Raw genomic sequence first — 56,794 nt, 5'->3', positions numbered from 1 at the left:
TCGCCGCCACTTCGGCGGTCGAGCCTGGCCGCAGCACCAGCGGCGAGCGGCCATGGAACAGGTTGCGGTCCTCGGTGACGTAAGGCGCGACGTCCAGCGTGTCGGTGACGGCGTATTTGTCGCCGACGATGGTCTTGAACCGGGCGATCAGATCGGCGGAGAGCGGCGGCATGGGCATCGGGATCCTGGCGCTGGCGGCACGGCGAGGCTGAGCGTTGTAGCAGATCTCGCTGCGGTGGCATTCCCCCTGCGACGCGGCGGAGGCGTGCACCGGCCCGTTCGCCGAACAGGCCCACGAAATCTCTGGTGTAAATTGCCCGGCCGCGGCCTTAAAAGACCGCAACCCTTTCATCTGCCAAGGAACTCGCCATGCCCGCCTATCGCTCCAGGACCACAACCCATGGCCGCAATATGGCGGGTGCTCGCGGCTTGTGGCGTGCCACCGGCATGAAGAACGAGGATTTCGGCAAGCCGATCATCGCGGTGGTGAATTCCTTCACCCAGTTCGTGCCCGGCCACGTGCATCTGAAGGACCTCGGCCAATTGGTCGCCCGCGAGATCGAGAACGCCGGCGGCGTCGCCAAGGAATTCAACACCATCGCGATCGATGACGGCATCGCGATGGGCCATGACGGCATGCTGTATTCGCTGCCGTCGCGCGAATTGATCGCCGACAGCGTCGAATACATGGTCAACGGCCATTGCGCCGACGCCATGGTGTGCATCTCGAATTGCGACAAGATCACCCCCGGCATGTTGATGGCCTCGCTGCGGCTCAACATTCCGACCATCTTCGTTTCCGGCGGCCCGATGGAAGCCGGCAAGGTCACGGTCGGCGGCAAGAAGCGCGCGGTCGACCTGATCGACGCCATGGTGGCGGCGGCCGATGACCGGGTCAGCGACGCCGACGTCGAGGCGATCGAGCGCTCCGCCTGTCCGACCTGCGGCTCCTGCTCCGGCATGTTCACCGCCAATTCGATGAACTGCCTGACCGAGGCGCTCGGGCTGGCGCTGCCCGGCAACGGCTCGGTGCTCGCCACCCACGCCGACCGCAAGGCGCTGTTCGTCGAGGCCGGCCACCTGATCGTCGATCTGGCCCGGCGTTACTACGAGCAGGACGACGAGACGGCGCTGCCGCGCAACATCGCCAGCTTCAAGGCGTTCGAGAACGCCATGACGCTCGACATCGCGATGGGCGGCTCGACCAACACCGTGCTGCATCTGTTGGCCGCGGCCTATGAGGGCGAGATCCCCTTCACCATGCAGGACATCGACCGGCTGTCGCGCCGGGTGCCGGTGCTGTGCAAGGTGGCGCCGGCGGTGGCCGACGTTCACGTCGAGGACGTGCATCGCGCCGGCGGCGTGATGGGCATTCTCGGCGAACTCGACCGCGCCCGGCTGATCAACGCCGAACTGCCGACCGTGCACTCGACCTCGCTCGGCGAAGCGCTGAACCGCTGGGACGTGATGCGCACCCAGAGCGACAGCGTGCGCAAGTTCTACAAGGCGGCGCCCGGCGGCGTGCCGACGCAGGTCGCGTTCAGCCAGGAGCAGCGCTATGACGACGTCGATACCGACCGCGCCAAAGGCTGCATCCGCGACGCCGAGCACGCCTTCTCCAAGGACGGCGGCCTGGCGGTGCTGTCCGGCAACCTCGCGATCGACGGCTGCATCGTCAAGACCGCCGGCGTCGACGCCAGCATCCTGACCTTCCAGGGCCCGGCGCGGGTGTTCGAGAGCCAGGACGCCGCGGTCGAAGGCATTCTCGGCGGCAAGATCACAGCCGGCGATATCGTGGTGATCCGCTATGAGGGGCCGCGCGGCGGCCCCGGCATGCAGGAAATGCTGTATCCGACCAGCTACCTGAAATCGAAAGGCTTGGGCAAAGCCTGCGCGCTGATCACCGACGGCCGGTTCTCCGGCGGCTCCTCGGGGCTGTCGATCGGCCACGTCTCGCCGGAAGCCGCCGAGGGTGGGCTGATCGGCCTCGTCGAAGAGGGCGACCGCATCGAGATCGACATTCCGCAGCGCTCGATTCGGCTCGCGGTCGACGACGCCGTGCTGGCGGAACGCCGCGTCGCCATGCTGGCGCGCAAGGATGCTTGGAAGCCCGGCAAGCGCAGCCGCAAGGTCACCTCGGCGCTGAAGGCCTACGCCGCGATGACCACCAGCGCCGCCCGCGGCGCGGTGCGGGTGGTGAAGGATTAACCTCTCCACGTCATGGCCGGGCTCGTCCCGGCCATCCACGGACGCTGGCGGAGCGTCCCTGGGGAGCGACTACTAAGCGCCGTGCCCCGGACGCAGCGCAGCGCGTAGCGCTGCGCTGCAGAGCCGGGGCCGTAACGACGGCAGCGCCTGATTGGTCACGGCGGCAACCGTAACGGTCCCGGTTCTGCGGAGCAGCGCTCCGCGCTGTACCGCGCCCGGGACACAGCGAGTCCGGGAATTGGTCAGTAGCCGTAGGATGGGTTGAGCTCTTGCGAAACCCATGCCGTCGTCAGCGGCGAGCGCCCACGGCGGTAACTACTTCAGCGCTTCGCACACCGAGACGTGCTCGCTGTGCAGCAATCCGGTGCTGCGCGTCGACACCGCGCTCCACCACGCCTCCAGCGCCACGCGGTTGCATTTCAGCCGCACGCTCATGCCGTCGGCGAACGCGATCCAGTCGTCGAAGCGATAGTCCGGCACCGCGATCAGCACCGGGATGTCGGCGCTGAGCGCGCGGTCGATCAGGTAGCACAGCCCCTTGCCTTCGCACTCCAGCTTGCCGAAGCGATTGATGATCAACAGATCGGCGCCTTGACCGATCGCGGCTTCGATCTGCGCACCGGCCGCGAGCAACTGCCCGACGTCGAGCCGGCAGCCGGTGGCGAGCGCGCCGAGATCCTGCAACAGCTGCAGCTGTTCGCCGGAATGCACCAGCGTTGCGGTCAATTGCCGGCGATCCACTTCGTGATGGCCGGTCTGCACCAGCCCGACGGCGCGGACGCCGCGTGAAGCGAGATCGGCGGCGAAGCCGCGCAGAATCGCGTCCGGATCCTGGTCCTTGTCGTAGACCAGCGCGGCGAGGTCGCATTGCGAATCGAACATGGTCTATCCCTCGCGGCGCGCGGAACCCTTGTCGCGGGCGTTATAGCTCGCTGTATATCACGACGGCGCGCTGCGACCAACAAGGCCGCGCGTCGCAACCCAGCCCGCCGTCAGGCGCCTGCCTTCTCGGCTTTCTTGCGGCCCTTGGCGATGTCGGCGCGCAACGCCACGAGTTGCGCGCGCGCGGCGGTGGCGGCGGCCTTTTCGATCGCGCGGTAGCGCTCGACCAGCGACTGGCCGAACGGCGTGAGGATCGCGCCGCCGCCGTTCTTGCCGCCGGTCTGGCGGTCCACCGCGGCATGGCCGCAGATCCGGTTCAATTCGTCGACCAGGTCCCAGGCCCGCTTGTAGGACATGTCCATGGCGCGGCCGGCGGCGGAGATCGACCCGCAAGCGGCGATGTTCTCAAGGAGCTGGATCTTGCCCGGGCCGATCCGGCCCTCCGGGTCGAGATCGATGCGGACGCTGAGCTGCGGCAGATGGTTGGAAGGCTTTGACATGGGACGACCGGTTCAAGCGAGTGTCGGACGAGAGCATAGCCTCATCGCGGCAATGGCGCGATGCGCACCTGGACGTCGCGCGGCTTCGCCAGATAGGGCGCGGAGGTCACCAACAGATCGGCGCCGGCCTGCGCATAGGCCGCGGCATTGCCGGGATTGACGCCGCCGGCGGCGGCGATCACCGGCCGGCGCGGCATTGCGGCCAGCCGGGCCAGCAGCGCTGCGATGTCCGATGGCGCGAATTTCTCCGCCTGGATCACGTCGAAGCCGGCTTCGGCCGCCGCCACGCCGGCCTCCACCGAGCCGACTTCGATCACCACTTTCTTTTCCGGCGCGCCGCGCCGCAGCCGCGCCGCGGTTGCGGCCAGCGGCTCGTCGCCGAGAAAGCCGCGATGTTCGGCGAACACCAGCAGCGTTTCCGACAGCCCCAGCCGATGCATCACCGCGCCGCCGGCCTTCACCGCCGCCACCGCGAAGCGCTTGGTGCCGGGGGTATTCTTGCGGGTGCAGGCGACCACGATGCCGGGCGAGACCGCTGTTGCGGCATCGACGATGTCGCGCGCGGAGCTGGCGACGCCGGACCAGATCTCGATCAGGGTCTGCGCCACCTTCCAGCCTTTCAGCAGCGCCGAGGCCAGCCCCTGCGCGGCGAGGATCGGCGCGCCGGGCGCCAGCCTTGTGCCCGACGCGGCAAAAAGTTCGACCCGGCCGCCGGCCAGTTCGATGATCGCGGCGGCGTCTTCGGCGAGCGCCAGCAGCATCGGATCGCGCGCCGAAAATGTCATGCGGCCGAAAGCGGCGCCGATGCCGAGCGCCTCGGTGGTGAGGTCGCCATAGGGCACGTCATCGGCCAAGAGGCGCTCGAGTTCGGCGCGGCTGGCTGCGGTCGACAGGGAATGGCTCACTGCATGGCTCCTGATGGCGGACCAGCTTTACGGCGAAGCCGCCGCCGCTGGCAATCGGCCGGCTCCGGCCGCGGGTCTGTTCCGTTATGTCCACTTGGATACACCGATGTCGGACTTGCGACGGCCCGGCGGCGGTATTCTCGGATTCCGGCCGCAAGCGTCCGGTTTCGTCTGGCTTTCCAGCAATTCATGGACCAATCCGGCGCGGCACGAAGCTTGCTCTTGGGGTGGGCAGTGGCTCATTGGTCTTCTTGGTGCTCGGCGCGGACCGGGCTGAACGGACCCATACAGGACGCTTCGTCATGACGCTTGACCTTCCGGACCCCGATCCGAACCTCGTCGCCGCGATCGCCTACCGCGCCGGGGACGACGTCGACACCCTGCTGGCCGATTTCGGCGAGGCTTTGGTGCGCGCCGGCACCAAAGTCGGCGGCATCGTCCAGCGCAACAGCAAGGACGGCAACGGCAAGCTCTGCGGCATGCAGGCGATCGACCTGATGACCGGCCGCGCCATCGGCATTTCGCAATCGCTCGGCTCCGGCTCCAGCGCCTGCAAGCTCGACAGCGCCGGGCTCGCCGAGGCCTCGCGCGCGGTGCAGAGCGCGGTCGACGCCGACCTCGAATTGATCATCGTCAACAAATTCTCCAAGCAGGAGGCCGGCGGCCACGGCCTGCGCAGCGAGATCGCCGACGCGATCCAGAGCGGCCGGCCGCTGCTCACCGCGGTGCCGGCCTCGTGCCTCGAAGCGTGGACCGAATTCACCGGCGACCGCGGCACCATGCTGTTGTGCTCGCGCGCCGTGGTCGAGAACTGGTGGCGCGAAGTGTCCACCCGGCAGGCAAGCGTGCACGGCGCCGCCTCGTCGCAGCCCGACCCGCGGAGAGCGACGTGACCCACTCCAGATTGAACTCGCGGCTTCGCGCTAGCCAGTTGCCGATCGCGGTGCTGCTCGGCACCAACGAGATCGCTTCCGCGGTCGCGGTCAGCCTGACCGGGCTCGGCTACGCGGTGATCATGTGCCACGATCCGTTCCCGCCGGTGATGCGCCGGGCGATGGCGTTTCACGACGCGCTGTTCGACGACCGCGCGGTGGTCGACGGCATCGCAGGCAAGCACGCCGAGACCCCGAGCGAGATCGCCGCGGTGTTCTCCACGCCCGGGCAGGTGGCGGTCACCTCGCTGCACCTCACCGACATCATCGCGCTGCATCCGATCAAGATCCTGGTCGACGCCAGGATGCAGAAGCATCGCGTCACCCCGGATTTCCGCGGCATCGCCGACGTCACCATCGGGCTCGGCCCGCAATTCACCGTCGACGTCAATTGCGACATCGCGGTGGAGACGCGCCCGGCGAAGAACGGCACCGTGGTGCGCACCGGCCACACCGATGCGGCCGACGGCGTCGCCCGCTCGCTCGGCGGCGTCGGCGCCGAACGCTTCGTCTATTCCGACCGCCAGGGCCGCTGGCACACCCCGCTGGAAATCGGCACCAGGATCTTCAAAGGCGTGGTGCTCGGCCATCTCGACGGCCAGCCGGTGCCGGCCTCGATCGACGGCGTGTTGCGCGGCCTGGTACGCGATTCCACGCTGGTGCCGGCCGGCGTCAAATTGCTGGAGATCGATCCGCGCGGCGCCAATGCGGTGTGGACTGGCACCGACGAGCGCGGCCGCGACATCGCCAAGGCGACGCTGACGGCGATCCGGTTGCGCGCGCTGCGTCCGGCGATGAAGGATGTCGGCGCCGGCGTGTATTACATCTGACCGGCAATCAAGGCAGGGCGACGATGGCCAAGGTGACGTTCTACGAAAAGCCCGGCTGCGGCGGCAACGCAAAGCAGAAGGCGCTGCTGCTCGCCTCCGGCCACGACGTCGAGGTGCGCAACCTGCTGACCCAGCCTTGGGACGCCGCATCGCTGCGGCCATTCTTCGGTGAAAAGCCGGTCGCCGACTGGTTCAACGCTTCGTCGCCGCGCGTCAAATCCGGCGAGATTAGGCCTAACGAAATCCGCCCCGATGTCGCGATCGCCATGATGATCGAAGATCCGCTGCTGATCCGCCGCCCCTTGATGCAGGTCGGCGAGCACCGCCAATCCGGCTTCGATCAGGCCGCGGTGGACGCTTGGATCGGGCTGCGGCCGACCGAAACCGAAGTGACCGACCGTTGCCTGAAGGAAGGCGATGCCGCGCATGCCGCCGCCTGTCGCGCGGCGGCCGAGCCGTAGCCGCGGCGTCATTGCCAGCCGCGGCCGCCGCCGGTGCCGTCGAGCGCGGCGCGGCAGGCCCGCGACAATTGCGGTCGATGGCTGTTCAGGCAGTTGCGCACGCCGCGGCTGCCGTGCCGGATGCCGGCGCAATAGGCGTCGATGTCACGGGCGCAGATCTGGCCGACCGGGCCGCGGCCGTCGCCGTAGCCGCGGCCCTGCGCCTGCGCGGGGGCGATCGTTGAAAGCGCCAAGGCGGCGAACAGCGCGGTGAGAATGAGGCTCTTGGTCATCTGTGGTCTCCATGTTTGCGGGATGAGAAAGCGCGCGGGCTATTGCGGCGCGTTGCTACGCCGCTGCCCCCAACCGGTGTTGTCGAGCGCCAAGCGGCAGCCTTCGCTGAGCTTGTCGCGGGTGCTGTCGAGGCAGCGCCGCACCAGGCCGCTGCCGTGTTCGATGCCGGCGCAGTGCTCGGCGATTTCGCTCATGCACAGCCGCGCCACCGGCCCCATGCCGGGGCCCATGTCCGGGCCGGTGCCCTCGACCGCGGCGAGGCAATTTTCGCCGAGGTCCTTCTGGTGATCGTTGAGGCAGACCCAGGCCGCCGGCCCGCGCGGCGTGGTCGGGCAATGCGCCGCGATCTCTTTGGTGCAGAGCGCGGTGATCACCCCCATGCGGCCCATGCCGCCGCCGCCCATCCCCATCCCCATGCCTGGGCCCGGACCGCCGCCGGGACCGGGGCCTTGGGCGAATGCCGGGGCGGACAGCAGCGCAGCCAGTGCGCCGAGCGCGACGATGCCGAGTGCTTTGCGGATCATGATGTGCCTCCTTGATTGCAGGTTCGCAGCGACCTTGCGCCGCGCGCTCTGTCGCGACGCTGAAGCGCGGCTTCAGCGTCCCGTAAGGTCGCGGCCGGTACAGATCGTCGCGTCATCCATCAGCAGGCGAAGCGCCATGCCCCCGATCAGACCTTCGCTCGCCGTGCTGCTGCTGGCGTTGCCCGTCCCGGCGCCGGCGCAGCCCACCGCGACGCCGAGCCCGCGCGAATGCGCGCTGCGCGAGGACGCGCCGCTCGAGGCCGCGGCGGCATTCGCGACGATATTGGCCAAGATCAAGGCGCGCTTCCCGGATGCGCATATCCTGAAGATCGAGCGCACCGCGCTCGACCTCGAAGGCCGCCGGCTGGCCTACGAGATCAAGGTGCTTCCGCAGGACGGCCGCATCGTCTGGCTGCGGTTCGATGCGCGCACGCTCGAACAGCTGCAAGGCGACGCTGCCGGACGGCCGGAGCGCGATTGCGCGCCGTCATAGCCGCGCGGCGATCGCGGGCAGGAGCGACCATGCGCATTCTGCTGATCGAGGACGATACCCGGCTGGCGCGGCAGATCGCCGAGGCGCTCGAGCGCGCCGGCTACACCGTCGATCGCAGCGCCGACGGCGAGGACGGCTGGTTCATGGGCGACAGCGGGGTCTATGACGCCGCGATTCTCGACCTCGGGCTGCCGGGGCTCGACGGGCTCTCTGTGCTGCGGCGCTGGCGCGACGCCAAGCGCGCGATGCCGGTGCTGATCCTGACCGCGCGGGCGTCGTGGCGCGAAAAGGTCACCGGGCTGCGCGAAGGCGCCGACGACTATCTCACCAAGCCGTTCGAGATCGAAGAACTGCTGGCGCGGATCGAGGCGCTGATCCGGCGTGCCTCGGGCCACGCCACCGCGGAGATCAGCGTCGCCGGGCTCAGGCTCGATCCATCGACGCAACGCATCAGCCGCGATGGCGCGCCGCTCGATCTCACCGCGCTGGAATATCGCGCGCTGGCCTATCTGATGATGCACCCGGCCAAGGTGGTGTCGAAGACCGAACTCACCGAGCACATCTACGGCCAGGACGACGACCGCGATTCCAACGTCATCGAGGTTCTGGTCAACCGGCTGCGCAAGAAGATCGGCGCCGATGCGATCCGCACCCGGCGCGGTCAGGGCTACCAGCTGGCGGACGTGACGCCATGACGCGCGCGCCGTCGCTGAAGCTGCGGCTGGTCAGCGCCTCGCTGGCCTGGGTGGTGGTGTCGCTCGCGGTCACCGGCGTGCTGCTGGTGTGGTTGTTCCGCTCGCATATCGAGCGCCGCTTCGATCTGACGCTGCACGATCATCTCGAGGAACTGGCGGCGGCCGCCGAACTCGACGAGCGCGGCGGGCCGACGCTATCGTGGGAGCCGGCCGATCCGCGCTTCAAGCCGGCGCTGTCCGGCTGGTATTGGGAAATCCGCGCCGACGGCGGAATACTGCGCGCCTCGGCCTCGCTCGGCGGCGCGCCGCTCGCCGGGCAAAGCCCCGGCGTCGGCCGCCCTGCGTCCTATCAGTACGTCCAGGGACCGGCCGGCGAGAGCCTGCGCGTCATCGTGCAGGACATCGTGCTGCCGAACCGCGCGGCGCCGCTCACCGTGCTGGTCGCCGGCCCCTGCCTCGACATCCACGCCGACGTGCGCAGCTTCGCCGGCACGCTTGCGCTGTCGCTCGGCCTGCTCGGGCTGACGCTCGGCGCGCTGGTGCTGCTGCAGGTCGGCTACGGGCTGCGGCCGCTGCGCGCGGTGCAGAGCGCGCTCAACGCCATCCGTTTCGGCACGCGCGACCAGCTCGACGAAACCGCCGGGCCGGTCGAGGTGCTGCCGTTGATCCAGGAGGTCAACGCGCTGTTGCGGCAACGCCAGGCCACCATCGATCTGGCGCGCGCCGAAGCCGGCGACCTCGCCCATGCGTTGAAGACCCCGATCGCGGTGATCAGCAACGAAGCCGCGCTGATCGCCGGGGCCTCCGGCGCGGTGTTGAAAGCCGAGATCGACCGCATGCGCCGCGCCGTCGAGCATCATCTGGTGCGCTCGCGCGCCGCCGCCGGCTTCCGCGCGCCGCACGCCCGCGCCGCGCTGGCCGAGGTGCTGGCCGACGTCCGCTTCAGCCTGCAACGGCTCTATCCGGAGCGCGCCGTGAGCATCGAGGCGCCCGACGACGCCTGGTTCGCTGGGCAGGCCGACGATCTCGGCGAGATGATCGGCAATCTCGCCGACAACGCCGGCAAATGGGCGCGCCACCGGATCGCGATCGGCGTCGCGTTGGCCGGCCAGCGGCTGATCGTCACCGTCGACGATGACGGGCCGGGGCTCGACGGCGCCGACCGCGTCGCCGCGATCCAGCGCGGCGGCCGGCTCGACAGCGAAAAGCCCGGCCACGGGCTCGGGCTGTCGATCGTCGCGCATCTGGCGGAACTCTATGGCGGGCGATTGACGCTGACGCCATCGCCGCAAGGCGGCCTGCGCGCCGAACTGGATCTGCCGGCGGCGGCGTGAGCCGCGCCGCGCGATCGTGAGCGATATCTGCTAAAGGGTCGGCTTGCCTTGAAACGGTTCGGGAAAAAGGCAAAAAGCCTGTCGGGAATTACTGGTCGGAGTGGCAGGATTCGAACCTGCGACCCCTGCGTCCCGAACGTTGGCTTCTCCCGGGACGCTCTTTGATTTGCAGGTGCTGACACTGTCGAGGATGATTGTCCCGGTCTGTTCACCCCATTTCGTTGGTTAGCCGCTGGTTCGCGCCAATATCCAAAAATCCGGAATCCCGCTCAAGCCAATTGGAGGGCGTCTGTCGTTCTTCCTTTGTCCCAAGCCCCCACCAAGCCTTCGGGCTTAGAATTGCTCTTGAGCGGTCCTTGTTCGTTTGAGGGGCATCCGAAGTTCAAGGGCGACGGTTACTCAGTTACTCTGTCGACGTGGGAGGAAATGAGATTGGATAGTTTGCGCCGCATGCCGCGCCATAACCGCTGCAAACCCACAAGGCAATGCGTTGCCGATTATGCTGCAGGCCTGGTCGATATGCGGTGTGTCTATAAGGTAATAATCCGGAATCTCTTGAAGTAGCGCGGCCTCTCGGATCGATATCGTCCGGTGTGCCTCTGGATGGCCAAATCGTCCTTTGCTGAACGTGGCGCAACCGGCCGTGATCGTAGGACTCACTTCATCCCAACTCATGCGTCCGTACACATTACCGAAACCAACATAGCCACCCCGATGACAATTCGGTCTCAACGCTTCCGGGATAGATTGCCAGCTTGCTCCGGGCTTCGCGCGTTTGATGCGCTTTTGGTTCTCGGGCGAGAGCTTCCGCACTACATGCCAATCAGCCACGCGATTGCCCATCGTGTGCCGGACATCGACAAAATCGGAGGGGGGTGGAAGTCCCCCAATTGTGTCCCGGACTGTCTTCCAGGGTGGGAGGTCGAACCCGCTAGTCGAAGAATGTGTCGCCGGTGGCAAGTCGATATCAAAGCCCCTGCCCGCGAGTAGTACTAAGCGTTTTCGAGCTTGCGGCGTGCCATAATCTGCGACCTGCAGCACGTCCCATGCGACCCGGTAACCTGCCTTCTTGAGATCGACGATAAAACCATCCAACAAATCCCGCCCTGTCGAAGCAAGCCGAGGAACGTTCTCCATCATTACAGCCCGCGGTCGAATTTCCTGTACGAGGCGAGACATCTCACGCACGAGGTTGTTTCGGGGGTCTTGACGTCGCCACTTCGATGTCAGGCTCGTAAAGCCCTGACAAGGCGGGCATCCCGCCAACAAGTCAATTTTCCTGCGAGGAGCATGCATCGATAGACTTTGGCCATCGACGGTGCGGACATCCTGTTTGTAGGCAAACACCTCCGGATGATTGGCCTTGTAAGTCGCGAATGCATGTTGTTCGACCTCAACAGCGGAGACCACTCGAAAGCCCGCGGTTTTCAATCCGAGAGTAAGAGCCCCTCCACCGGAAAATAGGTCAATGGCCACCAATTGGGCGCCGGGCAGCCCCGCATTAGTCTCTTTGCGCCGCATCACGTTTCTGTCTTTCGGCTTCTTCGAGGAATTGTTTATGACTCATTTCGGTCCGCAGCAAAAAATCGCGCCATTTCACATGCTCAAGGCGCCCCTCCTTAGTGATACCTTCGAACGCCGTCTTGGCCATGCCGCTCAGCGATAGCCCGTCGCACACAAGAGTTATCCTGAAATCTTGAAATTCCTTCTTGAACGCCGCGTGTCCGGGATCGTCCAGAAAATCGCGCATTTCGGTGTAGTATCGATTAATTCGCTCCATCTCGTCATTCATGAGCTTGTGGAACGGGCGCTTGATTTCCACGACCTCCAACTGTTGACCGACGGCAAACGCAACAAAGTCAGGCCGCTTCTGCGTTTCCGCAAAATCCCTGAGCGTGATCGACTGCCCAGTTCGCAGACGATAGTATTCTTCGAATTCGATCTTGAGCGTTCTGAGGGCCTGGTTGGCTGTGATTGGTGCCCACTCTGGATTGATAAGCCAAGGAGCATTTTCAATGAGTTCTTGAAGCTCCTCCTCAACAGTTTTTGGATCGTCTTTCAGAGACTTCAAGCGTTCAATGACGCGAACCCGATCGTAAGCGATGCGGCCGAAAGAATGCAACTCCGCAAGATGCGCCGTTCGCAGAATGCTGCCGATGACTGCCGCTGGTGTATTCTCCGCTTCCGCGGCCTCACGAAGTTTCCGCTCAAGGCTTATGTGAGGAGCGAGATCAATACTGAGCGTTACGAGTGGTCCGACAATATCGAAATCCCCCACTTCATCTTCACGCAAACTCTTGCCGAGCATCTCCGCAATCTCGGTGGCCTTCTCACGGAGATCTCGTTGCTCTGGGCGGGGAAAAGCGGCGTTCACTCGCTCTTCAACTCGACCAACTTCCCGAAAGACTTCGCGGGTTTTCTTCCGCATGGGGTCGCGGGCACGCTTTCCCACTTCCAGAACGAGCGATTGCCCCCATTCTTGAAATGCTTGTCCTAAATCATGCGACCATAAAATGTCGCGGCGATCCGTCTGGATGAGATCTTCGTATTCATCAAGCCAGTCGCACGATAACTCGCCGATGAAGTATGAGCGGACGCTGTGCTCTCCGTGAAAACCTGCCCCTCGATTGAACAAAGCCGTTTGGGCTGCAATCTTGTGACGACAATAAATACGAACTCCAGCCATGAGATCGTCGCGATAAGATTCGCGCGCATATGCAACCCACCCTTTGACAGGGTAAAATCTTCCGTCGTGCGAGAAGCCCGCGTTGAAACTTGTTATAAGATCGCCGATCGGTGTTCGCGCCTGATAACCATCAGCCGAAACCGTTGAGACTGTCGGCCCGTCGGGCCCCATGAACTCTATACGAGTGCCTTCCATGACATTTATGTCGAACTCTCCAACGCTGACTTCGGAGCCATTGGCGCCATCCGTCATCGTGGAATCTCGAAGCAGCACCTTCCATTTGTCTGACCGAATACCAAATCGCTGAGCGACTTGGCGGGAGAGATGCTCGATTTCGGGAACTCGTCGATAGCTAAACCGAGACAGTTTAATCGTGGTTCCGCGAGAGGGCTGAACGCTATTGTCCAGCGATCCCACGGTCGGTTGGTAGTCGCCGTCGTCGTCGCCAACGATGTCGTCGTAGTCGAGTAAAATATGCGATGTGAGATATCCCGTCTCGGTATTGCCTCCTGCTTGGCGACGAACAACCTTCTCGCCGCCTGAGCTAATCACTTCCAAGGTTTTGCAGATACCGAACGGCGCAAGCTTGCCGACTCCTTTCCTGCCCATGACTTTTCGGCCATACAGTTTGGAGGTGTCTCCGCGCTTTGCGTCTAAGCGTCGGTCGCTGCCAACGACGAGAAAGAACTCCTGCATGCCCCTAGGGTCCATACCAAGACCATTGTCTTGCACGATGATCTCAAAACCTTTGTCAATGATCTGACCGCCGGCCTTTGAAGCAAGGTATTGGCCCATCGGTGCACTGATCCGCACTTCAGTGGCGTCTGCGTCGTATGAGTTGGAAACGAGTTCGGCAATAACTGCTGAGGCGCGGTCATACAACTTGACGCCGAGCTTATCGACCGTCAGTCGCGATATTTTCATAGTATAGTTGTTTTGCACGCCCACCTCCTTGATCGCTTGCCTGTAGCGATCTTAGTGATATGTAACCAGGCGTGGAAGTCGCTGGAGGTGCCTATGACAACAGCCTGCTTGGTTGCCGCCCGTGCTCGAATGTCGTTTGCGAGCTAAATGAGCGGAGGCGCGCCCATGACAGACAACGTTTCTCCTGCGGTCCGATCTCGGATCATGGCGGCAGTCAACAACAAGAATACAAAGCCCGAGATCGCTGTTCGAAGGGCACTTCACGCAGCGGGTTATCGCTTCAGACTTCATCGATCCAATCTTCCTGGACATCCGGACTTGATTCTGCCCGGCTACCGGACGGAAATTTTTGTGCATGGCTGTTATTGGCATGGTCATTCGTGTCGTCGCCGACGCCTCCCGTCAAGCAATGTCCAATTTTTGGAAGCAAAAATATCTCGAACAATCGGCCGTGATACCGCTGCTGCAGACGTCATTGAATAGCCAGGAGTGGCGCGTAGTGACCATATGAGAATGTTGCTTCTCTGTTGGAATTGATAAACTGATAGCGGATCTCAACAACGGCGTCGTTTCCCGTTCGCTCACAACTGGCCGAGCATGCGGGCGACGGCTATTGCAGTAAAGGGGTTTCCTGCCTGACTAACGTAGCCATTTCGGGCAAGCTCGCCAGCAACAGCCCGGAGCGATCGACGCCCGCCTCTCGGAGTCCTGCGGCGAAATTTTCGCGCGAAGGCGATCATTTGGCCTTGGTGTTGCATGGCTTTCATACGTCGATCTCGAACGTGGAATCGTTTTCGCCAGGCGATCGGACGAAAGGCGCACAAAGAAACGCCAGACGCCCGCTTCAATACCACCTCGGCTTTTGGCTCACATGCGACGGTGGAAACGTCGAAATCTGATTGCCCAATGTTTAGTGTTGTACAATGGAAAGCCAATCGGTTCGGTTAAGAAAGGCTTCGCGAGCGGCGTGCGCCTCGCGGGATTGCCCGGCGAGGTAAGTCCGCACACATTGCGTCAAACAGCGGCCACGTGGCTCATGCCGCGCGGCGCGCCGCTCTTGGAAGCTGCTGGTTTCCTAGGAATGTCGTCGAGGTGCTTCAGGAGAATTGCGGCCACCACCATCCCGATTAGATGCAGACCGCCGCAATCGCTATTGCGACAAAAACTCGGAGCGGTTGGGTGGTCGAAACGGTGGTAGCCTTGAGCACGCTCGCAATAGAAGGCAAAAGCGTAATGAAATATTGGTCGGAGTGGCAGGATTCGAACCTGCGACCCCTGCGTCCCGAACGCAGTGCTCTACCGGGCTGAGCCACACTCCGACAATGGCCGGCTTATAGCCAAGGGTTTCGCACTCCGCAAGGAGGCGAATTGAGGATTGGAATTTAGATGAAACTGGACCTTGCGACGCCGATCGTCGCCGCCGGCGAAGATGGCGTGGCGAAAGCCGTGAAATGCCTGCGGGACGGCGGCTTGGTGGCGTTTCCGACCGAGACGGTCTACGGGCTCGGCTGCGACGCGGGCAATGCGGCGGCGATCGCGCGGCTGTATCAGGCCAAGGGCCGGCCGTCGTTCAATCCGTTGATCGCCCATGTGGCGGATCTGGCGGCGGCGGAGCGGATCGGCCGATTCGACGGCGATGCCCGGCGGCTCGCCGCTTCGTTCTGGCCGGGGCCGCTGACCCTGGTGGTGCCGAAGGCCGAGCATTGCCCGGTGGCCGATCTCGCCACCGCCGGACTCGACACCGTTGCGATTCGGGTGCCGCTTCATCCGGTGGCGCAAGCTATTCTGCGCGGCTTCGGCGGCGCGGTGGTGGCGCCGTCGGCGAATCGCTCCGGCCACGTCTCGCCGACCACGGCGGCGCATGTGCATGTCGACCTCGACGGCCGCATCCAGCTGATCGTCAATGGCGGGCCGGTGTCGGTCGGCGTCGAATCGACGATTGTTGCGTGTTTCGACCAGCCGGTACTGCTGCGGCCCGGTGGTCTGCCGCGCGAAAAGATCGAGGCCGTGCTCGGCCGCGCGTTGGCGCAGCCCGTGGCCGCCGATCCGACGCGGCCGCTGGCGCCCGGCATGTTGGCCTCGCATTACGCGCCGCGGACGAAAGTGCGGCTGGAAGCGACGCATGTCGAGCCCGGCGAGGCGCTGCTGGCGTTCGGCGCGGCAGCGTTGCCGGGCGTCGATGCGACGACCGTGGTGATGAACCTGTCGGAGCAGGGCGATTTGGCGGAAGCCGCCGCCAATCTGTTCGGTTATCTGCGCGCGCTCGACGCCAAGGGCGCCAGCGGCATCGCGGTGATGCCGGTGCCGCGGCATGGGCTCGGCGAAGCCATCAACGACCGCCTGCGCCGCGCCGCGCTGCCGCGGGAGTAGCGCGCGGCGAGACCGACACCGACGATGTTTTGTGTCGAGCGATGCGTGCCCCCATCGTCGCCCGTCATTCCGGGGCGCGAGCAGCGAAGCTGCGAGCGAGCCCGGAATCCATAATCACCGCAGGGGTTATGGATTCCGGACTTGCTCGTTCTGACGAACTCGCAATCCGGAATGACGACTTTGCTAATGCATCCGCGGTTTCTTCAAAAACTTGTTGCGGTCCGAGGACACCAGTTCGACATCGAAAGTATCGCCGCCGCGGTACAGCGTCAGCGGCACGTCGACGCCCGCGGTGCCGAGCGCCCAATATTTGCGATAGAATTCCTCCGAACTCGACACCTTCTCGCCGCGCACCGCCAGGATGACGTCGCCGGTCTTCAGTTCGGCGCGCGCCGCCGGGCCCTTCGGCGCGATCCCCACCACCACGATCTTGTCCTCGATCTCGGCGGAATACAGCCCGAGCCAGGGCCGTGGGGCGACGTTGACCCGGCCGAATTTGCGCAGATCCTCCAGGATCGGCTTCAGCAGGTCGATCGGCACGATCATGTTGAGATGTTCGTCGCGGCCGGAATGCTCGCGCTCGATCTGCAGCGAGCCGATCCCGATCAATTCGCCGGCCTCCGAGATCATCGCCGCGCCGCCCCAGTTCGGATGCGCCGGCGCGGTGAAGATCGCCTCGTCCAGCAGATATTCCCAATAGCCCGCGAAGGTCTGCTTGGCGGCGATCTGCGCCGCGACCGAGCGTTCGCGGCCGCCGACGCCGCCGACCACCACGCGGTCGCCGACCGAGGCCGCCGCCGAACTGCCGATCGGCATCGGATCGATATCGAGCTCGCCCAGCGCCTGCACCAGGCCGAAGCCGGAATCCTGGTCGAAGCCGAGCGCGTGGCCCTCGACGATGCGGCCGTCGCCGAGATGCAGCCACACCGTCTCCGCCTCGGTGATCAGATAGCCGATGGTCAGCACCAGGCCGTGATCGATCACCACGCCGTTGCCGGCGCGTTCGACGCCGAGCGTGTCGGCGGTGAAGGCGTCACCGGGGATGATCGAATGCAGGCCGACCACCGAAGTCAGCACGTGGTCGAGGTCGAAGCTGTAATCCTCGGCGCGCGGCTGCGCCGAGGCGGGGACTTTCCATGCGGTCAATGATGGCATCGCGGCTCTCCCACTTCGACTTAAAGATAGTCGTCGTTCAGCGCGTTACCAGCAGGTAGCCGCCGACGACCAATAGCGTGGCGAGCAGCGAAATCGCGCCCAGCACGCCGATCACGATCGCCAGCAGATCGTGGGCCTCCAACCATCGTCGCAACCCATTGCCCATTCGCCCGTCCGCCATTGAGAGTGGTCCGTTTCGCACAGGATAACAAACGCTTGATGGAACGTCGCGCCCAACATTGCGGCGCCGCGGCGGGGGCCGGCCGGCGCGGCTTGACTCCGGCGGCGTTCCGCCGCCTGAATCGCACGGTGATGCGCCCCGTGGCGCCGTGCGGCGGGTGCGGGGATTTGAAGAAATCGGCCGTTGCGAATGGATCTGTCAGACCTCGACTGGTTGCAGCGTTTTCCGCCGCTGGCGGATTTGGCGCCGAGCGAGAGCGCGCCGCTGATCGGCGGCGCGGTGGCGATGCAGCTGCCGGCCGGCGCCACGGTGTTCGCGCCGGAGCAGCCGTGCGGCTATTTCATCATGGTGTGCGAAGGCCAGGTGCGGGTCTATCAGCTCGACGCCGACGGCAACGAGATCGTGCTGTACCGGCTCGGTCCCGGCAGCATGTGCATCCTGACCACGCTGGCACTGCTCGCCGACACCGCCTACAGCGCCTTCGCGGTCACCGAGACGCCGGTGCACGCGATCGGGCTGCCGGCGGCGACCTTTCACGATCTGATCGGGCGCTCGGCGCGGTTTCGCAGCTTCGTATTCAACGCCCAGGCGGCGCGGATGGCGGATCTGATGCGGGTGATCCAGCAGGTCGCGTTCGAATCGATCGAGTCGCGGCTGGCGGCGCGGCTGTTGGCGCTGGCCGCCAACGGGCGCGACGTCTCGATCACCCACCAGCAGCTCGCCGCCGAAATCGGCAGCGCCCGCGAGGTGGTCAGCCGGCAGCTGAAGTGCTTCGAGAAGCGCGGCTGGGTCAGCCTCGGCCGCGGCCGGGTGGAATTGCGCAACGCCGCCCCGCTGCGCGCCGCGGCGCAGCCGGCACGGTGACTTGATCACAGACCGCGGCCGCGCTGCATCCTATCTTTGCTGCATTGGTTCTCAATCAGGAGGAAATCATGAGCACGAATGTTGGAATGATCGATCGCGCGCTGCGCGCCATTGTCGGCCTGGCGTTGATCGGCTGGGCGCTGACCGGCGGACCGATCTGGGCCTGGATCGGCGTGGTGCCGCTGCTCACCGCCGCGCTGGGCTTCTGCCCGGCCTACACGCTGTTCGGTCTCAACACCTGCCCGGCGAAGAAGGTCTGAGCACTGCCGCCCGCCACTCGGGCCAGCGCTCCAATCGAGCGTGCCCCGGACGCAGCACAGCGCGCCGCTCTTGCGGCGTGGTGCGCTGCGGAGCCGGGGCCGTGACCGATGTTGCCGTCGTAACGGTCCCGGCTTACGACGCAGCGCTGCGCGCTGCACCGCGTCCGGGACACGGCGCCGAAAGCGGCGACATTCTGGTATGGCTGAACACGATCGTCACCTTTTGTCAGGAACACTTGCATGCATAAGAACTGGATCGATGTGACCGGCGAACTCTCGGTCGCACTCAAGGAAGTGCGCGGCGGCGCGCCCGAGGTGATGAAGGGCTTTGCGGCCATCGCCCAGGCGGCGCTGAAAGCCAACGCGCTCGACACCAAGACCAAGGAATTGATCGCGCTGGCGATCGCGGTCGCCACCCGCTGCGACGGCTGCATCGGCTTTCACGCCGAAGCTGCGGTGAAGCACGGCGCCAGCCGCGACGAGGTGATGGAAACCATGGGCATGGCGATCTACATGGGCGCCGGCCCCAGCGTGATGTATGCGGCGCAGGCGGTCGAGGCGTTCGACCAGTTCGCGCAGCGAAAAGCCGCCGCGGCGGAGTAGCTGGTGACACAGTCGTGGATGCGCTTTGCAACCAAAAGTGCGTCATTCCGGGGCGCGAGAGCGAAGCTCGAGCGAACCCGGAATCTCGCCGCACGGCGAGGGCGGCCGCCTGACCGCAAGATTCCGGGCTCGCTCGCCGCTGGCGCGGCTCGCGCCCCGGAATGACAGCATCACCTTAAGCTCGACTGTGTCCCGCAATTAGCGCCTCTTCGTCCCCACCTTAAAAGCATTCCATTCTGTTCTGCCGCGGTCCCCTTGAAACCGTCCGGGGGATGGTGGATTGCTGCCCGCGTTAACATCCCATTAGGATGTCTCGGGGCGCCGGCGATTGGCAGGGGGCGGGATTGAACACGACGCGGCGGCAATGCCAGCAGGATCGTAACGGCACGCGCCGCACCGGCTCGCGGCGCGTCGCTGGATTCGATCGGCTGCGCCCGCTCGCCGCACCGGCCGCTTTATCCGCCGCCGCGCTCCGCCACGCCGCCCGCCTGGCGCTGATCTGGTTCACCGCCTTCGCGCTGATCTTTCAGACCACGCTGGCGTTGGCGGCACCTGTGGCCGGCGCCGAGCAGCCCGACGCCCTGGCGCTGTCGGCGCTGTGCGATTCAGGATTTGCGCACCCGCCCGCCGATTCCGGCGATCACGGCGTCGCGCCGCACATCAAATGCATCGGCTGCGTGATCGGCCACAGCCTGGCGCCGCCGGTGCCGTTGCCGGCGATCGGCCCGCTGCCGAATTTCGTCGACGCCGCGCCGACCTGGCGGCTGTCCGCCGCGGTGCCGCGCGCGGCACCCGCCGCCGCGCATTCCGCCCGCGGGCCACCCGCCGCGATCTAACTCCCGAACGCCACGCCGATGTGCCGCTCGCGGCCGCGTGGCTTCGGTCGTTGATCGCCGCCGCGCGAAGCCGACCCGCCTTGCTGGTGGGGCAGTTTCGCAAAAAACCATCGTCCCGCGGGCCGTGACGCGCTGTGGCGCGCCTGCAAACTCCCCTGGTTCCTCATCATGCTGTCCAGCTCACCCGCCGGCACTCGCCGCGCTTTGCTCACGACCAGTGCCATCCTGTCGCCCGGTTTCGCCGTGCTGCTGTCCAGCGGTTTGCTAGCGGTGACCACCGTGCCCGCCGCGGCGCAGAACGCCGTCTCGATGCCGACCATCGTGGTCGAAGGCGCCAAGCCGAAGCCCAATCGACAGGCGCAGCGGTCCGCCGCGCCGCGCCGCGCCGTCGTCGCGCCTGAGCCCGCGCCGATCTCGGAAGGCCCGGTGGTCCCGGCCGACACCACGACGATTTCCGCCGCCACGGCGACCTCGCGCAGCCTCTCCACCAGCGACTCGGCGTCCTTGATCGCCGATATCCCGGGCGGTGCGGCCTGGGGCGCCGGCGGCGTCTCCAGCCTGCCGGCGATCAACGGCGTCGGCGCCGACCGCGTCCAGGTGGCGATCAACTCGATGCTGATCAGCCCGGCCTGCCCGAACGAGATGAATCCGCCGTTGTCGTTCGTCAATCCGACCATGATCGCCAACATGCGGGCCTATCTCGGCGTCGCCCCGGTCAGCGTCGGCGGCGATTACATCGGCGCCAAGGTCGATGTCACCACCGCGCCGCCGTTGTTCGCCAAGGGCCCGGGCTGGCTGACCACCGGCCAGGTATCGGGCTTCTTCCGCAGCAACGGCAACGGCTACGGCGTCGACGCCATCGCCACGGTCGCCAACGCCGACACCAGCGTCACCTACACCGGCGGCTGGGCCAAGGCCTCCGACTACAAGGCCGGCGACGGCACCAGGATCAAATCGACGCTGTACGAAATCCAGAACCACGCGCTCAGCATCTCGAAGCAAACCTTCGGAAACCTGTTCACCGTGCAGGTCGGCGGCCAGTTCATCCCGTATCAGGGCTACGTCAACCAATACATGGACATGGTCTACAACCAGAGTGCCTTCATCAACGGCCGCTACGAGGGCGTGTTCGACTGGGGCCAGTTCGAGGCCTCGGCCTTCTATCACCAGGTGCAGCACACCATGGGCTTCATCGCGCCGGACAAGACCGGATCGATGCCGATGGACACCAAGGCGAGCGATATCGGCTACAAGTTGAAGGCCAGCTTCGCGGTGTCCGGCCACGATCTGCTGCGGGTCGGCAACGAATTCTATCACAACCAGCTCGACGACTGGTGGGATCCGGTGACCAAGACCGCCGGCATGATGGGCCCCAACACCTTCGTCAACATCAACAACGGCCATCGCTCCAGGCTCGGCACGTTCGTCGAGTGGGAGCGGCATTGGGACCGCGAATGGACCACGCTGGTCGGCCTGCGCAACGACGTGGTGTGGAGCGACACCGGCGACGTCCAGGGCTACAACGCGATGGCGATGTACGGCACCGACGCCGCGCTGTTCAACGCCCGCGATCACGCCAAGACCGACGTCAATTTCGACGGCTCGGCGCTGCTGCGCTACGAGCCGGGCCTGACCAGCCAGTTCGAACTGGGTTTGGCCCGCAAGACCCGCTCGCCCAATCTGTACGAGCGCTATGCCTGGTCGTCGGCTGCGATGGCGATGAAGATGATCGGCTGGTTCGGCGACGGCAACGGCTATCTCGGCAATCTCGATCTGGTGCCGGAAAAGGCCCACACCGCGAGCTTCACCGCGGCCTGGCACGATCCGGCGCAGAAGTTCTGGGAGGTCCGGGTCACGCCGTATTACAGCTACGTGCAGGACTACATCGACGTCGACCGCTGCGCGGTGCGCGGCGGCTCGTCGGCCTGTACCGCGGCCAATCTGACCAAGACCAACAACTTCGTGTTCCTGCAGTTCGCCAATCACGACGCCTATCTGTACGGCGTCAATCTCGACGGCAAGCTGCAGGTCTGGGACGGCCCGGTGTACGGCCGCGGCGTGTTGCGCGGCCAGCTCGGCTACGTCCGCGGCGAGCGCACCGACGGCGTCAACCTCTACCACGTGATGCCGATCAACGCGAAGCTGGCGCTCGATCACACGCTCGGCAATTGGAATAACAGCATCGAGCTGCAACTGGTCGGCGCCAAGGACGACGTCAGCCAGGTTCACAACGAGTTGACCACGCCGGCCTACGCGCTGGTCAATCTACGCACCGGCTATCAGTGGGACGCGGTGCGGCTCGATCTCGGCGTCGACAACCTGTTCAACACCAACTACTACCTGCCGCTCGGCGGCGCCGATCTGGTGGATTACAAGGTGGTGTCGATGATGGGCTCGTCGACGGCCTACGGCTACAACGTGGCGGGGCCGGGGCGTTCGCTCAACGCAAGGCTGACCGTTAAATTCTGAGCGACAGCAGCACGCTCGCCGTCGCGCCGCACCGGGAAAATCTCGGCCGGCGCGACGGCGTCGCCTCGCCGTTCGCGGGGCGGAATGGCCGTCGGGCGGCCGATCGGCGCTCGGGACATTGAGACTGGCGCCGTTCGGCGAGTCCGGCTATTGCTCCGCAAAGAGGAGCAAAACCAACGATGGCCCATCCGATTCAGGAAGTTCTGCAAGCCTTTTCCAGCGGCGAAATCGTCGTCGTCACCGACGACGACGACCGCGAAGGCGAGGGCGATCTGATCGTCGCGGCCTCGTTCTGCACCGCCGAGAAGATGGCCTTCATCATCCGCCACACCTCCGGCATCGTCTGCGCGCCGATCACCGTGGAGGACGCCCGCCGGCTGCGGCTTGATCCGATGGTGTCGAACAACGATTCCAACCACACCACCGCCTTCACGGTGTCGATCGACTACAAGCCGGACAACGGCACCGGCATTTCCGCCGACGAACGCGCCTCGTGCTGCCGGGCGCTGGCCAATCCGAACGCCGGCGCCAATGATTTTTCCCGCCCCGGCCACATCTTCCCGCTGATCGCCCGCGAGGGCGGCGTGCTGCTGCGCTCCGGCCATACCGAGGCCGCGGTCGATCTGTGCAAGCTCGCCGGGCTGCCGGCGGTCGGCGTCATTTCGGAATTGATGAACGACGACGGCACCGTGATGAAGGGCGAGCAGGTCGTCAAATTCGCCGCCTTGCACAACATCAAGCACGTCACCATCGCCGACCTGATCGCGCATCGCCAGGCCCGCGAGAAGCTGATCGAGCGGGTCTCCAGCTTCACCATGGAGACCCCGATCGGGCCGATGCAGGGCTATGCCTACCGCTCGCCGTTCGAATCCATCGCCCACATCGCGTTGGTCTACAAGGGGATCGGCGACGGTAAGAACGTGCTGACCCGGTTCCACAAGCCGAACATCCTGAAAGAGATGTTCTCCGGGCCGCGGCGGATGCAGGCGGTGCTGGATCATTTCAAGCAGAACGGCTCCGGCGTGCTGGTCTATCTGCGCGACGGCGCCGCCGGCGTGCCGGTCGAGCCGATCGACGAGCCGCAATCCGCCGAGGCCGACCGCCACAAGCAATGGCGCGAGATCGGCGTCGGCGCGCAGATCCTGCGCGACCTAGGCGTCTCCTCGATCCGCCACCTGACGTCGTCGCAGCACGACTACAAGGGGCTGTCGGGGTTCGGCATCGAGATCGTCTCCAACGAGCGGCTTGAAGGCTAGTTTGCGAGCAACTAACCTGCCGCTGCCGCATTTCCTCTTCGGGAGCGTAGCCTTGTGAAAGGAATTTCGATGAGCGTTCGTCCGCAGTCCAAGGACAAGCCGGCTCCGGTGAATTTCCAGTGGGACGATCCGTTCCTGTTGGAAGACCAGCTCACCGAAGACGAGCGCATGATCCGCGACACCGCGCGCGCCTACGCGCAGGACAAGCTGATGCCGCGCGTCGCCTCGGCCTATCTGGAAGAGCGCACCGATCGCGAGATATTCCACGAGATGGGAGAACTCGGACTGATCGGCATCACGCTGCCGGAGGAGTACGGCTGTGCCAATGCCAGCTACGTGGCTTATGGGCTGGTGGCGCGCGAGATCGAGCGGGTGGACTCGGGCTATCGCTCGATGAATAGCGTGCAGTCCTCGCTGGTGATGCATCCGATCTACGCCTATGGCGACGAGAACCAGCGCAAGAAATATCTGCCCAAGCTCGCCTCCGGCGAGTGGGTCGGCTGCTTCGGCCTGACCGAGCCCGACGCCGGCTCCGACCCCGGCGGCATGAAGACTCGCGCCGAGAAGGTCTCCGACGGCTACCGGCTGACCGGCACCAAGATGTGGATTTCCAATGCGCCGATCGCCGACGTGTTCGTGGTGTGGGCGAAGTCGCCCGAGCACAACAACCAGATCCGCGGCTTCATCCTCGAGAAGGGCATGAAGGGGCTGTCGGCGCCGAAGATCGGCGGTAAGCTGTCGTTGCGTGCCTCGATCACCGGCGAGATCGTGATGGACGGCGTGGTGGTCGGCGAAGAGGCGCTGCTGCCCAACGTCGCCGGGCTGAAAGGCCCGTTCGGCTGCCTCAACCGCGCCCGCTACGGTATTTCCTGGGGGGTGATGGGCGCCGCCGAGGACTGCATGGCGCGCGCCCGGCAATACACGCTGGATCGCAAGCAGTTCAACCGGCCGCTGGCCGCGACGCAATTGGTGCAGAAGAAGCTCGCCGACATGCAGACCGAGATCGCGCTCGGGCTGCAGGGCAGCTTACGCGTCGGCCGGCTGATGGACGAAGGCAAGATGGCGCCGGAGATGATCTCGATCGTCAAGCGCAACAATTGCGGCAAGGCGCTCGACATCGCCCGGATGGCGCGCGACATGCACGGCGGCAACGGCATCCAGATCGAATACCACGTGATGCGCCACGCCCAGAACCTGGAGACGGTGAACACCTACGAGGGCACCCACGACGTCCACGCGCTGATCCTCGGCCGCGCCATCACCGGGATCCAGGCGTTCAGCTGACGCGCGTGTCCCGGACGCGATGCCGCGCGCTTGCGCGGCGTCGCAGGGCCGGGACCGCACCAGAGAATTGCTTGGCCGTTTTCAAGATCGTCATTCCGGGATGCATCCCGGTCGGCGAAGCCGGCCGGGGGGCAGGCCCGGAATCCATACTCCCCGCGGTGGTTATGGATTCCGGGCTCGCTCGCCAAGCGGCTCGCGCCCCGGAATGACGAACTTGGTTGTGGTCGAACCCGTGACACAGGCCCCGCTATGAGCGACAATGACGACGTCCCGTTCAACCGCGACTTTGTGCTGCAGCCCGGCGTGGTCGACGAGCCGGTCCCCGGGCTGCGCAGAATCCTCTGCAACAATCCCTCGCCGTTCACCTTCACCGGCACGGTGAGCTACATCGTCGGCCGCGGGCGCGTCGCCATCATCGACCCCGGCCCGGACAATGAGGCGCACGCGCAGGCGCTGCTCGACGCGGTGAAGGGCGAGACCGTCAGCCACATCATCGTCACCCACACCCACAAGGACCATTCGCCGAACACCCCGCGCTTGAAGATGGCGACCGGCGCCACGGTCTATGCCGAGGGCGCGCACCGCGCCTCGCGGCCGTATTACGACAGCGAATCCGTCATCACTGAGTCCGGCGCCGACCGCGACTTTTGTCCGGACGTCATGCTGCGCGACGGCGACGTGGTCGAAGGCAATGGTTGGGCGCTCGAGGCGGTGGCGACGCCGGGCCACACCGCCAATCATCTGGCGTTTGCCTGGCGCGAGCGGGACGCCTGTTTCGTCGGCGATCACGTGATGGGCTGGTCGACCTCGATCGTGGCGCCGCCGGACGGCGCGATGCCGGACTACATGGCGTCGCTGGAAAAACTCGCGGCGCGCCCGGAGCAATTGTATTTCTCCGGCCACGGCGAGGCGATCGCGCAAGGCCCGCGCTACGTCCGCTTTCTGATTAGGCATCGCCAGGCCCGCGAGGAATCGATCCTGCATCGGCTGCACAAGGGCGAGGCCGACATCCCGACTTTGGTGCGCGCGGTCTATATCGGCATCGACCCGCGGCTCACCGGCGCCGCCAGCTATTCGGTGCTGGCGCATCTGGAAGATTTGGTCGGCCGCGGCGTGGTGGCGACCGACGGCGACCCCTTGATCGGTGGCAGCTATCGGTTGGCGGGGAGGGAGTAGCGGGGGGCGAATAGTGAGTGGCGAATAGCGAATAGCGAAGGACGTCTTCATTTTAGTTCGAGGCGTCGTGCTATCGACACGCCCGTCGCAAAAAGGGCCTTGCGGTGGCTCTGCGGCCGGCGTTCCATTCGCCATTCGCCATTCGCCATTCGCCATTCGCCATTCGCCCTTCCCTACTTCTTCCCCTTCACCGCGCCCTTGGCCGGCTCCGCCGGCTTCTTGGCGAGTGCTGCGTTGTCGGCGGCGGTGTTGATGTCGTCGATCAATTTCGTGACGCGCGCGGCGTTGCTGCCGAGGTCGCTTTCGAAATAGCGCGACGAGGAGCGGATATCGACCCGCGAGCCGTCGCCGTCGGGCAACACGCGGATCGCGACGTCCTCGCGAAACCCCATGATCAGCGTGCGCGCCACCGCCTCGATCTTGCCTTCGCGGCGCGGCGGCTGCGGCGCGCGGGCGTCGACGATCCGCCATTTGCGCTTGGTGATCAATTCCAGCGTGACGTCGTAGGCCTTCTGCACCGGCACATCGAGCTGCACGGTTTCGATCTCCGGCCAGGCCGCGCGTTGCTGTTCGGCGGAGTACAGCCCGGCATAGACCGCGGTGTTGGTGCCGTCGCCGACTCTGAGCCGCGCCAACGCCTCGAATTTCGGCGGATCGATCGGGTCGGTGGTGATGTCGTGGAGCGGCGGCAGCCGGCGATATTGCAGCCCGAGATAGCCCGGATAGGCCAGGATCGCGACGTCGAGCGTCAGCGCCAGCAGGATCATGCCCATGCCGCGCGAGCCGTTCTGCCAGATCGCCACGAAGCCGGCCAGCGCCACCAGGATCGACAGCCCGGCGATGCCGAGTGCTGCGAAGAACGTCGCCAGCGCCGGCTTCACCTCGAGAAAGCCGAACCGCACGATGCCGATCGAGGTCAGCGTGGCGACCACGGAAAACACCGCCAGCCGCCGCGCCCACAGCGCGAGACTGGACACCGGCTCCGTCTGATACGGCGCGGAAAACCTGCGGGCCATGGGCTGAATGTCTGCCGGTTGGGAGGCGCGGCCGCCGAGGGCCGACGGTCGTCAGGCCCGTTTGAGACCATGCTCGGGGGTGAAATTCAAGGGTGCAATGCCAAGAGATTTGCCGGCCTCGGCCGAGGCCCTCACAGGATCCGGCGGGCACCTGGAATGCGCAGGATCAGCCCGGCCGAGGAAAAGCAGATGGCGCAGCTCACAAGCCCGGTGATGGCGAATTTCACCAGCAGCGGCGCCGCCGTCTCGCGCCACGCCAGGGCCACACCGACCAGCACCGGCGGATGGATGATGTAGATCGTATAGGCCCGCGCAGCCAGCGATCGCCACAGCCCGTCGAGCCTTGGAAAACGCCGCTGATAGACCGTCAGCAGCCACAGCATGATGCCCCAGGCGACCAGCGGCTCCCAGAATGCATAGAGCATGGCGAGCGGATTGAGGCCGCCCTCGGGCGATTCCTGAAGCGCGGGAACGGCGGCACCGAGATAGACGACGGCGGGCAGGATCGGCAGGCAGAGCAGCGTCACGCGCGACCACAGCCGAACGCTTTCTGGCGGAATCCGCTCCAGCCAGCGCTGCTCGGCGGCGATGCAGCCGGCGGCGAACAGCACCGCGTAGCCGGCGAAGTAACCGAATTGCAGGCCGGCGAAGGCGGTGCCGACCGGCCACCACAGCCGGATCGCGAAGGAGGTCGCGCCGGTGGCGATGGCGGCGATCGCGAGCGTTCTGTTTGAAGGAAACGCTTTGCTGACCGCAACCGCGCCGCTGCGGCGGCGCAGCAGCAGATGCCACAGCACCGCCGCAAAGCCGAACAGCAACAGCGCTTCGGCGAACCACAGCGGCCCTGGGATGAAAGTCCCGCTGCGCCAGATCGAAATCAGGCTCGGCAGCACCGGCCAGCCCTTGCTGGTCCACGCCAGCGCCACGGTGAGCGGGCCGAGCAGCACGCCGAATACCAACAGCGGAAGCCCGAGCCGCCACAGCCGGTCGCGGACAAAGCGCCGCGCTCCCTTGTGCCGCAGCGCGCCGGGGGTGAAATACCCGGCCAGCAGGAAAAACACGCCCATGAAGTAGGATTGGTTCACCGTCACGAACAGCATCAAGAGCTGCGAGGAAGGCGAGTCGTTGGGCGAGATCTCGCGATAGAACCAGCCGCCGGGGGCACCGTAGGTGATGGCGGCATGGTGAAACAGCACCAGCAGCGTCAAGCTGCCGCGCAGCGCGTCGAAGCCGCGGGTACGGGCTTCGAGCTGGCTGTTGTGGGGGATGGGAACGACGGGCGCGACGCCGTCCATTGCACGCGCTCCGGGGCCAGGGAAAAGCGCAGCGAAACTCTCCCCGCGCGTGGGGAGAGTCAACAACATCCGCGATGCGCGCCTCACGCCGCCGCGGTCGGCAGCTTGTAGTTGCTGAACTGGTCGCGCAACGCGGTTTTCAGGATCTTGCCGGTGGCGGTGTGCGGGATCGCCTCGATGAAGATCACGTCGTCCGGCATCCACCATTTGGCGATCTTGCCGTCCATGTAGTGCAGGATCTCGTCGCGGGTCGCGGTCTGGTCCGGCTTCAGCTGGCAGATCAGCAGCGGCCGCTCGTCCCACTTCGGATGATAGACGCCGATCACCGCGGCCTCCGCCACCTTGGGATGGCCGACCGCGAGGTTCTCCAGATCGATCGAGGAGATCCATTCGCCGCCCGACTTGATGACGTCCTTGGAGCGGTCGGTGATCCGCATGTAGCCGTATTTGTCGATGGTGGCGACGTCGCCGGTGTCGAAATAGCCCTCCTTGTCGAGGATCTCGTCCTTGACCCGGAAATAGGCGGCGGACACCGAAGGGCCGCGCACCTTGAGCCGGCCGAAGGTCTTGCCGTCCCACGGCAGCCGCTTGCCGGCGTCGTCGGTGATCTTCATCTCCACCATGAACGGCGGATAGCCCTGGGTCTGCAGGATGTCGAGCTTCTGCTCCGCCGGCAAATCGGCGAATTGCGGCTGCAGCGAGCACACCGTGCCGAGCGGGCTCATCTCGGTCATGCCCCAGGCGTGGCGCGGCTCGATTCCCATGTCGGAGAACGCCTTGATCATCGCCCGCGGCATCGCCGAGCCGCCGCAGGCGACGACGCGCAGATGCGGCAGCTTCAGCTTTTCCTTGTCCATGTATTGCAGCAGCATCAGCCACACCGTCGGCACCCCGGCGCTGTAGGTCACCTTCTCGGTGTCCATCAATTCGTAGACCGAGGCGCCGTCGAGCTTGGCGCCCGGCATCACCAGCTTGGTGCCCATCGCCGGCGCCGAGAACGCGATGCCCCAGCTGTTGGCGTGGAACAGCGGCACCACCGGCAGCATGACGTCCTTCGAGGTGGCGCCGAGCGCGTCGCCGTTGTTGGCGACCAGCGCGTGCAGCACGTTGGAGCGGTGCGAATACAGCACGCCCTTCGGATCGCCGGTGGTGCCCGAGGTGTAGCACATCGCCGCCGCGGTGTTCTCGTCGAACATCGCCCACTTGAAATCGCCGTCGGCCTCGGCGATCCAGTCCTCGTAGGCCACCGCGTTTTTCAGCGTGGTCTGCGGCATATGCGCGGCGTCGGTCAGGATGATGTAGCGCTCGACGCTCGGCAGCTGCGCCGCGATCTTCTCCAGCACCGGCACGAAGCTGAGATCGGTCATGATCACGCGGTCTTCGGCATGATTGACGATCCAGGCGATCTGGTCGGGAAACAACCGGGGGTTGACGGTATGGCAGATCGCGCCGATACCCATGATCCCGTACCAAGCTTCCAGGTGTCGCCAGGTGTTCCAGGCGATGGTGGCGACGCGGTCGCCGAGCTTGATGCCGTCGCGGTCGAGCCGCTGCGCGACTTTCAGCGCGCGCTGCCGTATTTCGGCGTAATTGGTGCGGTGAATGGGACCCTCGACAGACCGGGTGACCACCTCGCGTTCACCGTGGATCATCGCCGCATGGTCGATGATCCGATGACACAACAAAGGCCAGTCTTGCATCAAGCCGCGCATCCGAACGTTCCTCCTTATTGTTATCCCTTTGGCAGCAACTTTAGCGCGGACAATGGCTTGAGCAAATGGGCTTGTGGACCTCGCAGGCGCGGCGAAGCGTCCATGCTGACGCTGGCTGCGGTGCTGCTGCTGTTATGTCCGGATGCCGGAATGGCGTACGGCCACGTGCCGTTGCCGAAGCCGCGCCCGGTGGAGGCGCCCGCGGCCGCGACGCCGCCGTCGGCGGAGGAGGCCGATCAACAGCCGGGCGACAGCGAGCCGCCTGCGGCCGCGGCAAAGCCGGAGCCGAAGCCCGCGCCGCAGCTCTCGGCCTGCCGGCTGGCGCTCACCGAACAGATCGCGATCGCGCCGTCGATTCCGGATATTCACGGCGCCGGCGGCTGCGGCGGCGAGGATCTGGTGCGGCTGGAAGCCGTGGTGCTGCCGGATCACAGCCGCGTGGCGGTGAAGCCGGCGGCGATCCTGCGCTGTGCGATGGCCAGCGAACTGACGCATTGGATCCGCGACGACATGGCGCCGTTGGCGGCCCGGCTCGGCAGCAAACTCGCCGATCTCGACAACTTCGATTCGTTCGAGTGCCGCGGCCGCAACCGGGTGGTCGGCGCCAAACTCTCCGAGCACGGCCGCGCCAACGCGATCGACGTGCGCGGCCTCAAGCTCGCCAACGGCGCGACGATTTCGCTGACCGACCGCGCCGCCTCGCGCGAGGTGCGCGAGACCGTGCTGGTGTCGCTGTGCGCGCGGTTCACCACCGTGCTGGGGCCGGGCTCGGACTGGTACCACGAGGACCACGTCCACCTCGATCTGGCGCAGCGCCGCGGCGGTTACCGGATCTGTCAATGGAACGTGTGGGATCCGCTGCCGGTGGTGGCGCCGCTGTTGCCGGCGGAGCGGCCGGAGGAGGCGCCGCCGCGCGCCGTCGCGGTGCGGGCGGAGGAGGGTGCGGCGCCGGCCGCGCCGCAGCAGGACGCCGCGCCGGCCGAGGCCGAGCCGCAGCCGGAGGCCGAGCCGGCGCCGGCCGAGACCGCCAAGCCCGTGCCCCAGGCAACAAAAAAGCGCCGGGAGCACCGGCGCCTTTGAAATCTCACAGCCCGTCAGGCCTGCGGCCTGACGTCTTGGCGAGGGCTCGCGATCAGAACGGGCCGGTGCCGCTGCCCTGCAGCGCCAGTTTCGAATTCACCGGCGAGTCGCCGTGCTTCGGCTCCAGCACCACCACCACGGCGCCGGGCTTCACCCGGCTGTAGAGGTCGATCACGTCTTCATTGGTCAACCGGATGCAGCCGGAGGAGATCGACGCGCCGATATATTCCGGCTGGTTGGTGCCGTGAATCCGGAACAGGGTGTCCTTGCCGCCCGAATACAGATACAGCGCGCGAGAACCCATCGGATTGTCCGGACCGGGGGCGACGAACTTCGGCACGCCGAGCCGGGAGATTTCGCTCTGCGTCGGGTGCCACGGCGGCCACTCCGCCATGTTGCCGATCTTGGCGATGCCGGACCACGCCATCGCTTCCTCGCCCACCGTGATGCCGTAGCGGATCGCCTTGCCGCCGTCCTGCACCAGATAGAGATAATGGTTGTCGGAATCGACCACGATCGAGCCCGGCGTTTCCTTGCGATGATAGTCGACGATGGCGCGGCGGAACGGCTCGGCGACCGGGGTCTTGACGTAAGACACCTTGGCCAGCAATTCCTTGTCGCGCGGCTTCAAGACGTTCTGCGACGTCTCTTGATACGTCGTGGTCTGCACGCATCCGGACAGCAGCAGGCCCGCGGCCAGCAATCCGAGTTTCGATCCCAAAGTCGCCATCTATCTCGATCCAATCGAATTCCGGCGCCGGAGCGCGCCAAAAACAGGCCCTCAAAGCCACGATTCCATGCCCATGATTATCGCCGAAATCCGCCGTCTTTCCAGCGCTTAGATCGCGTCGACGCGACGCGGCGCGCAGCTGTGGCAATTTTGTCTCAAAAAATCAGGCTTCCGATCAATTAGCAGGCAGCAACCTGAATCTCGCCGGCCGCCGTTCACGCGTCCGTCATCGTGCCGCGGCATGCCGGGCTGGCGCCGATGTCGCGGGCTTGCCAAAAGCTGCGGAGTTGCGCACTGCAAGATTCCTGCCCGACCAGCTCGTCCCCGTTCTCGGAGTTGCTATGATCGCGATCTTCTCCCCGTCCCAATCCGCGTTGAAAAAATCCGCCGGCTCCGATCTGTCCGAACTGCCCGCCGACGCGGTCTGGATCGACCTGGAGAAGCCGACCCCGGAAGAGGACCGCGCGGTGGAGCGGCTGGCGGGGGTGGCGGTGCCGACCCGGGAGGACATGCAGGAGATCGAGATTTCCAGCCGGCTCTATATCGAGAACGGCGCCCGTTACATGACCGCGACGCTGGTCTGCGCTGCCGACACCAATTCGCCGCGGATCAGCCCGATCACCTTCATCCTGTCCAACCAGCGGCTGGTGACGGTGCGCTACGACGCGCCGAAGCCGTTCCTGCTGGTGGAAAACAAGCTGGCGCGCGGCGTCGCCCCGGGCACCAACGGCGCCATGGTGCTGTTGGAATTGCTCGACGCGGTGATCGACCGCTGCGCCGACATTCTGGAGCGGGTCGGCGCCGACATCGACCAGGTCAGCCGCGACATTTTCGAGCCCGACGCCTCGCTGCGCACCGGCCACGCCAAGCGCTATTCCGACATCCTGATCGCGATCGGCCGCAAGGGCGATCTGACCTCGAAGGTGCGCGAAAGCCTGGTCTCGATCGGCCGGCTCGTCACCTTCGTCACCGCCGAGACCGAGGACGTCAAATGGTCGAAGGAGATGCGCGCGCAGCTCAAGACCATGCAGCGCGACGTCGGCTCCTTGAGCGACCACGCTTCCTATCTGTCGAACAAGATCACCTTCGTGCTGGATGCGATGCTGGGCGTGGTCAACCTCGAGCAGAACAACATCATCAAGCTGTTCTCGGTGATGGCGGTGGTGCTGATGCCGCCCACCCTGATCGCCTCGGTCTACGGCATGAATTTCCGGCTGATGCCGGAATTGCAATGGGAGCACGGCTACCCGATGGCGCTCGCCATGATGCTGTGCGCCGCGGTGGTGCCGTATCTGTTGTTCAAGTGGAAGAAGTGGCTTTAGGCGGGCGCGACGAAGGGGCCGCTTCATCGCGGGAAAATTCCGCTGGACGCTGCGTCGTTTCGGCGTTGCAATGGCCGGGGCAGCTCTGAACCCGCGGAGGCGTCGATGGGAGTTGCGATTTCGGACAGTGCGCTGGCCGGGGGAATGTCGGTCGCCGAATTCCGGGCGTTTCAGGACCGGCGTCCCGACCACGAGCGGTGGGAACTGATTTCTGGTGTTCCGATGATGATGACGCCAGCGACGATCGCGCATAATCGGATCGCCAGCAATCTCGAATGGCTGTTGACCGACGCACTCGGTCGTTTCGATCGGTCGCGGCTTGCCACCCAGCGCCCCGGCATCGATCTTGGCTCGATTGCCTATCGCCCGGAGCCCGATGTCGGCGTGATCGACGCCGACTACGCCGCCGGTCAGCGTTTTGTCGAGCATTGCTATCTGTTGGCCGAGATCGTTTCGGAAACCGACGAATTGCCGGTGCCGGGCACCGGCGGCCGCTGGATCGACGTCAAGCGCGAGATCTATCGGGCCCATCCGCCGTGCGAGGCGGTGCTGATCGTCGAGCAGGACCGCATCGAGGTTGCGGTCGATATCAGGTCAAAGGACGGCTGGAGGGCGGCATTGCTCAACGGCCCCGAAGCCGAATTGCGACTACCGGCATTCGGGCTCCGTTGCGCGCTCGCCGCGCTTTACGAGGGCACGCCGCTGATGCCGCGACGCGAACGGGGCGGGGAAACTAAGTAGCACGGAGCGGGTAGCTTGTAGGGTGGGCAAAGCGAAGCGTGCCCACCGTTTCGCGGCGGAAAGCGCCGCAGTCTTCTGGTGTCGTAGCAGGAGTAGTAGCAGGAGTAGCCCGGATGAGCGCAGCGATATCCGGGAGACAATAGCGCCTCGTCTATCGGCAAGATGCCCATGCCCATGCACCTCCAGTAGAGCCCCCGGATTTCGCTGCGCTCATCCGGGCTACAGCGCTCGCCGCGTTTGACGAGGGAGCGCCGCGGCAGCTCCGCGGCGGGCACGGCGAGGAAGCCAAGTAATCTGTAGTTCTTTTTAGGGTGGGCTAGAGCATTTTCGGTTAGGATTGATGCGGTTCAAGAGTCCCGGGCCGTCATCCCGGGGCACGAGCAGCTTCGCTGCGAGTGAGCCCGGAATCCATAACCACCGCAGGGAGTATGGATTCCGGACTTGCTCGTTCTTCGAACTCGCAATCCGGAATGACGACGACATTTTGGTTGGATGATGCAATCCTGACCGAAAACGCTCTCACGCGCAGCGCGTAATCCACCGGGTCGAGGGCGCTCTCTGTGATCGGTGGGGTTACGGCGCCAGGGCGCCCCACCCACCCTGCGGGCTCTGACCACAGTAACATGATACTTAGCGCAATTGAGCTTCGAATTCGATCTTTGAAACCGCGGCTGTGCAAAATTGTACAGGAGAAAGGTGTTACTTGCTTTAGAGTAAATTGTCGCTGCAAAGCGCGGTTTCGTACCATCGTTGATGGAGGATGCTATGGACCCACACTCAATTTCAACGGCGATTTATGCTCTGTTGATTGGAGGCGTCCTTAGCCTGATCGGCTGGGTCGCTGTGGAATTGTATAAGTTCGATTCGTTGCGACAAATTCTCTTTGTCGAGATCTGTTCTTTTGTGGCTGTCATCGAGGAGATGGAGCTTCGGGATAATTTTGACGCGGCGATCAGGGATCTCCCGAAGAAAATCGCCTATTCCAGCGAGGAGGACTATTTCACCCTGTTCAAAGCCAATGCGGAAAACCTCGGCCTGTTTCGTGCGGACACGGTCGGTCATGTGGTGGCGTGCTACACCTTCATGAAGGGAGCCCGCGATGCGCGTCGTGGGGCGGTAGGTCCCACCGATAGCTCCGATGAATCAGCCGCGGCATGTATTTGGAATTTGCGCCACTCGGCGCGTTTGGTGGCCCGCAGTCTGCGTGAGGCCGATGAGGCGACGAAAGGCCTGATGCGCTGGCCGCGTCGGGAGGCGCTGCAAGAGGTGATGAAGAGAATCCTGCCGAAGCAATCGATCGCCGAATTGGCGGACATTTGGGAGGCAATTGCGGCTGGCCAGTCGTTCCATCTGCCTGAGCAAAGGGATCTGCCGATATTGCAGGATCTCGGCAGCAGGCGTGCGTAATCATCGCGCTGGAGTGACGCAGGTAGCGCGCGAGGTGGGTGTCGCGGAGCCCGGATGAGCGCAGCGATATCCGGGAGCAAACAACACCCGCCTCTCGGCCAGATATCTCGCCGGCTTGGTTCAATCCCGCGGGAGCCAGGGACAATGCCCTTTGGTATTACTGCGGAACCGATATCGGAGGCAAAACGCTTTGGCAACCGCTATGGAATGCCGCTAGGACGTGCTCGAAGCCGAATTGGGGATGCCAATTCAACGCGGCACAGGCACCGGCGTTGTCGTAGACTCGATCAATCGCTTGAGGAAATGCCCAACCGTGTGTCGAAAATTCTTGAGCAAGAGCCGGACACCGCAGCCTGATCGCTGTCGGGGCGTCAACCCCCAATAGTTCCCGATCCTCACGCAAGAACGGCGTCGTACCGGAAACGATGTGCGTGGCGAGATGTGGCCCATCCGCATCGAGCGCTCGCAGATGGGCAACAGCCGCGTCGCGCTCATCGATCCCGCGGTAGAGACGATAGAGCGCCATCAGGTTCACCGCCTCAGGAAAACAACGCCCTAGACGCAACACCGTGACCTTCAACTGAGGGCCTGCCACGGCGGCAAGATGCGCTTCGGCCTCCAGTTTCGTATGGTGATAGATCGTTCGCGGATGTGGCTGTGACATGTCGTCGATCCATTCGGCATCGCCGACGACGTCCTGCCTCACGCCGAAAACCGCAGTTGTACTCGTGAAGATCATATGGCGAACGCCCGTCGTAAGCGCCGCCCTAATGATCGTCGCGGTGCCCGTTACATTCACCCTGCGAAATTCGTGTTCGGAGAACAGGCCTACATGAGGTGCATGCAGCCCGGCACTGTGGATCAGTGCAGAGGCCCCGTCAAACGCCCTCACAAGTTTCTCGTAGTCGGTAACATCCGCAACAATGTCCGTGGTCTCGGACGGAACGATATCGACACCTGTGACCGCATAGGACTTGGCCGCCGCGGCTGCGATGGTCCGACCAATGCGCCCACTGCTTCCGGTAACAATCAGACGTCTCCTACCCCGCATCTTTTGTCCTTCTCGTTCGCGGCTCGATCGGGGCAGGTATGACGTCGAACAAATCCTTGCAAGCAGCAATTTCCCGGCCCACCCAGTTCGCAGAACAGCTTCATTGAGGTGACTGTTTCGCTCCGAAGGCGTCATGACCAAAGCGAATGACGCAGTCGAACAGCGCGTCCGGCGGGTTGGCGCGGAGCGCGTAACCTACCGGACCCAGGGCCCTTTCTGTGATCGGTGGGTTGCGACGCAGGGGCGCCCGGGCTCCCCCTCCGAGCCACGTCACCCTGCCTTCTTCTCCGCCTTCTTCTTCCTTGTCATGTGCGACTTCAGCACCTCGCCCATCCGCGCCTGATAGCCGGCGCCGGTGGCCTTGAACCAGCGCAGCACCTCGGCGTCGAGCCGCAGCGATACCAGTTGCTTGGGGGCGTCGGATTTCGGCCGGCCGCGCTGGACCAGTTTGCCGCCGTGATACAAATCCGCACGGGCGAAAAACTCCTCCGTCAGTTCGGGGATTTCGTCGTATTCCTCCGGCTGGATGACGTGGGCATCAACTTTCTTCAAGTCGCTGCCCGAAGCGCGCTTTTTCCCGGTCATTGGCTTTCCTCATCGAGATGACATGCCGCGCGTCGGATCGTAAGTGATTTTCATCTAATTATTGTATCTACAGATAAGCGGCCGGCAAGTGCCCCCGCAAGCCCCGCTTGACAAATCCTCAATCAAGATTATATTCCTAATCGTCCTGTCCGTGAGGGGCGCTTTCGCGAGGCGTCAAGATTGCGGGACAGAGCGAGAAGTGGGGCAACCCACCGATCGCTGCCGAGAGGGAGCTTGCTCCCGATCGGTCGACGCGGCGTCCCGCGCTCGCGCTTCGCAACCGCGACCCGGGAGGCCCCAGGCCACCGTCCGGGCCCACTACGAGGCTCTGCCACTTGCTGGTTGGCTGGACGCGGGACAGGTGAACGGTGAGAGATCGCCGGAATCGGCGGTGCGGAGTGCATCGCGCCTGTCCCCGGAAGCACGGTCCCGGGGCCCATAATCGCCGCAGGAGGGCGCGCCGCAAGGCGACGCGCGGTCGCGGCTGGCCTTGCGAGGCGAGCCGCAGCACCGCGACAGCTCCACCCCCGCGCCCTGCGGCGCGCCTCCCCCCTCATTGGTTCGAGGGGGACTCTTGCAAAGCTCGGGCGCTCAGCGCCGCGAGATCGCGGGCGCACATCCAGAACTTTTTGATCGTGGCTGTTTGACATTTTGCACGCATCGGCGGGCGATCACCGCCCATTTCAGCGTCATCCTGAGGAGCCCGGCAAAGCGCGCAGCGCGACGCCGGGCGTCTCGAAGGATGGCCGCGGGCGTGGCGCTGCCACAGGCCGGGGCGAGCGCATCGTCGCGTAGCCGCATCCTTCGAGGCCCTCGCTACGCTCGGGCACCTCAGGATGACGACTGTGGGCATGGATCTGGGCATGGATCATCAGCTCGCAATCAGCGTCATCCTGAGGAGCCCGGCAAAGCGCGCAGCGCGACGCCGGGCGTCTCGAAGGATGGCCGCGGGCGTGGCGCTGCCACAGGCCGGGGCGAGCGCATCGTCGCGCAGCCGCATCCTTCGAGGCCCTCGCTGCGCTCGGGCACCTCAGGATGACGACTCTGGGCATGGATCTGGGCATGGATCATCAGCTCGCAATCAGCGTCATCCTGAGGAGCCCGGCAAAGCGCGCAGCGCGCAGCCGGGCGTCTCGAAGGATGGCCGCGGGCGTGGCGCTGCCACAGGCCGGGGCAACCGCATCGATGCGCAGCCGCATCCTTCGAGGCCCTCGCTGCGCTCGGGCGCCTCAGGATGACGACGCTCAGGATGACGACTCTGGGCTTTGGATCGTCAGCAACCCAATCAGCGTCATCCTGAGGAGCCCGGCAAAGCGCGCAGCGCGCAGCCGGGCGTCTCGAAGGATGGCCGCAAGCGTGGCGCTGCCACAGGCCGGGGCGACCGCATCGTCGCGCAGCGAGTGTAGCCCGGATGAGCGCAGCGATATCCGGGGCCACGGGCCTTCGTGCTCATCCCGGATGTCGCTGCGCTGATCCGGGCTACCTGCTGACCCGTCGACCGCTTGCTTACTCCGCCGCCTTCTTGGCCAGCGCCGCCTTGGGACGACCGAAGTCGGGCAGGGCTTCGTCCTGGCCGATGTCGACGATGCCGCGGCGGATAGTGCGGGTGCGGGCGAAGTGCTCGTACAGAGCGTCGCCGTCGCCGCGGCGGATCGCCCGGGTCAGTTTCGACAGATCCTCCTGGAATTCGCCGAGCATTTCCAGAACCGCGTCCTTGTTGTTCAAGAACACGTCGCGCCACATCGTCGGATCGGAGGCTGCGATGCGGGTGAAATCGCGAAAGCCGCCGGCGGAAAACTTCAGCGAGTGTAGCCCGGATGAGCGCAGCGATATCCGGGGCCACGGGCCTTCGTGCTCATCCCGGATGTCGCTGCGCTGATCCGGGCTACCTGCTGACCCGTCGACCGCTTGCTTACTCCGCCGCCTTCTTGGCCAGCGCCGCCTTGGGACGACCGAAGTCGGGCAGGGCTTCGTCCTGGCCGATGTCGACGATGCCGCGGCGGATAGTGCGGGTGCGGGCGAAGTGCTCGTACAGAGCGTCGCCGTCGCCGCGGCGGATCGCCCGGGTCAGTTTCGACAGATCCTCCTGGAATTCGCCGAGCATTTCCAGAACCGCGTCCTTGTTGTTCAAGAACACGTCGCGCCACATCGTCGGATCGGAGGCTGCGATGCGGGTGAAATCGCGAAAGCCGCCGGCGGAAAACTTCAGCACCTCCGAGCGCGTCACCCCTTCGAGCTCCTCGGCTGTGCCTACGATTGTGTAGGCGATCAGATGCGGCAGATGGCTGGTCACCGCCAGCACCAGATCGTGGTGTTCGGCGGCCATCACCTCGACATTGGCGCCGAGCCCGCTCCAGAACGCCGCCAATTTGTCGACCGCCTTGGGATCGGCGCCCTCGGGCGGCGTCAGGATGCACCAGCGGTTGATGAACAGTTCGGCGAAGCCGGAATCCGGGCCGGAATTCTCGGTGCCGGCCACCGGATGCGCCGGAATGAAATGCACGCCCTCCGGCAGATGCTCGGCCATCGCGCGGACCACCGCGGCCTTCACTGAGCCGACATCGGAGACGATCGCGCCGGGCGAAAGATGCGGGCCGATTTCTTTCGCGACCTCGCCGCAGGCGCCGACCGGGATGCACAGGATGACGAGGTCGGCGCCCTGCACCGCCTCGGCATTGCTCTCCAGCACCATATCGACGATGCCGAGTTCGGCGACCCGCGCCCTTGTCTGCGCCGAGCGCGCGGTGGCGACGATCTCGGCGGCCAGACCCTGCGCCCGCGCGCCGCGCGCGATCGAGCCGCCGATCAGCCCGAAGCCGATCAGCGCCAGCCGTTTGAACGGCGGCGTGGCGATCATGGCTGCGCCATGAAGTCGGCGACCGCTTCGACCACCAGGCGGTTGGCCTCTTCGGTGCCGATGGTCATGCGCAGCGCATGCGGCAGGCCGTAATTGTTCAACGCCCGCAGCACCAACCCGCGCTTGGTCAGGAACGCGTCGGCGTCCGCCGCGGTCTTGCCCTTGGCGGTCGGAAAATGCACCAGCACGAAATTGCACACGCTCGGCGTCACGGTGAGGCCGAGCTTGGTGAATTCCTCGCTGAGCCAGTTGCGCCATGTCTCGGTGTGGGCGCGCGACATCTCGACATGCGCGGTGTCGTTGATCGCCGCGACCGCGGCGAGCTGCGCCGGCACCGAGGTGTTGAACGGGCCGCGGATCCGGTTCATCGCGTCGACGATGTTGGCGGGGCCGAACATCCAGCCGATCCGCAGCGCGGCGAGGCCATGGATCTTGGAGAAGGTGCGGGTCACCACGGTGTTGTCGGTGGTCGACACCAGCTCGATGCCGCTCTCGTAGTCGTTCTTGCCGACGTAGTCGGCATAGGCGCCGTCGAGCACCAGGATGACGTGCTCGGGCAGGCCCGCGCGCAGCCGTTTGACTTCGTCAAACGGCACATAGGTGCCGGTCGGGTTGTTCGGGTTGGCGAGCCACACCAGCTTGGTGCTCGGCGACACCTTGGCGAGGATGGCGTCGACGTCGCAGGTCAGGTTCTTCTCCTCGGCGATCACCAGCTTGGCGCCGTTCGCCATGGTGGCGATCGGGTAGACCAGAAAGCCGTAGGTGGTGGCGATCGCCTCGTCGCCGGGGCCGAGATAAGTGTGCGCCAACAGGTTGAGGATCTCGTCGGAACCGGCGCCGCAGATGATGCGGTCGGGATCGAGCCCGTAGGCGCGGCCGATCGCCTCGCGCAGCACCCGCGAGGTGCCTTCCGGATAATCCTCCAGATGATCCGCCGCGCCCTTATACGCCGCGATCGCGTGCGGCGAGGGGCCGAACGGGGTTTCGTTGGCGGACAGCTTGAACACCTTGCGGCCGGGTTCGGCGACCGGGCTCTTGCCGGGGGTGTAGGGCGCAATATCGAGAATGCCGGGATTCGGCACGGGGCGGGACATCGTAGGACTCCAGATGATTGACGCGGGATCAGCTTTTTGGCGCGCCGGTCGGGGGCACCATATAACGGGTTGCATGGCTGCCGACGAGGGCCTGCGAGCGCAGCGAGGCGCCGGAATCGATCAGCGCCGTCTTGACGGCGTCGAGGCTGGTGGTGCCGGTGATCGAAATCAGCAGCGCGGCGCCGTCGAAGGCGGTATCCGGCACCGCGACGATCTCGGCCAAGGGCGACAGCGCCCGGGCGATCTCGGCGTTCCAGCCGGACACCCGCACGCTCCACATCTCGACCTCGGTGACCATGGCGCTGTCGGCGACCCTGGAGACCACGAACACCGGCAACGCCGCCGGATGGTCGGCGCGCTCGATGAACGGCAGCCTGGCGATGATCTTCGGCGTCCCCTCGGCTTCCAGCGCCAGCCACCACGGCGTGCGGCTCGAGGTGGCCGAGACCAGCGCCAGATCGCCTTTCGAACGCGACACCCCGTCGACGGCGGCCTGGGCGGAAAAATGCGGCACGAACGGCACGGTGAAGCCGAAATGGAAGCGGGCGGAATCCCGCATCGCGGATTCGCCCAGCGACAGATCGGCATGCACGGCGAACGGCGCCTGCACATAAGTAAAGGTGGCGATGATCACCCGCCAGATGCTCTCGACGGTATCGAGCGGCAGGATGCCGTGATGGCGCTGCACCAGCCGGCGCATCATGTCGGCCTCGCGCGCCGGGCGGAACGCGGAGCCGACCTCCTGGGTCTGCTTCACCGAGATCAGCCGGTCGATGATGTCGGCGCGCTGCATCAGCAGGTTGTGGACCTGCTCGTCGATACTATCGATTTCGCGGCGCAGATCCGCCAGCGACGGCGGCGAGGGAGGCAAAGTGGACATTGTTGAAGACCTTCGAGGGACGCGAGAGGCGCTCCCGCCAAGCCATCCCGGTTGGATCACGGCCGACCGCCGGGCAAGACGCATTGCTTAAGAAAGAGCGGCCGCGAAAGCAAAGAAAAGCTTAAGGCTTTGGATGCCACACCGGGTGCCGGCCATTCCGCGGTAAGTCTTGACGAAAGACCCGTGTGGGATTAATATCTTAGCTCGTTCCGTGGTCATTTGAGCCGGCCGGCTTGCAGCCACGTTAAACAACTCGCTAAACAGGCCGGGGACAGTTTGATCCCGGCCGAACATTGTTCAGGCCGGGTTTTTTTGTGGCCTGTCTGGGAACCGTGAGGAGACCGGTCTCGAGATGGTGAAGGTGCAGTCGATCCAGAGCCAGGCGGTGCACGCCGAAGAGCGTGCCCACGAGGCCGACCATCCGTCCTCGCAGGTCGCGCTGTTCGGCGCCGATCAGCCGCTGCGGCTGGATTGCGGCGTTGACCTCGCCCCATTCCAGATCGCCTACCAGACCTATGGCGCGCTCAACGCCGACAAATCCAACGCCATCCTGGTCTGCCACGCGCTGACCGGCGACCAGCACGTCGCCAACATCCATCCGGTGACCGGCAAGCCGGGCTGGTGGCAGACTTTGGTCGGCCCCGGCAAGCCGCTCGACCCCGAGCGGTTCTTTATCATCTGCTCCAACGTGATCGGCAGTTGCATGGGCTCGACCGGCCCGTCCTCCACCAACCCCTTAACCGGCAAGCCGTGGGGGCTGGATTTCCCGATCATCACCATTCCCGACATGGTCCGCGCCCAGGCGATGCTGATCGACCGGCTCGGCATCGACCGGCTGTTCTGCGTGGTCGGCGGCTCGATGGGCGGGATGCAGACGCTGCAATGGAGCGTGGCCTACCCGAAGCGGGTGGCCTCGGCGCTGGCGATCGCCTGCTCGACGCGGCATTCGGCGCAGAACATCGCCTTCCACGAGCTCGGCCGCCAGGCGGTGATGGCCGATCCGGAGTGGCACCACGGCCGCTATTACGAGGAGGGCAGCTACCCGCACCGCGGCCTCGGCGTGGCGCGGATGGCCGCGCATATCACCTATCTGTCCGACGCCGCCTTGCATCGCAAATTCGGCCGCAGGATGCAGGATCGCGAGCTGCCGACGTTCTCGTTCGACGCCGATTTCCAGGTCGAGAGCTATCTGCGCTATCAGGGATCGTCCTTCGTCGAGCGCTTCGACGCCAACAGCTATCTGTATCTGACCCGGGCGATGGATTATTTCGACATCGCCGCCGACCATGACGGCGTGCTGGCGGAGGCGTTTCGCGACACCACGACGCGGTTCTGCGTGGTGTCGTTCACCTCGGATTGGTTGTTTCCGACCTCGGAATCCCGCAACGTGGTGCACGCGCTGAACGCCGGCGGCGCGCGGGTGTCGTTCGCCGAGATCGAGACCGATCGCGGCCACGACGCCTTCCTGCTCGATGTGCCGGAATTCGTCGATATCGTGCGCGCCTTCCTGCAATCGGCCGGCGTCGCGCACGGCTTGGCTGGGAAGGGGCACTGATATGTCGGCTCAGGAATCCTTGCCCTTCATCACGCCGGAACCCGTGCATCCGCTGAAATGCTATCGCGCCGACCATGTGCTGGTCGCCGAGATGGTGGAAACCGGCTCCAAGGTGCTCGACGTCGGCTGCGGCGAGGGCGATCTGCTGCAGCTGTTGGAAAGCCGCGGCATCGACGGCCGCGGCATCGAATTGTCGCGCGAGGGCGTCAACCGCTGCGTGTCGCGCGGGCTCGCGGTGGTGCAAGGCGACGCCGACACCGACCTCGTCAACTATCCCAACGACGCCTTCGACTATGTGATCCTGTCGCAGACCCTGCAGGCGACGCGGCAGCCGCGCGCCGTGCTGGAAAACCTGCTGCGGATCGGCCGCCGCGCCATCGTGTCGTTTCCGAATTTCGGCTACCTCAACATGCGGCTGCAACTGTTGATCCACGGCCAGATGCCGCGCACCGAGAATCTGCCGGCGACCTGGTACGACACCCCGAACATCCACTTCTGCACCATCAAGGATTTCGTGCTGCTGTGCGACGAGATCAACGTCAAGATGGAACGCGCGGTGGCGCTCGACCAGCACGGCCGTCCGCTGCGGCTGAATGCGCCGTGGTGGTTCTGGAACCTGTTCGGCGAGCAGGGCGTGTTCCTGCTGAGCCGCGCGGAGAAGACCAAGTAAGCAATCGAGTTTGCAACTCGTGTCCCGGACGCGGTGCGGCATTCTTATGCCGCGCCGCGAGCCGGGACCGTTCCAGGCGCAGCGCTCCGTAACGGCCCCGGATCTGCAGCGCACCACGCCGCCAATGCGATGCGCTACGCTGCGCCCGGCGCACGTTGGGTTGGCTGCTACTCCCTGATCGAGCGCGGATCGCGCGGGCCCCAACGTCCGGCCTCGGCCAGCGCCAGAAATTTTTCCAGCGTTTCGTTGAACAGCGCGGGCTCCTCGAGATTGAGCGCGTGGCCGGATTTCGGAAACATCGCAAGCCCCGAGCTTGCGATCTGACTTTTCAGGAACAGGCTGGCTTCGATGCAGGCATCGTCCTCGTCGCCGACGATGATCAGGGTCGGCAGCGACAGCTTGGCGATCGCCTCTTTGAACTCCGACAGCGGCGGCCGCGCGCCCTGGAAGTTGCGCATGGTGCGCGCCGCGCCGTTGGCGTCGTGCTCGCCGAGCGCGTCGTGGAAGTCGCGAAAGCCGCGCGGATCCTTGACCAGAAACGGAATTCGTCCCGGCGTTAAGCCTGCGAGCTTGGTGATTTCCGGCGCGCCGCCGCGTTCGAACTCGTCGGCCTCGGCGCGGCATCGCGCGCGATACGCCTCGAGCCGATCGGCCTCGAAGCCGGAGCCGATGCCGGCCAGCGTCAATGACAGCACGCGCGACGGCACATGCAGTGCGACTTGCAACGCCGAATAGGCGCCCATCGATAGTCCGACGAAATGCGCCGCCGCGATCCGCAGATGGTCGAGGATCGCGATCGCGTCGTCGCGGACGTGGTGGTAGTCGTAGTCGGTATCGTTGTCGGGAATATGCGACGGCGTATAGCCCCGCGCGGAGTAGCTGATGCAGCGATGGCCGCGCGCGAAGGCGCGCATTTGCGGCTCCCAACTGGCATAATCGCCGGCGAATTCGTGCAGCAATAGGATCGGCGTGCCGTCGCCGACTTCCTCGTAATACAACTGCACGTGGTCCTTGGTGATGGCGAAGGGCATCGCGATTCCTTTGACGTAATCGCGCGACGATGCGCGCTGACGTTGAATCATAGCGATTCCGCGCGCGCTCCGCATCCATTGGTTAATCCGAATTTCGTCTTCGAGTCGCGCGCGATAGCCGTGTCAATGGGGCGATGGTTCACGAAATCCTGCGATTAAAGGTCTTGATCTCGCCACATCAGGAAATGCAAGAGGCGCCCTCGTTGTCCGGCCCGTGCATGCGGCCGGATGGAATTGGGGGTGTTGATGAGGACATCTGGTATGGTTGAGTTCGTTGCGTTTCGTCGTTGCTTTGGTTTTTCTGCAGTTGCAATGCTCATCGTGGTAATCACCGCATTCGCGACTCCGGCTTCGGCCCGGTCGCATCATGGCGCCGCTCGGCACGCTCACGTGCATCAGGCGCATCACGCCGCGAAGCGGCATCATCATCAATTCAAACGGCATCATCGCGCCGGACACCACAGCCGCTATCAGCGCCGCGCGGCGGCGATGCCGGCCGCGACCCAGTCGCAGTTCGGCTTTGCTGATAACAACGCAGGCGCGATGCAGTCGCCCGGCGTCGGCAACGGCTTCGGGTTTTCCAACGTCGTTGCCACCGCGCGCAGCTTCATCGGCGGCGGCAATCCGACCGGCCGCAGCAGCCTGTGGTGCGCGCGGTTCATGAACATGGTGCTGGAGCGCGCGGGTCTGCGCGGCAGCGGCTCCGACATGGCGCGCTCGTTCGCCAGCTACGGCCAGCGGATTTCCGGCCCGCAAGTCGGCGCCATCGCGGTGATGTCGCGTGGCAAGCGCGGCGGCCATGTCGGCGTGGTCAGCGGCATCGACGCCAAGGGCAATCCGATCGTGGTGTCGGGCAATCACGGCCACCGCGTCGCCGAGGCGAGCTATCCGCGAAGCCGGATCTACGCCTATGTGATGCCGGCGAGCTGAAGAGGAGGCGCGTGGTTTTGCATGAGCCGCGCGCAACGGAATCGTCTGTGCGACGCGTCCCCACGGCGCCTCGGGATTGCCGACCTCTCCGCGTCGTGGCCGGGCTCGTCCCGGCCATCCACGGAAACAGCCAAGGCGTCGCTTGTGGGCGTGGGTGGCCGGGACAAGCCCGGCCATGACGTGAGGATGCTTAGTGCCTCACGTTATGCGCGGCGTTTCCGGCCAGCTCCAAAGCCATCGTGCGGGCCCGCGTCCTGGGGCCTGACGAAATTGTGAGGGAACCCCTTTCGCCGCTCGGAATCCGATCCCACATTGGTTGCAAGCCGGCCGTTTGAGCCGGCGAGCCATCGCCGCCGGCTGAGCACGATCAGCGCGGTCGGCGCAACCCAATGAAGATGTCGTTGGCGTGCTTTCGAGGCGCAACGGCAGGCTGAGGGACATTGACAATGAACATCGAAAAATACACCGAGCGGGTGCGCGGCTTCATTCAGTCGGCGCAATCGCTGGCGGTGCGCGAGGGCCACCAGCAGTTCTCGCCGCTGCACATTCTCAAGGTGCTGCTGGACGACAGCGAAGGCCTCGCGGGCGGCCTGATCGACCGCTCCGGCGGCAACTCCCGCGCCATCCTCAAGGCCACCGAAGACGCGCTGAACAAGATGCCGAAGGTGTCGGGTGCCGGTGCCGGCCAGGTCTATCTGGCCCCGGACACCGCGCGGGCCTTCGACGCTGCGGAGCAGGCCGCCGACAAGGCCGGCGATAGCTTCGTCACCGTGGAGCGGCTGCTGCTGGCTCTGGCGCTCGACAGGGACTCCGAGGCCGGCGCGCTGCTGAAAAAGGGCGGCGTCACCCCGCAGAACCTCAACGCCGCGATCAACGCGCTGCGCAAGGGCCGCACAGCGGATTCCGCCACGGCGGAAAACGCTTATGATGCGCTGAAGAAATACGCCCGCGACCTGACGCAAGCGGCACGCGATGGCAAGCTCGATCCGGTGATCGGCCGCGACGAGGAAATCCGCCGCACCATCCAAGTGCTCTCCCGCCGCACCAAGAACAATCCGGTGCTGATCGGCGAGCCCGGGGTCGGCAAGACCGCGATCGTCGAAGGCCTGGCGCTGCGCATTCTCAACGGCGACGTGCCGGAGAGTTTGAAAGACAAGAAGCTGTTGTCGCTCGACCTCGGCGCCCTGATCGCGGGCGCAAAGTATCGCGGCGAATTCGAGGAGCGGCTGAAGGCGGTGCTCTCCGAGGTCACTTCGGCCGAAGGCGGCATCATCCTGTTCATCGACGAGATGCACACCTTGATCGGCGCCGGCAAGGCCGATGGCGCGATGGATGCGTCCAATCTGTTGAAGCCCGCGCTGGCGCGCGGCGAGCTGCATTGCATCGGCGCCACCACGCTGGATGAATATCGCAAGCACGTGGAAAAGGACGCAGCTCTGGCGCGCCGGTTCCAGCCGATCTTCGTCTCCGAGCCGACGGTGGAGGACACCATCTCGATCCTGCGCGGATTGAAGGACAAGTACGAGCAGCACCATGGCGTGCGGATCGCCGATTCCGCGCTGGTGGCGGCGACCACGCTGTCAAACCGCTACATCACCGACCGTTTCCTGCCGGATAAAGCCATCGACCTGATGGACGAGGCCGCGGCCCGGCTGAAAATGCAGGTCGATTCCAAGCCGGAAGAGCTGGATTCGATGGATCGCGAAATCATCCGGCTGAAGATCGAGCAGGAGGCGCTGAAAAAGGAAACCGATCCCGGCTCGAAGAGCCGGCTGCAAACCTTGTCCGGCGAACTCGCCGAACTCGAGGAGAAATCCGCCGCGCTCACCGCGCGCTGGAGCGCCGAGAAGAACAAGCTGTCGAACGCGCAGAAGCTCAAGAGCGAGCTCGATGGCTTGCGGATCGAACTCGCCGACGCGCAACGCCGCGGCGAATATCAGCGCGCCGGCGAATTGGCCTATGGCCGGATTCCGGAGCTGGAGCGCAGGCTCGCCGAGATCGAAGCCCATGCCGGCAATGGCGAGATGATGGAGGAGGCGGTCACCGCCAACCACATCGCGCAGGTCGTCTCGCGCTGGACCGGCGTGCCGGTCGAGAAGATGCTGGAAGGCGAAAAGGACAAGCTGCTGCGGATGGAAGACTCGCTCGGCAAACGCGTGGTCGGCCAGTTCGAGGCGGTGCACGCGGTGGCGACCGCGGTGCGGCGCTCCCGTGCCGGGCTGCAGGATCCGAACCGGCCGATGGGCTCGTTCATGTTCTTGGGGCCCACGGGTGTCGGCAAGACCGAACTCACCAAAGCCTTGGCCGAGTATCTGTTCGACGACGAGACCGCGATGGTCCGGCTCGACATGTCGGAATACATGGAAAAGCACTCGGTCTCGCGGCTGATCGGCGCGCCTCCGGGCTATGTCGGCTATGACGAGGGCGGCGCTTTGACCGAAGCGGTGCGCCGGCGGCCGTATCAGGTGGTGCTGTTCGACGAAATCGAAAAAGCCCATCCGGACGTCTTCAACGTGCTGCTGCAGGTGCTCGATGATGGACGGCTGACCGACGGGCAGGGCCGCACGGTGGATTTCCGCAACACGCTGATCGTGATGACCTCGAATCTCGGCTCGGAATTCCTGGTCAACCAGCCGGAGGGCGAAGACACCGAAGTGGTGCGCGAGCCGGTGATGGCGATGGTGCGGGCGCATTTCCGCCCGGAATTCCTCAACCGGGTCGACGAGATCATCCTGTTCCACCGCTTGCAGAAGAGCGAGATGGGGCGGATCGTCGAGATCCAGTTCACCAGGCTCGCCAAGCTGTTGGAAGAGCGCAAGATCGTGCTCGAGCTCGACGCTTCGGCGCGCGACTGGCTGGCCGAAAAGGGCTGGGATCCGGCCTATGGCGCGCGTCCGCTGAAGCGGGTGATCCAGCGTCACGTACAGGATCCGCTGGCCGAGATGATTCTCGCCGGCGACATCAAGGATGGCGACCGCGTCGCGATCTCGACCGAAGGCGGCGTCTTGACCTTCAACGGCAGGCCGCCGCACACCGCCGACATCGCGCCGTTCGAGCGGCCGCTGTCGAAACGGATGCTGAACTAACCATCCTCCCGATCGCGGAGCACCGCCGTGGCGCTGCTCCGCGAGTCCCGGGCGGCGGAATAGGCTTACTGCTTCACCAATTTGTAGATTGCGTTCTCGATGTCGGACGACACGTAGATCGTGCCGTCGGCCCCGACGCCGACGCCGGTCGGAATGTTGGTTGGCGGCAGCCCGGGCGCGGCTGCGAGCCCGATCGGCAGATTGCCGGCGAGTTCGGTGACGCTGCCGGTCGCGGGATCGATTTCGACGATGCGCTTGGCTCCGACCTCGGCCACGATCAGCTTGCCGCTGGGCGCCAGCGCGAGGCCTTCCGGCATTTTCAGATCCTTCGCCACCACGGTCTTGGCGCCGTCGTCGAGCTTGACCCTGGTCACTTGGCCGGAAAACGCCTCGGTCAGGTAGACCGATCCGTCGTCCGCCGCGACCAGCCCGATCGGACCGTTGAGCTCGCCGGCGACGGTGCTGCGCTGCTTGCCGTGCTCGCCGCCGAGTCGGATCAGCGAGCGGCTGCCGAGCTCGTTGACCAACAGATCGCCGTTGCGGAGCCGGATGGCGTCGTGCGGCGCCTTCAGGCCATGGACCATCTCGCGCGATTGTCCGGTTCTGCGATCGAGCACCTGCACGGTGCCGCTGAACCAGCTCGACAGAATCACCTCGTCGCCTTTGGCGGTGGCGCTCATCGGATATTCCAGCGTCACGCCGTCGGCATGCATCCGGGCGATCTCGCGAACCTCGCCGGTTGCGCCGTCGACGCTGCGATAGGCCATCACGTCGGCGACGTAGACCGTATCCTTGCCGCTCTCCGAAACCACGCCGATGCCGCCGGGCAGCGCCAGCTTGCCGATGATCAGCTGCTTGACCGTGCCGCTGTCCGGATCGACTTCCTGAATGCCGTTGTCAGCCATGTTGGAGACGTAGATGCGATCTCGATCGTCGATCGCAAGGTTGTCGAGCGACGGCTTGAGCTGCGCGACGAGCTTCTTCGCTCCGGTCTTGGGATCGACCCGGGTCAGCTGGCCGAGCGCGGTATCGACCACCCATAGCTGGCCCTTGGAATCGAAATTCACCGCCGCGGGAATCTTGAAGCCGTTGGCGACCACGCTCAGTTCGGCCTTGTCGACATCGACCTTGACCACCTGGCTCTTGAACCACAACGGGCCGTAGAGCATGTCGTCGGGGCCGAATTCGAAGCCGTTCAGCCCGCCCATCTTCTCCAAGATCTTGCGCGGCGGCTTGACGCCTTCGACGTCGATTTCATAGAGCGCGTCGCCGAGAAACACCTGGCTGGCATAGAGCCGGCCGTCTTTGCGATAGGCCAGCGAATTGATGCCGGGCAGGCCGGCGGCGAGCTTCTTGATCGGGCCGTCGGCCTTGCGCGCGTAAAGATCGCCGGTGAGGAAGGCGGTCCAGGCCATCGTGCCATCGGGCGCAAAGGCGATGTCGTCGGCCATGCCTTGCGGCGTCGGGATCGCGACCTTGGCGGTGCCGCTGTCGCGGTCGACCTCGTACAGCGCGGCGCCGGCGACGGAGCCCGCGAACAGTCGCCCGGACTTGTCGACGCCGAGGCCGTGCACGCCGTGAAACGCCGAGCCCGAGACGAGCTTGCTGACTTGATAACCCTGCGCCCGTGCGGCGCTATTGCAGTGCGTGAGCGCGATCGCAGCCAGAGCTGCGCCGAACGCCAGACGGCCTCTCATCAAATCCCTCCCGAATTTTGTTTGTTATCGGGAGAGTATTTGATCGGGGAGGGGGGTTGGCAAACACAATTCCTGTCTGCGCGACAGGAATTTGCTCGGAATTTACCGCGTGACGGGACGTCCCTGCGCCGAGGCGCTCTGGTTGCGCGACGGCGTCGACAGATCTTCCGACAGCCGGCCGTTGCGGCTGGTCATCATCGTATCCAGCCGGTCGCGTTCTTTCTCGAAGCTCGCCATCAGCGGACCTTCCAGCGAGCGGCCGCGCGGCAGCTTGACCCGCATCGGGTCGACGAAGCGGCCGTTGACCAAAATTTCGTAATGCACGTGGGCGCCGGTCGACAGTCCGGTGGAGCCGACGAAGCCGATCACCTGGCCCTGGCGCACGCGTTTGCCGGGCTCCAGCCCCTTGGCGAACGCCGACATATGGCCGTAGGCGGTCTCGTAGCCGTTGTTGTGCTTGAGCCGGACGTATTTGCCGTAGCCGCCTTCCCAGCCGACCTTCTCGACGATGCCGTTGCCGGAGGCAAAGATCGGCGTGCCGTAGGGCGTCGACCAATCGACGCCGGTGTGCATCTTGACGTAGCCGAGGATCGGATGCCGCCGGCCGCCGAAGCCCGAGCGCATGATCGCCTGGTTGACCGGCTTGCGCACCAGGAACTTCTTCGCGCTCTTGCCGCTCTCGTCGTAGAAATCCACCACCGAATCGTCGGGGGTCTGGAAGCGATAATATTTCTTGGTCTCGCCGCCGACGGTGAGCGCGGCATACAGCACGTCGTTTTTCTCGGTGGCGTTGGAGCCTTCGTCCTCGCCGGCAAAGAACACCTCGAACGAATCGCCGGCCTGCACCCGGCGCTGGAAATCGACGTCGTACGAATAGATCCGGACCATGTCCTCGATCACGCCGGCCGGCACCTTGTTGCGCAGCGCGGTCTCGTAGATGCTTTGATACAGCCGCACGCCGGTGCCGTCGTCCTCGTCGTCGTCGCTGCTGTCGGGCACCTCGGCGACGGTGTTCATGCTCTGCACGTCGACCGCGACGTATTTGCCGAGGTCGGACAGCGCCGCCACCGCTTCGACAGTGGAGTCGCTCGCCACCACGACGCGATAGGGCTGCAGCCGTTGGCCGGGGCCGGCCGGCGCCATCAGGATGCGGATCTTCTGGCCTTCTTTGAGCCCGCCGTCGCGGCCGCGGGAGCCGAGCGTGGCGGCGATCGCGCGGGTTTCCTCGGGCGTCGCGCCCTGGTCGCGCAGGATGGTGGAAATGCTGTCGTTCTTCTTGACGATGTGGATCCGCTCGTTGGTCGGGTTGCCGCCGGTCGCCTGGTCCTTGGTCTTCGGCAGCAGCGTCACGTTCTCCGGCACCACGCGGGTCTCGAATCCGGCATAGGGATCGGCGGCGACGTTGCCCTCGGTGGCGTAGGCCATCTTGATGTCGGAATGCGGCGTGCCGGCTTCGCCGGTGGCGCTGGCCATGGTGTAGCGAACCCCGGTTTGACCGCGCCAGCTCGAGGCGTCGCGCACCCGCATCAACACCTCGTCGATCGCCAATACGGCGGCGACTTTGGCCTTCGGCAGAATCGGACCGAGATCGCGGGTGACGAACGACACCTCGGCGTCGGGCTCGACGGCGTCGGGATTCTGCGCGTCTTCGGCGGCGGCGGGCGTCGCCGCGCCGACGTCGGTCAGCATGCGTTGGGCATTGAACGGCGGCACCTTGGCGGACAGCTCGCTGGTGGTCAGCGCCAGATTGCCGGCGATGCGAATGAAGGGCCGCACCCGCATCACGTCACGATTGCCGATTCGGGTGACGGTGGAGACCCGCACCACCTGGCGCGCCGCGGCGGATTCGGAGGGCGGCGGCAGCCGGTCGCTCTTGTGCAGGCTGGCATTGCGATCATTGGCGCCGAACGCGCCGCGAAGCGCGCCTTCGACGCGCTCCGGCACTTTAGCGAAGGTCATTTCGCCGTCCAGCGATGCGAAAACGGCGCCGCCGATCAAGGCTGCGCCGCACAGGCCGGTGAGAATCGTGCCGCTGAACCATTGCACCGAGACGCGCCGCCGATCGATCACCGCGGCTTCGGATCCGTCGACGGAAAGCGGCGGCTCGTGGCCGAGGTCGATGATCCCGGCCTCGCGTCCATAGCTGCGCGCGCGTGTCGTCCTGTGGCTCAAACCGCCGTCCCCCACCATTTCGTCATTGCCGCGGCTGTCGCACCGCAACCTCGCGCGCCCCGCACGCAACGATCGAGTCGTTTGGCCTGCTGCACGACCATCGGGCAATCACCGATCAGAACCAAGAGCGGAGTTTGCCGACCGCGCCGGAAACGCGGTGAAACGGGTCAGACTGAATGTTCAGACTGGATGTCATGGCGAGCAAGATCCCCCAAACGCGCAAAATCCGAGCTGCCGAAGCGCGGGCAATCAAAGATTCTTTGCATCTCGGTTCTGGAGAACGCTGCAGGATTGTGGCTCTAGTGCGGCTGAGGCCCTGAAAACTCAGGACTTCTCGGGTTCCCACAGGATGCGACATTTTCTTGACGATGGGTGTTGACTCATCCGAGGGGGCGGGCTTATAAAACGACCACTGAGCGCGGCGGCAACGCCCTGGCCCACACGGGTCGCGGCGAGCTTCCGCGCCTCTGATGCTCCTCATCAAGGTGAGTGACTTGAGCAGCCGAAAGTTATCGGTTGCGCTTTGTCGTCGGATGAGAGTATACGACGCCTCCCAAGATGGGGGTGTTGCTTTCCTGGTTTGGAAGGCGTTCCCTACGGGGAGACATTGCTTCCTTAGCGGGAAGTTGGGGTTTGTGCCCCGGGCTGTTTGACAAGTTGAAATGAAGAAAGAGAAACGTGGACGGCGGAGTCCTTGCGGGTCTTGATCGGATGAGAGCTTCGGCTTTTTGAGGATTGGGACCGGACGAAAGACTTCGGCGGTACACGTTTACATAGGTTACACCATGTTGGTTTGGTGAGTTGATCCTTCGGGGTTTGCTGATCGGCCGACGTGACGATCGCGATGTGAATCGTGGTCGACATTATATGGTGGGACCTCGTCAAACGATGTGATCAGCCGGTTTAAAGTTTCAAGTCCAACTTGAGAGTTTGATCCTGGCTCAGAGCGAACGCTGGCGGCAGGCTTAACACATGCAAGTCGAACGGGCATAGCAATATGTCAGTGGCAGACGGGTGAGTAACGCGTGGGAACATACCTTTTGGTTCGGAACAACTGAGGGAAACTTCAGCTAATACCGGATAAGCCCTAACGGGGAAAGATTTATCGCCGAAAGATTGGCCCGCGTCTGATTAGCTAGTTGGTGAGGTAATGGCTCACCAAGGCGACGATCAGTAGCTGGTCTGAGAGGATGATCAGCCACATTGGGACTGAGACACGGCCCAAACTCCTACGGGAGGCAGCAGTGGGGAATATTGGACAATGGGCGCAAGCCTGATCCAGCCATGCCGCGTGAGTGATGAAGGCCCTAGGGTTGTAAAGCTCTTTTGTGCGGGAAGATAATGACGGTACCGCAAGAATAAGCCCCGGCTAACTTCGTGCCAGCAGCCGCGGTAATACGAAGGGGGCTAGCGTTGCTCGGAATCACTGGGCGTAAAGGGTGCGTAGGCGGGTTTTTAAGTCAGAGGTGAAATCCTGGAGCTCAACTCCAGAACTGCCTTTGATACTGAAAGTCTTGAGTACGGGAGAGGTGAGTGGAACTGCGAGTGTAGAGGTGAAATTCGTAGATATTCGCAAGAACACCAGTGGCGAAGGCGGCTCACTGGCCCGTTACTGACGCTGAGGCACGAAAGCGTGGGGAGCAAACAGGATTAGATACCCTGGTAGTCCACGCCGTAAACGATGAATGCCAGCCGTTAGTGGGTTTACTCACTAGTGGCGCAGCTAACGCTTTAAGCATTCCGCCTGGGGAGTACGGTCGCAAGATTAAAACTCAAAGGAATTGACGGGGGCCCGCACAAGCGGTGGAGCATGTGGTTTAATTCGACGCAACGCGCAGAACCTTACCAGCCCTTGACATGTCTAGGACCGGTCGCAGAGATGTGACCTTCTCTTCGGAGCCTAGAGCACAGGTGCTGCATGGCTGTCGTCAGCTCGTGTCGTGAGATGTTGGGTTAAGTCCCGCAACGAGCGCAACCCCCGTCTTTAGTTGCTACCATTTAGTTGAGCACTCTAAAGAGACTGCCGGTGATAAGCCGCGAGGAAGGTGGGGATGACGTCAAGTCCTCATGGCCCTTACGGGCTGGGCTACACACGTGCTACAATGGCGGTGACAATGGGATGCTAAAGGGCAACCTCTCGCAAATCTCAAAAAGCCGTCTCAGTTCGGATTGGGCTCTGCAACTCGAGCCCATGAAGTTGGAATCGCTAGTAATCGTGGATCAGCATGCCACGGTGAATACGTTCCCGGGCCTTGTACACACCGCCCGTCACACCATGGGAGTTGGTTTTACCTGAAGGTAGTGCGCTAACCCGCAAGGGAGGCAGCTAACCACGGTAGGGTCAGCGACTGGGGTGAAGTCGTAACAAGGTAGCCGTAGGGGAACCTGCGGCTGGATCACCTCCTTTCTAAGGATGGGTCTTCAACAGCTTGCTGTTATCGACCCTCTTTTGAAACATCAGTGGCCAACGGTTGGATCAATCGTTGAGCTGCATTGGCGGGATTTCGCCGTCTTCGTTTCTCTTTCTTCGCGGACGAACACGCGCCAGGCGCGTGCGCTGTCTTGATGTGGCTTGCTTGCAAGCTTCGTCGACGCGCATGCGCTTTGAGCCCGAGCTCTCGTCGTTAGGGCTTGTAGCTCAGTTGGTTAGAGCGCGCGCTTGATAAGCGTGAGGTCGGAAGTTCAAGTCTTCCCAGGCCCACCAGCTTTCGCTCGCGCAAGCGAGCGGAAAGCTGCCGCGCCGAAGCCCTCTTGGGCGTAGGCGGGCCGGTGAGATTGTGCACTGAACTGCGCGAGCTACAGCTCGGCAAGCCAAGCTTCTGACCGACGCTTCCGATGATCGCGTTTGTAAATTCGTCTCTTCTGGTTTGGGGCCATAGCTCAGCTGGGAGAGCGCGTGCTTTGCAAGCATGAGGTCGTCGGTTCGATCCCGTCTGGCTCCACCAGCCTTCGCTGGCAAGTGCCAGCTACGGCTCGGCAAGCCGATCGCGCCTGACGCAAGCAAGACCTTGCGAAGGCTGCCGCGGCGAAGCTCGAAGAGCGTAGCCGGGCGATGCAAGCCGGGCAGCCGACGATCGAGACTGAGAGCTTAAGGCAACCGTGTTCAACGATCCTGGAATGACCAGGGTCCATCCGCGACATATCAATTCGCAGCTTTGTGTCCCAACGGATGCGCGCTGCGGGATATCTGACATCGTATAGAGGAGATCGATCCAGGTTTTGGATCTTGTGGAGCAATCCACGGGGTTCGAAATGCTATCTCCAGGATTTTGCAGTCGTGACCGTCGCAAGACGGTTTGCGGATGCTCAATCTTTGTTGGTGAAGCTTGACCGCCTCACCACTGGTTCGATCTTAAGAAGCAAGCTGGTCTTTCTAATCATGTCCAGCCGCATGTGGCCCTCATCGAGGGGGCAAGTTGGTAGCTTTCGAGCTACGAACACGGATGCGGTTACATTCTGCCGAGTGTGTGGACATTGATAATGAGAGCAATCAAGTGCCTTAAGGGTGTTCGGTGGATGCCTTGGCGCTGAGAGGCGATGAAGGACGTGCTACGCTGCGATAAGCCGTGGGGAGCTGCGAAGAAGCTTTGATCCACGGATTTCCGAATGGGGAAACCCACCTTCGATAGCCGGAACTCCAAGTCCTTGTGACTTGGGGCTCAAACAGAAATGGATGACTTCCAAGCCGTGAGGTTTTGGATTTCCGGTTATCAAGCGAAGGTATGAAGCTCCTGAATTCATAGGGGGTTTTAAGCGAACCCAGGGAACTGAAACATCTAAGT

48 protein-coding genes, 3 tRNA genes, 2 rRNA genes, 1 pseudogene and 1 riboswitch (2 of these 55 cut by a window edge) are annotated in these 56,794 nt (G+C 64.5%); of the genes and pseudogenes, 30 read left to right on the top strand and 24 right to left on the bottom strand.

Features of this window, described 5'->3' with window-relative positions; translation table 11 throughout:
* A protein-coding gene (locus RPC_RS21635) for an FAD-binding oxidoreductase (protein ID WP_011474726.1) crosses the window boundary here: on the bottom strand, window positions 1-178 show its 5' end (the start). Its footprint begins 1,247 nt before the window's first position; the window shows 178 of its 1,425 coding nt (coding positions 1-178); the start codon lies at window positions 176-178; its stop codon lies beyond the left edge, outside the window.
* 191 nt (window positions 179-369) lie between these two features.
* Here RPC_RS21635 and ilvD point away from each other — a divergent pair, with 191 nt between their 5' ends.
* A complete protein-coding gene (ilvD, locus tag RPC_RS21630; protein WP_011474725.1) occupies window positions 370-2,208 on the top strand; it encodes a dihydroxy-acid dehydratase in 1,839 nt (612 codons plus the stop codon).
* A gap of 315 nt (window positions 2,209-2,523) precedes the next feature.
* Here the strand turns inward: ilvD and RPC_RS21625 are convergent, their stop codons facing one another.
* The 3 genes from RPC_RS21625 to modD all read right to left on the bottom strand — a co-directional run bounded on the left by RPC_RS21625 (window position 2,524) and on the right by modD (window position 4,495).
* Window positions 2,524-3,090, bottom strand: a complete 567-nt coding sequence (locus RPC_RS21625; protein ID WP_011474724.1) for a DUF2478 domain-containing protein — start codon at window positions 3,088-3,090, stop codon at window positions 2,524-2,526.
* 110 nt (window positions 3,091-3,200) lie between these two features.
* Window positions 3,201-3,590 (bottom strand): winged helix-turn-helix domain-containing protein, encoded by a 390-nt coding sequence (locus RPC_RS21620; RefSeq protein WP_011474723.1) that lies wholly within the window; start codon window positions 3,588-3,590, stop codon window positions 3,201-3,203.
* A gap of 41 nt (window positions 3,591-3,631) precedes the next feature.
* On the bottom strand, window positions 3,632-4,495 hold the full coding sequence (gene modD, locus RPC_RS21615; protein WP_011474722.1) for a ModD protein: 864 nt from the start codon (window positions 4,493-4,495) through the stop codon (window positions 3,632-3,634).
* A gap of 302 nt (window positions 4,496-4,797) precedes the next feature.
* On the opposite strand from modD, the gene RPC_RS21610 reads away from it, so the two are divergent.
* The 3 genes from RPC_RS21610 to RPC_RS21600 are packed head-to-tail and all read left to right on the top strand — an operon-like array spanning window position 4,798 to window position 6,718.
* Window positions 4,798-5,388, top strand: coding sequence for a DUF2478 domain-containing protein (locus RPC_RS21610; RefSeq protein WP_011474721.1), 591 nt, complete (start codon window positions 4,798-4,800; stop codon window positions 5,386-5,388).
* A complete protein-coding gene (locus tag RPC_RS21605) occupies window positions 5,385-6,257 on the top strand; it encodes a xanthine dehydrogenase (protein WP_011474720.1) in 873 nt (290 codons plus the stop codon). Before RPC_RS21610 ends, RPC_RS21605 begins: the two co-directional genes overlap by 4 nt.
* Window positions 6,258-6,280: 23 nt before the next feature.
* Window positions 6,281-6,718, top strand: coding sequence for an ArsC/Spx/MgsR family protein (locus RPC_RS21600; protein WP_011474719.1), 438 nt, complete (start codon window positions 6,281-6,283; stop codon window positions 6,716-6,718).
* 8 nt (window positions 6,719-6,726) lie between these two features.
* On the opposite strand, the gene RPC_RS21595 is transcribed toward RPC_RS21600, so the two are convergent.
* Together RPC_RS21595 and RPC_RS21590 are read right to left on the bottom strand one after the other, a co-directional pair.
* Window positions 6,727-6,990: a hypothetical protein gene (locus RPC_RS21595; protein WP_011474718.1), complete on the bottom strand. Its 264-nt coding sequence runs from the start codon at window positions 6,988-6,990 to the stop codon at window positions 6,727-6,729.
* A 39-nt stretch (window positions 6,991-7,029) separates the two neighbouring features.
* Window positions 7,030-7,515, bottom strand: a complete 486-nt coding sequence (locus tag RPC_RS21590) for a hypothetical protein (RefSeq protein WP_011474717.1) — start codon at window positions 7,513-7,515, stop codon at window positions 7,030-7,032.
* 136 nt (window positions 7,516-7,651) lie between these two features.
* Here RPC_RS21590 and RPC_RS21585 point away from each other — a divergent pair, with 136 nt between their 5' ends.
* From RPC_RS21585 to RPC_RS21575, 3 genes are read left to right on the top strand one after another with little or no spacing between them, the layout of a single operon-like run.
* Window positions 7,652-8,008 carry a PepSY domain-containing protein gene (locus RPC_RS21585; protein WP_011474716.1) on the top strand — a complete coding sequence of 119 codons (357 nt, stop codon included), beginning with the start codon at window positions 7,652-7,654 and terminating at the stop codon, window positions 8,006-8,008.
* 29 nt (window positions 8,009-8,037) lie between these two features.
* Window positions 8,038-8,703: a response regulator transcription factor gene (locus tag RPC_RS21580; RefSeq protein WP_011474715.1), complete on the top strand. Its 666-nt coding sequence runs from the start codon at window positions 8,038-8,040 to the stop codon at window positions 8,701-8,703.
* Complete coding sequence (locus RPC_RS21575; protein WP_011474714.1) at window positions 8,700-10,037, top strand: sensor histidine kinase; 1,338 nt, start codon at window positions 8,700-8,702, stop codon at window positions 10,035-10,037. The genes RPC_RS21580 and RPC_RS21575 overlap by 4 nt, the downstream gene beginning before the upstream one ends.
* A 399-nt stretch (window positions 10,038-10,436) precedes the next feature.
* On the opposite strand, the gene RPC_RS25710 is transcribed toward RPC_RS21575, so the two are convergent.
* On the bottom strand, window positions 10,437-11,558 hold the full coding sequence (locus RPC_RS25710; protein ID WP_157043351.1) for a DNA cytosine methyltransferase: 1,122 nt from the start codon (window positions 11,556-11,558) through the stop codon (window positions 10,437-10,439).
* Entirely contained in the window at window positions 11,539-13,665 is a 2,127-nt protein-coding gene (locus RPC_RS21565) for an ATP-binding protein (protein ID WP_157043270.1), read from the bottom strand. The genes RPC_RS25710 and RPC_RS21565 overlap by 20 nt, the downstream gene beginning before the upstream one ends.
* 129 nt (window positions 13,666-13,794) lie before the next feature.
* Here RPC_RS21565 and RPC_RS25705 point away from each other — a divergent pair, with 129 nt between their 5' ends.
* On the top strand, window positions 13,795-14,130 hold the full coding sequence (locus tag RPC_RS25705; RefSeq protein ID WP_415914758.1) for a very short patch repair endonuclease: 336 nt from the start codon (window positions 13,795-13,797) through the stop codon (window positions 14,128-14,130).
* Between the two features lie 759 nt (window positions 14,131-14,889).
* On the opposite strand, the gene RPC_RS21560 is transcribed toward RPC_RS25705, so the two are convergent.
* Window positions 14,890-14,966 (bottom strand) — tRNA-Pro (locus tag RPC_RS21560).
* A gap of 67 nt (window positions 14,967-15,033) precedes the next feature.
* Between RPC_RS21560 and RPC_RS21555 the strand changes: the two genes are divergently transcribed.
* Window positions 15,034-16,017, top strand: a complete 984-nt coding sequence (locus RPC_RS21555; protein ID WP_011474709.1) for an L-threonylcarbamoyladenylate synthase — start codon at window positions 15,034-15,036, stop codon at window positions 16,015-16,017.
* Between the two features lie 183 nt (window positions 16,018-16,200).
* Here the strand turns inward: RPC_RS21555 and RPC_RS21550 are convergent, their stop codons facing one another.
* Entirely contained in the window at window positions 16,201-17,172 is a 972-nt protein-coding gene (locus tag RPC_RS21550; protein WP_011474708.1) for a S1C family serine protease, read from the bottom strand.
* A gap of 37 nt (window positions 17,173-17,209) precedes the next feature.
* Window positions 17,210-17,353: a hypothetical protein gene (locus RPC_RS26375; protein WP_157043269.1), complete on the bottom strand. Its 144-nt coding sequence runs from the start codon at window positions 17,351-17,353 to the stop codon at window positions 17,210-17,212.
* 189 nt (window positions 17,354-17,542) lie between these two features.
* Between RPC_RS26375 and RPC_RS21545 the strand changes: the two genes are divergently transcribed.
* From RPC_RS21545 to RPC_RS21510, 9 genes are all read left to right on the top strand, one after another.
* Window positions 17,543-18,217, top strand: a complete 675-nt coding sequence (locus tag RPC_RS21545; RefSeq protein ID WP_011474707.1) for a Crp/Fnr family transcriptional regulator — start codon at window positions 17,543-17,545, stop codon at window positions 18,215-18,217.
* A gap of 68 nt (window positions 18,218-18,285) precedes the next feature.
* Entirely contained in the window at window positions 18,286-18,477 is a 192-nt protein-coding gene (locus RPC_RS21540; RefSeq protein ID WP_011474706.1) for a YgaP family membrane protein, read from the top strand.
* A 101-nt stretch (window positions 18,478-18,578) separates the two neighbouring features.
* On the top strand, window positions 18,579-18,725 hold the full coding sequence (locus RPC_RS26370) for a hypothetical protein (protein ID WP_157043268.1): 147 nt from the start codon (window positions 18,579-18,581) through the stop codon (window positions 18,723-18,725).
* Entirely contained in the window at window positions 18,718-19,080 is a 363-nt protein-coding gene (locus RPC_RS21535; RefSeq protein ID WP_011474705.1) for a carboxymuconolactone decarboxylase family protein, read from the top strand. Before RPC_RS26370 ends, RPC_RS21535 begins: the two co-directional genes overlap by 8 nt.
* Window positions 19,081-19,424: 344 nt before the next feature.
* Entirely contained in the window at window positions 19,425-19,916 is a 492-nt protein-coding gene (locus RPC_RS21530; RefSeq protein WP_049766149.1) for a hypothetical protein, read from the top strand.
* 168 nt (window positions 19,917-20,084) lie between these two features.
* A complete protein-coding gene (locus RPC_RS21525; RefSeq protein ID WP_011474703.1) occupies window positions 20,085-22,385 on the top strand; it encodes a TonB-dependent receptor in 2,301 nt (766 codons plus the stop codon).
* A 179-nt stretch (window positions 22,386-22,564) separates the two neighbouring features.
* On the top strand, window positions 22,565-23,641 hold the full coding sequence (gene ribB / locus RPC_RS21520) for a 3,4-dihydroxy-2-butanone-4-phosphate synthase (protein ID WP_011474702.1): 1,077 nt from the start codon (window positions 22,565-22,567) through the stop codon (window positions 23,639-23,641).
* Window positions 23,642-23,710: 69 nt separating this feature from the next.
* A complete protein-coding gene (locus RPC_RS21515; protein ID WP_011474701.1) occupies window positions 23,711-24,925 on the top strand; it encodes an acyl-CoA dehydrogenase in 1,215 nt (404 codons plus the stop codon).
* A gap of 249 nt (window positions 24,926-25,174) precedes the next feature.
* Window positions 25,175-26,101, top strand: a complete 927-nt coding sequence (locus RPC_RS21510; protein ID WP_011474700.1) for an MBL fold metallo-hydrolase — start codon at window positions 25,175-25,177, stop codon at window positions 26,099-26,101.
* A gap of 173 nt (window positions 26,102-26,274) precedes the next feature.
* Here RPC_RS21510 and RPC_RS21505 read toward each other — a convergent pair whose 3' ends face one another.
* The 3 genes from RPC_RS21505 to RPC_RS21495 all read right to left on the bottom strand — a co-directional run bounded on the left by RPC_RS21505 (window position 26,275) and on the right by RPC_RS21495 (window position 30,124).
* Window positions 26,275-27,117: a DUF1499 domain-containing protein gene (locus tag RPC_RS21505; protein ID WP_011474699.1), complete on the bottom strand. Its 843-nt coding sequence runs from the start codon at window positions 27,115-27,117 to the stop codon at window positions 26,275-26,277.
* A gap of 131 nt (window positions 27,118-27,248) precedes the next feature.
* Window positions 27,249-28,412 (bottom strand): acyltransferase family protein, encoded by a 1,164-nt coding sequence (locus RPC_RS21500; protein WP_011474698.1) that lies wholly within the window; start codon window positions 28,410-28,412, stop codon window positions 27,249-27,251.
* A gap of 83 nt (window positions 28,413-28,495) precedes the next feature.
* Window positions 28,496-30,124 carry a fatty-acid--CoA ligase gene (locus RPC_RS21495; RefSeq protein ID WP_011474697.1) on the bottom strand — a complete coding sequence of 543 codons (1,629 nt, stop codon included), beginning with the start codon at window positions 30,122-30,124 and terminating at the stop codon, window positions 28,496-28,498.
* A 102-nt stretch (window positions 30,125-30,226) separates the two neighbouring features.
* Between RPC_RS21495 and RPC_RS21490 the strand changes: the two genes are divergently transcribed.
* Window positions 30,227-31,204 (top strand): extensin family protein, encoded by a 978-nt coding sequence (locus RPC_RS21490; RefSeq protein ID WP_011474696.1) that lies wholly within the window; start codon window positions 30,227-30,229, stop codon window positions 31,202-31,204.
* Window positions 31,205-31,256: 52 nt separating this feature from the next.
* Here the strand turns inward: RPC_RS21490 and RPC_RS21485 are convergent, their stop codons facing one another.
* Window positions 31,257-31,934 (bottom strand): L,D-transpeptidase, encoded by a 678-nt coding sequence (locus RPC_RS21485; RefSeq protein ID WP_011474695.1) that lies wholly within the window; start codon window positions 31,932-31,934, stop codon window positions 31,257-31,259.
* 341 nt (window positions 31,935-32,275) lie between these two features.
* On the opposite strand from RPC_RS21485, the gene RPC_RS21480 reads away from it, so the two are divergent.
* The 3 genes from RPC_RS21480 (at window position 32,276) to RPC_RS21470 (ending at window position 35,404) form a co-directional block, all read left to right on the top strand.
* Window positions 32,276-33,256, top strand: coding sequence for a magnesium transporter CorA family protein (locus tag RPC_RS21480; protein ID WP_011474694.1), 981 nt, complete (start codon window positions 32,276-32,278; stop codon window positions 33,254-33,256).
* Window positions 33,257-33,361: 105 nt separating this feature from the next.
* Entirely contained in the window at window positions 33,362-33,997 is a 636-nt protein-coding gene (locus tag RPC_RS21475) for a Uma2 family endonuclease (RefSeq protein WP_011474693.1), read from the top strand.
* 765 nt (window positions 33,998-34,762) lie between these two features.
* A complete protein-coding gene (locus tag RPC_RS21470; protein ID WP_011474692.1) occupies window positions 34,763-35,404 on the top strand; it encodes a hypothetical protein in 642 nt (213 codons plus the stop codon).
* A gap of 157 nt (window positions 35,405-35,561) precedes the next feature.
* On the opposite strand, the gene RPC_RS21465 is transcribed toward RPC_RS21470, so the two are convergent.
* From RPC_RS21465 to RPC_RS21435, 6 genes and pseudogenes are all read right to left on the bottom strand, one after another.
* A complete protein-coding gene (locus tag RPC_RS21465; RefSeq protein WP_011474691.1) occupies window positions 35,562-36,455 on the bottom strand; it encodes an NAD-dependent epimerase/dehydratase family protein in 894 nt (297 codons plus the stop codon).
* 270 nt (window positions 36,456-36,725) lie between these two features.
* Window positions 36,726-37,040, bottom strand: a complete 315-nt coding sequence (locus RPC_RS21460; protein ID WP_011474690.1) for a BrnA antitoxin family protein — start codon at window positions 37,038-37,040, stop codon at window positions 36,726-36,728.
* A gap of 1,506 nt (window positions 37,041-38,546) precedes the next feature.
* Window positions 38,547-38,843: pseudogene (locus RPC_RS21450) on the bottom strand (prephenate dehydrogenase dimerization domain-containing protein); the annotation flags it as partial.
* A 109-nt stretch (window positions 38,844-38,952) separates the two neighbouring features.
* A complete protein-coding gene (locus tag RPC_RS21445; RefSeq protein WP_011474689.1) occupies window positions 38,953-39,897 on the bottom strand; it encodes a prephenate/arogenate dehydrogenase family protein in 945 nt (314 codons plus the stop codon).
* On the bottom strand, window positions 39,894-40,991 hold the full coding sequence (gene hisC / locus RPC_RS21440; RefSeq protein WP_011474688.1) for a histidinol-phosphate transaminase: 1,098 nt from the start codon (window positions 40,989-40,991) through the stop codon (window positions 39,894-39,896). The genes RPC_RS21445 and hisC overlap by 4 nt, the downstream gene beginning before the upstream one ends.
* Window positions 40,992-41,019: 28 nt before the next feature.
* Window positions 41,020-41,871, bottom strand: coding sequence for a chorismate mutase (locus RPC_RS21435; RefSeq protein WP_011474687.1), 852 nt, complete (start codon window positions 41,869-41,871; stop codon window positions 41,020-41,022).
* 201 nt (window positions 41,872-42,072) lie between these two features.
* A riboswitch (SAM riboswitch) is annotated at window positions 42,073-42,152 on the top strand.
* A 71-nt stretch (window positions 42,153-42,223) separates the two neighbouring features.
* Between RPC_RS21435 and metX the strand changes: the two genes are divergently transcribed.
* Both metX and metW read left to right on the top strand, forming a co-directional pair.
* Complete coding sequence (gene metX / locus RPC_RS21430) at window positions 42,224-43,426, top strand: homoserine O-acetyltransferase MetX (protein WP_011474686.1); 1,203 nt, start codon at window positions 42,224-42,226, stop codon at window positions 43,424-43,426.
* A gap of 1 nt (window position 43,427) precedes the next feature.
* Window positions 43,428-44,096: a methionine biosynthesis protein MetW gene (metW, locus tag RPC_RS21425; RefSeq protein ID WP_011474685.1), complete on the top strand. Its 669-nt coding sequence runs from the start codon at window positions 43,428-43,430 to the stop codon at window positions 44,094-44,096.
* A gap of 167 nt (window positions 44,097-44,263) precedes the next feature.
* Here metW and RPC_RS21420 read toward each other — a convergent pair whose 3' ends face one another.
* Complete coding sequence (locus RPC_RS21420) at window positions 44,264-45,127, bottom strand: alpha/beta fold hydrolase (protein WP_011474684.1); 864 nt, start codon at window positions 45,125-45,127, stop codon at window positions 44,264-44,266.
* 261 nt (window positions 45,128-45,388) lie between these two features.
* Between RPC_RS21420 and RPC_RS21415 the strand changes: the two genes are divergently transcribed.
* Window positions 45,389-46,057: a TIGR02594 family protein gene (locus tag RPC_RS21415; protein WP_049766148.1), complete on the top strand. Its 669-nt coding sequence runs from the start codon at window positions 45,389-45,391 to the stop codon at window positions 46,055-46,057.
* A gap of 446 nt (window positions 46,058-46,503) precedes the next feature.
* On the top strand, window positions 46,504-49,143 hold the full coding sequence (clpB, locus tag RPC_RS21410) for an ATP-dependent chaperone ClpB (RefSeq protein WP_011474682.1): 2,640 nt from the start codon (window positions 46,504-46,506) through the stop codon (window positions 49,141-49,143).
* 65 nt (window positions 49,144-49,208) lie between these two features.
* On the opposite strand, the gene RPC_RS21405 is transcribed toward clpB, so the two are convergent.
* Together RPC_RS21405 and RPC_RS21400 are read right to left on the bottom strand one after the other, a co-directional pair.
* Entirely contained in the window at window positions 49,209-50,840 is a 1,632-nt protein-coding gene (locus tag RPC_RS21405) for a Vgb family protein (RefSeq protein ID WP_011474681.1), read from the bottom strand.
* 102 nt (window positions 50,841-50,942) lie between these two features.
* Window positions 50,943-53,030 carry a peptidoglycan DD-metalloendopeptidase family protein gene (locus tag RPC_RS21400; RefSeq protein WP_011474680.1) on the bottom strand — a complete coding sequence of 696 codons (2,088 nt, stop codon included), beginning with the start codon at window positions 53,028-53,030 and terminating at the stop codon, window positions 50,943-50,945.
* 900 nt (window positions 53,031-53,930) lie between these two features.
* Here RPC_RS21400 and RPC_RS21395 point away from each other — a divergent pair.
* The 4 genes from RPC_RS21395 to RPC_RS21380 all read left to right on the top strand — a co-directional run.
* Window positions 53,931-55,419: ribosomal RNA gene (locus RPC_RS21395) — 16S ribosomal RNA — on the top strand.
* 220 nt (window positions 55,420-55,639) lie between these two features.
* A tRNA-Ile gene (locus RPC_RS21390) sits at window positions 55,640-55,716 on the top strand.
* Between the two features lie 165 nt (window positions 55,717-55,881).
* Window positions 55,882-55,957 (top strand) — tRNA-Ala (locus RPC_RS21385).
* 543 nt (window positions 55,958-56,500) lie between these two features.
* Window positions 56,501-56,794 (top strand): 23S ribosomal RNA (locus tag RPC_RS21380); it runs 2,552 nt beyond the window's last position.
* The 16S and 23S rRNA genes sit together here with 2 tRNA genes alongside, the layout of an rRNA operon.

The sequence above is a fragment of the Rhodopseudomonas palustris BisB18 genome, assembly GCF_000013745.1.
Lineage (GTDB): Bacteria > Pseudomonadota > Alphaproteobacteria > Rhizobiales > Xanthobacteraceae > Rhodopseudomonas_A > Rhodopseudomonas_A palustris_F.
The sequence above is the reverse complement of the archived record's forward strand: the minus strand, read 5'-3'. Positions and strand labels throughout refer to the sequence as shown.

Excerpts from the sequence above, each read along its gene's own strand:
- RPC_RS21485 (WP_011474695.1), bottom strand. The coding sequence starts at position 31,934 with ATGGCGACTTTGGGATCGAAACTCGGATTGCTGGCCGCGGGCCTGCTG.
- metW (WP_011474685.1), top strand. The coding sequence starts at position 43,428 with ATGTCGGCTCAGGAATCCTTGCCCTTCATCACGCCGGAACCCGTGCAT.
- RPC_RS21500 (WP_011474698.1), bottom strand. The coding sequence starts at position 28,412 with ATGGACGGCGTCGCGCCCGTCGTTCCCATCCCCCACAACAGCCAGCTC.
- clpB (WP_011474682.1), top strand. The coding sequence starts at position 46,504 with ATGAACATCGAAAAATACACCGAGCGGGTGCGCGGCTTCATTCAGTCG.
- RPC_RS21415 (WP_049766148.1), top strand. The coding sequence starts at position 45,389 with ATGGTTGAGTTCGTTGCGTTTCGTCGTTGCTTTGGTTTTTCTGCAGTT.
- RPC_RS21600 (WP_011474719.1), top strand. The coding sequence starts at position 6,281 with ATGGCCAAGGTGACGTTCTACGAAAAGCCCGGCTGCGGCGGCAACGCA.
- RPC_RS21480 (WP_011474694.1), top strand. The coding sequence starts at position 32,276 with ATGATCGCGATCTTCTCCCCGTCCCAATCCGCGTTGAAAAAATCCGCC.
- hisC (WP_011474688.1), bottom strand. The coding sequence starts at position 40,991 with ATGTCCCGCCCCGTGCCGAATCCCGGCATTCTCGATATTGCGCCCTAC.
- RPC_RS21420 (WP_011474684.1), bottom strand. The coding sequence starts at position 45,127 with ATGCCCTTCGCCATCACCAAGGACCACGTGCAGTTGTATTACGAGGAA.
- RPC_RS25710 (WP_157043351.1), bottom strand. The coding sequence starts at position 11,558 with ATGCGGCGCAAAGAGACTAATGCGGGGCTGCCCGGCGCCCAATTGGTG.
- metX (WP_011474686.1), top strand. The coding sequence starts at position 42,224 with ATGGTGAAGGTGCAGTCGATCCAGAGCCAGGCGGTGCACGCCGAAGAG.
- RPC_RS21545 (WP_011474707.1), top strand. The coding sequence starts at position 17,543 with ATGGATCTGTCAGACCTCGACTGGTTGCAGCGTTTTCCGCCGCTGGCG.
- RPC_RS21620 (WP_011474723.1), bottom strand. The coding sequence starts at position 3,590 with ATGTCAAAGCCTTCCAACCATCTGCCGCAGCTCAGCGTCCGCATCGAT.
- RPC_RS21590 (WP_011474717.1), bottom strand. The coding sequence starts at position 7,515 with ATGATCCGCAAAGCACTCGGCATCGTCGCGCTCGGCGCACTGGCTGCG.
- RPC_RS21460 (WP_011474690.1), bottom strand. The coding sequence starts at position 37,040 with ATGACCGGGAAAAAGCGCGCTTCGGGCAGCGACTTGAAGAAAGTTGAT.
- RPC_RS21585 (WP_011474716.1), top strand. The coding sequence starts at position 7,652 with ATGCCCCCGATCAGACCTTCGCTCGCCGTGCTGCTGCTGGCGTTGCCC.
- RPC_RS25705 (WP_415914758.1), top strand. The coding sequence starts at position 13,795 with ATGAGCGGAGGCGCGCCCATGACAGACAACGTTTCTCCTGCGGTCCGA.
- RPC_RS21510 (WP_011474700.1), top strand. The coding sequence starts at position 25,175 with ATGAGCGACAATGACGACGTCCCGTTCAACCGCGACTTTGTGCTGCAG.
- RPC_RS21505 (WP_011474699.1), bottom strand. The coding sequence starts at position 27,117 with ATGGCCCGCAGGTTTTCCGCGCCGTATCAGACGGAGCCGGTGTCCAGT.
- RPC_RS21555 (WP_011474709.1), top strand. The coding sequence starts at position 15,034 with ATGAAACTGGACCTTGCGACGCCGATCGTCGCCGCCGGCGAAGATGGC.
- RPC_RS21435 (WP_011474687.1), bottom strand. The coding sequence starts at position 41,871 with ATGTCCACTTTGCCTCCCTCGCCGCCGTCGCTGGCGGATCTGCGCCGC.
- RPC_RS21405 (WP_011474681.1), bottom strand. The coding sequence starts at position 50,840 with ATGAGAGGCCGTCTGGCGTTCGGCGCAGCTCTGGCTGCGATCGCGCTC.
- RPC_RS21470 (WP_011474692.1), top strand. The coding sequence starts at position 34,763 with ATGGACCCACACTCAATTTCAACGGCGATTTATGCTCTGTTGATTGGA.
- RPC_RS21475 (WP_011474693.1), top strand. The coding sequence starts at position 33,362 with ATGGGAGTTGCGATTTCGGACAGTGCGCTGGCCGGGGGAATGTCGGTC.
- RPC_RS21580 (WP_011474715.1), top strand. The coding sequence starts at position 8,038 with ATGCGCATTCTGCTGATCGAGGACGATACCCGGCTGGCGCGGCAGATC.
- RPC_RS21550 (WP_011474708.1), bottom strand. The coding sequence starts at position 17,172 with ATGCCATCATTGACCGCATGGAAAGTCCCCGCCTCGGCGCAGCCGCGC.
- ilvD (WP_011474725.1), top strand. The coding sequence starts at position 370 with ATGCCCGCCTATCGCTCCAGGACCACAACCCATGGCCGCAATATGGCG.
- RPC_RS21400 (WP_011474680.1), bottom strand. The coding sequence starts at position 53,030 with ATGGTGGGGGACGGCGGTTTGAGCCACAGGACGACACGCGCGCGCAGC.
- RPC_RS21445 (WP_011474689.1), bottom strand. The coding sequence starts at position 39,897 with ATGATCGCCACGCCGCCGTTCAAACGGCTGGCGCTGATCGGCTTCGGG.
- RPC_RS21595 (WP_011474718.1), bottom strand. The coding sequence starts at position 6,990 with ATGACCAAGAGCCTCATTCTCACCGCGCTGTTCGCCGCCTTGGCGCTT.
- RPC_RS21490 (WP_011474696.1), top strand. The coding sequence starts at position 30,227 with ATGCTGACGCTGGCTGCGGTGCTGCTGCTGTTATGTCCGGATGCCGGA.
- RPC_RS21610 (WP_011474721.1), top strand. The coding sequence starts at position 4,798 with ATGACGCTTGACCTTCCGGACCCCGATCCGAACCTCGTCGCCGCGATC.
- RPC_RS21575 (WP_011474714.1), top strand. The coding sequence starts at position 8,700 with ATGACGCGCGCGCCGTCGCTGAAGCTGCGGCTGGTCAGCGCCTCGCTG.
- RPC_RS21525 (WP_011474703.1), top strand. The coding sequence starts at position 20,085 with ATGCTGTCCAGCTCACCCGCCGGCACTCGCCGCGCTTTGCTCACGACC.
- RPC_RS21515 (WP_011474701.1), top strand. The coding sequence starts at position 23,711 with ATGAGCGTTCGTCCGCAGTCCAAGGACAAGCCGGCTCCGGTGAATTTC.
- ribB (WP_011474702.1), top strand. The coding sequence starts at position 22,565 with ATGGCCCATCCGATTCAGGAAGTTCTGCAAGCCTTTTCCAGCGGCGAA.
- RPC_RS21535 (WP_011474705.1), top strand. The coding sequence starts at position 18,718 with ATGCATAAGAACTGGATCGATGTGACCGGCGAACTCTCGGTCGCACTC.
- RPC_RS21495 (WP_011474697.1), bottom strand. The coding sequence starts at position 30,124 with ATGCGCGGCTTGATGCAAGACTGGCCTTTGTTGTGTCATCGGATCATC.
- RPC_RS21540 (WP_011474706.1), top strand. The coding sequence starts at position 18,286 with ATGAGCACGAATGTTGGAATGATCGATCGCGCGCTGCGCGCCATTGTC.
- RPC_RS26375 (WP_157043269.1), bottom strand. The coding sequence starts at position 17,353 with ATGGCGGACGGGCGAATGGGCAATGGGTTGCGACGATGGTTGGAGGCC.
- RPC_RS21465 (WP_011474691.1), bottom strand. The coding sequence starts at position 36,455 with ATGCGGGGTAGGAGACGTCTGATTGTTACCGGAAGCAGTGGGCGCATT.
- RPC_RS21625 (WP_011474724.1), bottom strand. The coding sequence starts at position 3,090 with ATGTTCGATTCGCAATGCGACCTCGCCGCGCTGGTCTACGACAAGGAC.